Annotated in this window: 50 protein-coding genes and 1 tRNA gene (2 of these 51 running past the window's edge); 14 read left to right on the top strand and 37 right to left on the bottom strand. The window is 71.9% G+C overall.

All coding sequences use genetic code 11. The annotated features are described in order from the left end of the window. From DEI99_RS04280 to glpX, 7 genes are all read right to left on the bottom strand, one after another. Positions 1–490 carry the 5' portion of a PoNe immunity protein domain-containing protein gene (locus DEI99_RS04280; protein ID WP_146247099.1) on the bottom strand. Its footprint begins 284 nt before the window's first position, so the window shows 490 of its 774 coding nt (coding positions 1–490); it begins with the start codon at positions 488–490; the stop codon falls past the left edge of the window. A 527-nt stretch (positions 491–1,017) separates the two neighbouring features. Beyond that, positions 1,018–1,794, bottom strand: a complete 777-nt coding sequence (locus DEI99_RS04275) for a PoNe immunity protein domain-containing protein (protein WP_181434417.1) — start codon at positions 1,792–1,794, stop codon at positions 1,018–1,020. 216 nt (positions 1,795–2,010) lie between these two features. Next, a complete protein-coding gene (locus DEI99_RS04270) occupies positions 2,011–2,553 on the bottom strand; it encodes a PoNe immunity protein domain-containing protein (protein ID WP_284180948.1) in 543 nt (180 codons plus the stop codon). 218 nt (positions 2,554–2,771) lie between these two features. Then, positions 2,772–4,319 carry a putative T7SS-secreted protein gene (locus DEI99_RS04265; RefSeq protein ID WP_349774925.1) on the bottom strand — a complete coding sequence of 516 codons (1,548 nt, stop codon included), beginning with the start codon at positions 4,317–4,319 and terminating at the stop codon, positions 2,772–2,774. Positions 4,320–4,379: 60 nt separating this feature from the next. Further along, a complete protein-coding gene (locus tag DEI99_RS04260) occupies positions 4,380–5,129 on the bottom strand; it encodes a PoNe immunity protein domain-containing protein (protein ID WP_111041553.1) in 750 nt (249 codons plus the stop codon). Between the two features lie 39 nt (positions 5,130–5,168). Beyond that, positions 5,169–6,065, bottom strand: coding sequence for a hypothetical protein (locus tag DEI99_RS04255; protein ID WP_111041554.1), 897 nt, complete (start codon positions 6,063–6,065; stop codon positions 5,169–5,171). A 71-nt stretch (positions 6,066–6,136) separates the two neighbouring features. Further along, positions 6,137–7,126 carry a class II fructose-bisphosphatase gene (gene glpX / locus DEI99_RS04250; protein ID WP_111041555.1) on the bottom strand — a complete coding sequence of 330 codons (990 nt, stop codon included), beginning with the start codon at positions 7,124–7,126 and terminating at the stop codon, positions 6,137–6,139. A 160-nt stretch (positions 7,127–7,286) separates the two neighbouring features. On the opposite strand from glpX, the gene fbaA reads away from it, so the two are divergent. Both fbaA and DEI99_RS04240 read left to right on the top strand, forming a co-directional pair. After that, positions 7,287–8,315 carry a class II fructose-bisphosphate aldolase gene (fbaA, locus tag DEI99_RS04245; RefSeq protein WP_111041556.1) on the top strand — a complete coding sequence of 343 codons (1,029 nt, stop codon included), beginning with the start codon at positions 7,287–7,289 and terminating at the stop codon, positions 8,313–8,315. A gap of 106 nt (positions 8,316–8,421) precedes the next feature. Beyond that, on the top strand, positions 8,422–9,681 hold the full coding sequence (locus DEI99_RS04240; protein WP_111041557.1) for a M18 family aminopeptidase: 1,260 nt from the start codon (positions 8,422–8,424) through the stop codon (positions 9,679–9,681). 462 nt (positions 9,682–10,143) lie between these two features. On the opposite strand, the gene DEI99_RS04235 is transcribed toward DEI99_RS04240, so the two are convergent. Together DEI99_RS04235 and DEI99_RS04230 are read right to left on the bottom strand one after the other, a co-directional pair. Continuing rightward, positions 10,144–10,929, bottom strand: a complete 786-nt coding sequence (locus tag DEI99_RS04235; protein ID WP_111041558.1) for a DUF6264 family protein — start codon at positions 10,927–10,929, stop codon at positions 10,144–10,146. After that, positions 10,926–11,990 (bottom strand): 4-hydroxy-3-methylbut-2-enyl diphosphate reductase, encoded by a 1,065-nt coding sequence (locus DEI99_RS04230; RefSeq protein WP_502867013.1) that lies wholly within the window; start codon positions 11,988–11,990, stop codon positions 10,926–10,928. Before DEI99_RS04230 ends, DEI99_RS04235 begins: the two co-directional genes overlap by 4 nt. 125 nt (positions 11,991–12,115) lie before the next feature. On the opposite strand from DEI99_RS04230, the gene xseA reads away from it, so the two are divergent. From xseA to DEI99_RS04205, 5 genes are all read left to right on the top strand, one after another. Then, a complete protein-coding gene (gene xseA, locus DEI99_RS04225) occupies positions 12,116–13,351 on the top strand; it encodes an exodeoxyribonuclease VII large subunit (protein WP_111041559.1) in 1,236 nt (411 codons plus the stop codon). 94 nt (positions 13,352–13,445) lie between these two features. Beyond that, positions 13,446–13,688, top strand: a complete 243-nt coding sequence (locus DEI99_RS04220) for an exodeoxyribonuclease VII small subunit (protein WP_111041560.1) — start codon at positions 13,446–13,448, stop codon at positions 13,686–13,688. Continuing rightward, positions 13,685–14,320 (top strand): DUF4245 domain-containing protein, encoded by a 636-nt coding sequence (locus DEI99_RS04215; RefSeq protein ID WP_111041561.1) that lies wholly within the window; start codon positions 13,685–13,687, stop codon positions 14,318–14,320. Before DEI99_RS04220 ends, DEI99_RS04215 begins: the two co-directional genes overlap by 4 nt. Before the next feature lie 60 nt (positions 14,321–14,380). Next, positions 14,381–14,995: a carbonic anhydrase gene (locus DEI99_RS04210; RefSeq protein ID WP_111041562.1), complete on the top strand. Its 615-nt coding sequence runs from the start codon at positions 14,381–14,383 to the stop codon at positions 14,993–14,995. Positions 14,996–15,089: 94 nt separating this feature from the next. After that, positions 15,090–16,508 carry a class II fumarate hydratase gene (locus DEI99_RS04205; protein ID WP_258369349.1) on the top strand — a complete coding sequence of 473 codons (1,419 nt, stop codon included), beginning with the start codon at positions 15,090–15,092 and terminating at the stop codon, positions 16,506–16,508. Positions 16,509–16,727: 219 nt separating this feature from the next. Here the strand turns inward: DEI99_RS04205 and phoH2 are convergent, their stop codons facing one another. From phoH2 to DEI99_RS04190, 3 genes are all read right to left on the bottom strand, one after another. Further along, on the bottom strand, positions 16,728–18,083 hold the full coding sequence (gene phoH2, locus DEI99_RS04200; protein ID WP_441294384.1) for an RNA 5'-3' helicase PhoH2: 1,356 nt from the start codon (positions 18,081–18,083) through the stop codon (positions 16,728–16,730). Between the two features lie 513 nt (positions 18,084–18,596). Then, positions 18,597–19,706: an aminotransferase class V-fold PLP-dependent enzyme gene (locus tag DEI99_RS04195; RefSeq protein WP_111041563.1), complete on the bottom strand. Its 1,110-nt coding sequence runs from the start codon at positions 19,704–19,706 to the stop codon at positions 18,597–18,599. A gap of 119 nt (positions 19,707–19,825) precedes the next feature. Beyond that, positions 19,826–20,611, bottom strand: coding sequence for an isoprenyl transferase (locus tag DEI99_RS04190; protein WP_175472211.1), 786 nt, complete (start codon positions 20,609–20,611; stop codon positions 19,826–19,828). 113 nt (positions 20,612–20,724) lie between these two features. Here DEI99_RS04190 and trhA point away from each other — a divergent pair, with 113 nt between their 5' ends. Beyond that, positions 20,725–21,441 (top strand): PAQR family membrane homeostasis protein TrhA, encoded by a 717-nt coding sequence (gene trhA / locus DEI99_RS04185; RefSeq protein WP_111041564.1) that lies wholly within the window; start codon positions 20,725–20,727, stop codon positions 21,439–21,441. A gap of 145 nt (positions 21,442–21,586) precedes the next feature. Here the strand turns inward: trhA and DEI99_RS04180 are convergent, their stop codons facing one another. Together DEI99_RS04180 and mca are read right to left on the bottom strand one after the other, a co-directional pair. After that, positions 21,587–21,892, bottom strand: a complete 306-nt coding sequence (locus DEI99_RS04180) for a hypothetical protein (RefSeq protein ID WP_111041565.1) — start codon at positions 21,890–21,892, stop codon at positions 21,587–21,589. Beyond that, positions 21,889–22,779 carry a mycothiol conjugate amidase Mca gene (gene mca, locus DEI99_RS04175; protein ID WP_111041566.1) on the bottom strand — a complete coding sequence of 297 codons (891 nt, stop codon included), beginning with the start codon at positions 22,777–22,779 and terminating at the stop codon, positions 21,889–21,891. Before mca ends, DEI99_RS04180 begins: the two co-directional genes overlap by 4 nt. 17 nt (positions 22,780–22,796) lie before the next feature. Here mca and DEI99_RS17205 point away from each other — a divergent pair, with 17 nt between their 5' ends. Continuing rightward, positions 22,797–23,327 carry a DUF4307 domain-containing protein gene (locus DEI99_RS17205; protein WP_111041567.1) on the top strand — a complete coding sequence of 177 codons (531 nt, stop codon included), beginning with the start codon at positions 22,797–22,799 and terminating at the stop codon, positions 23,325–23,327. Between the two features lie 71 nt (positions 23,328–23,398). After that, the gene (gene greA, locus DEI99_RS04165) at positions 23,399–23,887 is read left to right on the top strand and encodes a transcription elongation factor GreA (RefSeq protein WP_071253247.1); all 489 of its coding nucleotides are present in this window, start codon (positions 23,399–23,401) and stop codon (positions 23,885–23,887) included. 151 nt (positions 23,888–24,038) lie between these two features. On the opposite strand, the gene ilvA is transcribed toward greA, so the two are convergent. Both ilvA and DEI99_RS04155 read right to left on the bottom strand, forming a co-directional pair. Further along, complete coding sequence (gene ilvA / locus DEI99_RS04160) at positions 24,039–25,298, bottom strand: threonine ammonia-lyase (RefSeq protein ID WP_111041568.1); 1,260 nt, start codon at positions 25,296–25,298, stop codon at positions 24,039–24,041. A gap of 50 nt (positions 25,299–25,348) precedes the next feature. Beyond that, on the bottom strand, positions 25,349–26,596 hold the full coding sequence (locus DEI99_RS04155) for an AI-2E family transporter (protein ID WP_258369350.1): 1,248 nt from the start codon (positions 26,594–26,596) through the stop codon (positions 25,349–25,351). Positions 26,597–26,689: 93 nt separating this feature from the next. On the opposite strand from DEI99_RS04155, the gene DEI99_RS04150 reads away from it, so the two are divergent. After that, positions 26,690–27,955 carry a winged helix-turn-helix domain-containing protein gene (locus DEI99_RS04150; RefSeq protein ID WP_111041569.1) on the top strand — a complete coding sequence of 422 codons (1,266 nt, stop codon included), beginning with the start codon at positions 26,690–26,692 and terminating at the stop codon, positions 27,953–27,955. A 56-nt stretch (positions 27,956–28,011) separates the two neighbouring features. On the opposite strand, the gene DEI99_RS04145 is transcribed toward DEI99_RS04150, so the two are convergent. After that, on the bottom strand, positions 28,012–28,593 hold the full coding sequence (locus tag DEI99_RS04145) for a LemA family protein (protein ID WP_111041570.1): 582 nt from the start codon (positions 28,591–28,593) through the stop codon (positions 28,012–28,014). A 227-nt stretch (positions 28,594–28,820) separates the two neighbouring features. Between DEI99_RS04145 and DEI99_RS04140 the strand changes: the two genes are divergently transcribed. Then, positions 28,821–31,169 carry an Ig-like domain-containing protein gene (locus DEI99_RS04140; RefSeq protein ID WP_146247101.1) on the top strand — a complete coding sequence of 783 codons (2,349 nt, stop codon included), beginning with the start codon at positions 28,821–28,823 and terminating at the stop codon, positions 31,167–31,169. A 97-nt stretch (positions 31,170–31,266) separates the two neighbouring features. After that, entirely contained in the window at positions 31,267–32,928 is a 1,662-nt protein-coding gene (locus DEI99_RS04135) for a class I adenylate-forming enzyme family protein (protein ID WP_284180946.1), read from the top strand. A gap of 452 nt (positions 32,929–33,380) precedes the next feature. Here DEI99_RS04135 and DEI99_RS04130 read toward each other — a convergent pair whose 3' ends face one another. The 9 genes from DEI99_RS04130 to DEI99_RS04090 form a co-directional block, all read right to left on the bottom strand. After that, entirely contained in the window at positions 33,381–34,706 is a 1,326-nt protein-coding gene (locus DEI99_RS04130) for a threonine/serine exporter family protein (protein WP_175472213.1), read from the bottom strand. A 39-nt stretch (positions 34,707–34,745) separates the two neighbouring features. After that, positions 34,746–35,225, bottom strand: coding sequence for a hypothetical protein (locus DEI99_RS04125; protein ID WP_111041572.1), 480 nt, complete (start codon positions 35,223–35,225; stop codon positions 34,746–34,748). 69 nt (positions 35,226–35,294) lie between these two features. Further along, positions 35,295–35,368, bottom strand: a tRNA-Leu gene (locus tag DEI99_RS04120). Positions 35,369–35,446: 78 nt separating this feature from the next. Beyond that, positions 35,447–36,916 carry an NAD(P)/FAD-dependent oxidoreductase gene (locus DEI99_RS04115; protein WP_111041573.1) on the bottom strand — a complete coding sequence of 490 codons (1,470 nt, stop codon included), beginning with the start codon at positions 36,914–36,916 and terminating at the stop codon, positions 35,447–35,449. A gap of 38 nt (positions 36,917–36,954) precedes the next feature. Then, positions 36,955–37,503, bottom strand: coding sequence for a DUF501 domain-containing protein (locus tag DEI99_RS04110; RefSeq protein ID WP_071253264.1), 549 nt, complete (start codon positions 37,501–37,503; stop codon positions 36,955–36,957). Positions 37,504–37,557: 54 nt separating this feature from the next. After that, a complete protein-coding gene (locus DEI99_RS04105; protein WP_071253265.1) occupies positions 37,558–38,103 on the bottom strand; it encodes an FtsB family cell division protein in 546 nt (181 codons plus the stop codon). A gap of 468 nt (positions 38,104–38,571) precedes the next feature. Continuing rightward, the gene (eno, locus tag DEI99_RS04100) at positions 38,572–39,855 is read right to left on the bottom strand and encodes a phosphopyruvate hydratase (protein ID WP_071253267.1); all 1,284 of its coding nucleotides are present in this window, start codon (positions 39,853–39,855) and stop codon (positions 38,572–38,574) included. 96 nt (positions 39,856–39,951) lie between these two features. After that, a complete protein-coding gene (gene hisS, locus DEI99_RS04095) occupies positions 39,952–41,196 on the bottom strand; it encodes a histidine--tRNA ligase (protein WP_111043114.1) in 1,245 nt (414 codons plus the stop codon). Positions 41,197–41,818: 622 nt separating this feature from the next. Further along, positions 41,819–42,562, bottom strand: a complete 744-nt coding sequence (locus tag DEI99_RS04090) for a MazG family protein (RefSeq protein WP_181434553.1) — start codon at positions 42,560–42,562, stop codon at positions 41,819–41,821. Positions 42,563–42,653: 91 nt separating this feature from the next. Here DEI99_RS04090 and nhaA point away from each other — a divergent pair, with 91 nt between their 5' ends. Next, positions 42,654–43,832 carry a Na+/H+ antiporter NhaA gene (nhaA, locus tag DEI99_RS04085; RefSeq protein ID WP_111043112.1) on the top strand — a complete coding sequence of 393 codons (1,179 nt, stop codon included), beginning with the start codon at positions 42,654–42,656 and terminating at the stop codon, positions 43,830–43,832. A 124-nt stretch (positions 43,833–43,956) separates the two neighbouring features. Here the strand turns inward: nhaA and mfd are convergent, their stop codons facing one another. From mfd to DEI99_RS04030, 11 genes are all read right to left on the bottom strand, one after another. After that, complete coding sequence (gene mfd / locus DEI99_RS04080; protein WP_111043111.1) at positions 43,957–47,565, bottom strand: transcription-repair coupling factor; 3,609 nt, start codon at positions 47,563–47,565, stop codon at positions 43,957–43,959. Between the two features lie 113 nt (positions 47,566–47,678). After that, positions 47,679–49,415: a hypothetical protein gene (locus DEI99_RS04075; RefSeq protein ID WP_284180945.1), complete on the bottom strand. Its 1,737-nt coding sequence runs from the start codon at positions 49,413–49,415 to the stop codon at positions 47,679–47,681. Positions 49,416–49,535: 120 nt separating this feature from the next. Then, positions 49,536–49,727: a hypothetical protein gene (locus DEI99_RS04070; protein ID WP_111042997.1), complete on the bottom strand. Its 192-nt coding sequence runs from the start codon at positions 49,725–49,727 to the stop codon at positions 49,536–49,538. Then, a complete protein-coding gene (gene pth, locus DEI99_RS04065) occupies positions 49,727–50,311 on the bottom strand; it encodes an aminoacyl-tRNA hydrolase (RefSeq protein WP_071253445.1) in 585 nt (194 codons plus the stop codon). Before pth ends, DEI99_RS04070 begins: the two co-directional genes overlap by 1 nt. Positions 50,312–50,356: 45 nt before the next feature. Beyond that, on the bottom strand, positions 50,357–50,986 hold the full coding sequence (locus tag DEI99_RS04060) for a 50S ribosomal protein L25/general stress protein Ctc (RefSeq protein ID WP_071253282.1): 630 nt from the start codon (positions 50,984–50,986) through the stop codon (positions 50,357–50,359). A gap of 289 nt (positions 50,987–51,275) precedes the next feature. Next, the gene (locus DEI99_RS04055; RefSeq protein WP_111042996.1) at positions 51,276–52,658 is read right to left on the bottom strand and encodes an RbtT/DalT/CsbX family MFS transporter; all 1,383 of its coding nucleotides are present in this window, start codon (positions 52,656–52,658) and stop codon (positions 51,276–51,278) included. 401 nt (positions 52,659–53,059) lie between these two features. Next, complete coding sequence (locus DEI99_RS04050; protein ID WP_111042995.1) at positions 53,060–53,989, bottom strand: hypothetical protein; 930 nt, start codon at positions 53,987–53,989, stop codon at positions 53,060–53,062. Between the two features lie 17 nt (positions 53,990–54,006). Beyond that, the gene (gene manD, locus DEI99_RS04045) at positions 54,007–55,359 is read right to left on the bottom strand and encodes a D-mannonate dehydratase ManD (protein ID WP_258369649.1); all 1,353 of its coding nucleotides are present in this window, start codon (positions 55,357–55,359) and stop codon (positions 54,007–54,009) included. Then, positions 55,356–56,693: a mannitol dehydrogenase family protein gene (locus DEI99_RS04040; RefSeq protein WP_111042994.1), complete on the bottom strand. Its 1,338-nt coding sequence runs from the start codon at positions 56,691–56,693 to the stop codon at positions 55,356–55,358. Before DEI99_RS04040 ends, manD begins: the two co-directional genes overlap by 4 nt. After that, on the bottom strand, positions 56,690–57,562 hold the full coding sequence (locus DEI99_RS04035) for a sugar phosphate isomerase/epimerase family protein (RefSeq protein ID WP_111042993.1): 873 nt from the start codon (positions 57,560–57,562) through the stop codon (positions 56,690–56,692). The genes DEI99_RS04040 and DEI99_RS04035 overlap by 4 nt, the downstream gene beginning before the upstream one ends. After that, positions 57,559–57,671: the 3' end of a Gfo/Idh/MocA family protein gene (locus DEI99_RS04030; RefSeq protein WP_111042992.1), read on the bottom strand. 1,090 nt of this gene lie beyond the right edge of the window; only the last 113 of its 1,203 coding nucleotides appear in the window; its start codon lies beyond the right edge, outside the window; its stop codon occupies positions 57,559–57,561. Before DEI99_RS04030 ends, DEI99_RS04035 begins: the two co-directional genes overlap by 4 nt.

Genomic DNA, 57,671 nt, shown 5'->3' with positions numbered 1-57,671 from the left:
ACGGCCGCTTGTGCCACGCTGCGTCCCGCAACGGATCGATCCCCAGAAGCGTTCCGAGCACTGGATCAGCGCCGCCAGCGGCGGTGACGATCCCGATCATCCGGATCCGTAAGTCCGCATCAACACCCACACATCGCGCCACCGACGCCAACCACAACGCGTAGTAGTACGTCGACTTGTTCTCGAACGTCATTGGGCCCAACGGGAGATCTGCATCAGAGACGGCCGAGTACAGGTTCCAGGTCTCCCACACGGTGACCGCTGACTCGAGGTCATTCTCAAGCGATTCAACGGGATACCCCGCTGAATATCGTGCGCCCAGCAGGAAGAACGTGCTCTCGAAGTTCGTCTGGGTCCTGATGATCCCAGCTCGTAGGTTGTCCGGCTGGAACCGATGGCTGGATGGTCGGAACTCATCGACACTACGCGTCAGGATCTCGATCGCACCCGTCCAGTACGCAGCACTGACGCGGTCGTCCCGTGGAGTCATGTCGATGACCGTAGGTGCACCGGTGCACCGGTGCACCGAGCAGCTGCGTCGGACAGGACGCTCCGGCTGATCGTGACCGCCGCACAGTCGAGCGTTCCGTCAGGAAGGGCCACGGTCGCCGCATCGATCTCATCAGGCTTTTGCCTGAACAATCCGAAACGTACCGACGCCCCCCGCTACGCCGTTTCGGGCGAAGCTAACGTGTAGATGATCAGCACGGGAAGGCCAGGGAACGGCTCGGATACTGATCCGCAAGGATCTCCGCCCAGTTCTCGGTCTGGTTCTCGTACTCCGTAAGCCACCCGGATGGATCGATCTCGGGAAGCTGCTCGCGCGCGAGCGCGCGTAACGGAACCCACTCGGCGAAACGAGATGCGCCTCGATCTGCAGTTCTCCGAGGCTGGTTCGTCTGCGATCTCTCATTGGGTCTGCTTTGCCCCCACCACTGACTCGGAAACGGAGGCGAATGCTGGCAGCGCCCACCTCCCCAACGGCTACCACCGAGCCTCCTGGCGAATGGCAGGAGCTCACAGGAGATCGTTCGGCAAGAAGGGCGACTCGACGCCATCGAAGTCAACATCTGCCGCCCGTACGATCGCAGGCACTTCGAATGCCCAATAGCCGACAAATCCCTCGCCGTACTCGTCGCCCGGTCGGACATGGTCCAAGGACCCCATCCAGGACAACGGCTTCATCCGGGATGGCCAGTCCTGCAGGTACTTCCGGAGCTGCTGCGGGGCGGACGACGGTTGGTCGAGGGCCACCACGAGCGGGCGTGCGAGGCGGGGGGTCGACACTTCGACGTCACCCACTCGGTGCCGCCCGCCGAGCCTGGCAGAGAGTCCGTCGAACAGTGCGTCGGCGCCCTGGCGCGACACGGCATCGAGGATGAGAGCAGCACTGTCCGACCTGGAACTCCCCACCGCGAGCCCAAGCAGACGCAGCACACTCACGTAGTAGTCGTTACCCTCCGAGAGACTCGGGGATCTGTCCGGCAGATCAATGGCGAGCTCGACCCAGGTCGAGTACGACTCGGCAACGGAGCCGACTGCGGCACCGATCTCGGCCAATCCGATCCCAGCCGAGTACTGCACCGCCAGGTACTTCAAGCCGGTGTGCCACGAGTCCCGGGCACCCTTCGTCCGCCGCTCTGGTTCGACAGCACGGGCGAACGCGCTCTTCCGCCCCTCCCAGTTCGTCGAGGTCACGTCGAGGGCGCTTCGCCAGTACCGCTCGTCGATCTCCCGCGCCCGAGGCCGCAGCGCTTTCTTCTCAGATCCGGTCTTCGGAGAAAGTGATTTCACCTTTTGATGCAGAAGTGTCCGTGCTCGATTGCGAGCTTCTTTACTACCCTCAATTCCTTCGCTTCCTGATTTTGAACATCAGTCTCGCCCGGCCGCAATGAAGTATTCAGAGCTGCTGTACCGGCAGTCACAGCGGCACCCCCGTAAACGGGGGCATCTACCGAGAATGCAACCAGCGTCGATCCGCCTGTGAAGTCATCAGCGGAGCCCCTTCCATCACAGGAGATCGAGCGGCAGGAAGGGCGACTTCATGTCATTGAGATGCATGTCGATCGCTTTCGCGATCGCCGGCAATTCCAGTGCCCAGTACCCGACGAATCCCGCACCGTAGCTGTCGCCCGGGGCGACTGCTTCCAGCGACCCCATCCAATCCATCGGCTTCATCCGCGACGGCCAGTCTGCGAGGTACGTCTCGATTGCAGGGCCGGACCCGGTTGGCTGCTCGAGCGCAGAGAGCAGGGGTCGCGCGAACCGGGGTGTCGAAGGCTCGTTCTCATCCCAGCAGTGTTGAAGTCCGAACGCAGACGCAAGAGCCGAGAACAGCGGATCTGCCCCCTGCCGAACCACCGTCTCGAGGATCGCCCGCGCATGAGTCTCCCGACCACAGCCCATCGTTATGCCGAGAAGCCGCAGCACGCTGATGTAATACTCGTTTCCGTCGCCGAGGCTGGGCGACGGCTTGTGGCCGGAGGACGCTAGGTCGACCCATGTGCAGTACGCGTCTGCCACCGATTCGGCGACATCTCCGATGGCGTCCACGCCGACGCCCGCAGAGTACTGCGCCGCCAGGTACCGGAGGCCCATGTGCCACTCGCCACGGACGGCACCTAATCGCTTTGTAGGATCCGTTGCTCGCTGAACGGCAGCCCTGCGCCCTTCCCAATTGGTAGAGGTCACCTCGATGGCGCTCTGCCAGTATCGCGCATCGAATTGGGCGGCCCGCTGGCGGAACGCAGTCTTGCGCCGGAGAAGCGGCATCAGGGAATCACCTTTCCACCCGTATCGACCATGAATCTTGTTGAACCTCCATCATGTCCAACGACGATGACACTCCGAGGGAGTTTTCCCTCATCGAGCAGCTTCTGAATTGCGTCGAAGTGGCGCTCGTCCACGGCTCGTTCCAATCGTGTCAACGCATCGCGCCCCGCTGGAGAGTCGATCCACTGGTCACTCAATTGACGACCACTCAGTTTCGTGTTCTTCAGCAGGCTGTTTGGAGCTACATCATCGTGCTTGGAGAACTTCGCCTCGCCGATCTCGTACTCGCCGGTCTTCTTGTTGAAGTAGACACCGTCGAGCCCGTTGGCACTGGTGCTGCCCTTCGTGTCGATCCGTTCGAAGCCGGAGCGAGCGTAGAGGTCGTGCATCTGCTGCTCTCCGAAGGCAGCTTTCTCGTCCTTGGTCGCGGTCCTCGGCAGGGTCCGCCCGTTCGGGTTCACCCGGACACCGAGGGGCAGTTCAACGCGACGCCCGAACGGAACGGCAGACTTGACCTTCCCGATGACCGATCTTCCCGCGGCCAGGACCCGGCCGCCTGCGCGGGAGATGCCGCCCATGCCTCGTGCGTACTTGCCCATGCTGGCCAGTCGGCCGAGTGCGCCGCCGGCGGGGACGCAGTCGAGCAGTGCGAAGGCGAGGTCCCACCCGTCGGCGGTGCCCTTGCTCATCTTGTACAGCGTGTCCGCCAACACCACGAGGGCGATCGCGGCGATGATCAACGTCCACGGCCCCGGGATGATCATCGCGATGATCCCACCGACCGCGACGACGACCTTCGCCACCGACACGATGGTCTCCCACGCCTCGGAGCCGAAGATCTTGTCCCACGTGGACTGCTTCCCCAGGCCCGCGTCGGCTGCTTCGCCGATCTTCGTCGCGGTGCGCCGTTCTCCGTCCTCCCAGTCGCCCTTCGCGTCGGCGACGAGCCGCTTGGCCGCGTCGATGCGGGACTGCGCCGCCGCGATGTCGCCCTGCGCACTCGACACCGAACCCTGCGCGACGGAGGCGTTGTCGGACGCCGCCCGCAACTGCGCCGGCGACGGCACGTCCACCCCGTCGGGGACGTCGGACCCCGCCGGGTACTTGTCAGCGACCTTCGACAGGTCGCGCGACGCCGACTGGTAGTGCGACAGGGTCGACTGCGCGTCCGCGAGGCGGGTCTGCGCGGCGGCGAGGTCACCAGAGGCGTCCTTCGCGTCCGCCAACGCACCGTCAGCCCGGTACTGGGCGTCGTCGACGACGTCGGCCCACCCCGACAACGCGGACGCTGCTGCTTCGTAGGAGGCGACGAGCTTGGTCAGGTCCGACGGGGTGTCCTCGATCGCCTCGACGAACACGTCCGCCGCTTCACCCTGCCAGTCGGTGAGCCACCCGGACCCCTGCACCGACTTCAGGCGCGTCGAGGCGTCATCGGCGGCGTCGGAGATGCGCTGGTACTCCCGCGCCATCATCCGCACCGACGACGGATCCCCCTTGACCGGGTCGTCCCCCTGATCGACAACGTCCCACCCCGACGGCCGCGCCATCATTCCTCCCCAGGTCGGCCCGAGCACCTCGTTCTCCACAGGTGCGCGGGTGTGACCATATCAGGGGACAACGCTGAGGTCGACTGGGTAGTACGGCGCCGACCGCAAGGCTGTGTCGTCCAGCCCGCGGGCCACGACGAGTCCGGCAGCCTCCCACGCCCAGTATCCGAAGTAGGTCTCGAACCGATCCCCCTGCACTGCCTGCAGTGCGGGCGCCCACCAGATGAACGAGATGTTCTTCTCCCACGCCTGCACGTACCGCAGCAACGCCGCCTCCGCACGAGCAGGCTCCCCCTCCGCAGCCGTCAAGAGGTTCTGGAAGGGCCGCTTGTGCCACACCGAATCGCGGACCGGCTCCACCCCCAACAACACCCCCAGCACCGGATCCGCTCCACCAGCAGCAGCAACCACCCCGACCAGCCGACCCAGCAACACCGGATCAACACCCACACACCGGGCCACCGACGCCAACCACAACGCGTTGTAGTACGTCGACTTGTTGTCGAACTCCAAGGGATCCAACGGGAACCCCGCGTCCGGTGCTGCCGCGTACCGGTTCCAGGTCTCCCACACCGTCACCACCGACTCGACATCCACCGCCAGCGCAGCAACCGGCACACCCGCCGAGTACCGCGCGCCGAGCAGGAAGATCGCGCTCTCGAAGTTCGCAGTCGTCCGCATGATCCCAGCCCGGACGTCGTCCGAGCGAAACGCATGACTGAACGGACGGAACTGCTCAACATCGCGCGACAAGAGCCGCAGCGCGTCCTCCCAGTACGCGGCACTCACCCGACGGTCACGCGGCTGCATGCGCCTCAGCGTAGGGGAAGGCCCAGCGAGCGGCTGCGCTCAGAGCGCGCCGCGGACCGCCTCGAGGTCCGGGAACCCGCGGAGCCGGTAGCGCGTCGGGCGCACCTCGAGTTGCTCGATCGCCTCGGGCGTCAGCTCCCGCAGCCGACCGAACGGCACGGGCTGCGTCTGTCCGTCGAGGGTGACGAGCACCACGGTGTCGACCGCGGCGACGACGGTGTCGACGTCCTCGGTCCACGACGAGTACGAGAAGGCCGGGTCGTCCTCGGCGAGCCGCGCGACCGAGACCGTCCCGACGTGGACGTCCTCACCCCGGCGGTCGAACGAGGCCTGCAGCGCCTCCTGCTGCAGGTTGGCGGCTGTCGCCGTCCACAGCGCCCGGACGGTGCGGAGCTCCCCGTCGAGCGCGGCGTCCTCGTACGGGCGCCAACCGTCTGCGCGAAGGACCATCGGCGGGCCGCTGAGGACCTCGCCCTCGTCGTCGCCGAGGATCTGCTGGGCGACCCCGACCGCAGTCGCGAGGCCGTCCTGGTCCTCGTCGCCCGTGACGATGAAGGTCGTCGGTGCCACCGGGAAGACGACCGGGGCACCCCGGAACTCGATGCCCCCGAGCGTCTGCGGTGCGAGGACGAGCAGCACGGCGAGGTCGGGGTCCTGGATGACGATCGTGCCGGGCTGGATCACCGCCACGTCACCGCCGGCCTGCGCTTGTGCAGCCGCGACGGCAGCCTGCAGCACGTCGTCGTCGGCCCAGCCCATGTCACGCAGGGCCGGTGCGGTCAGGATCGCGCCGGTCTCGTCCGCCAGGATCACGCCGAGGTCGGGCGCCACCGGCACGACGTGTGGCAGCCGGTCGGCTGTGCCGTCCGCTTCCGCGTGCAGCGTGCGGATGCCCGCGGTGTCGAGTCCGACGATCCGTGCCGTGGTGACAGTCATGCTCCGACCCTACGCAACGGGGCACCGCCGGACGACCGGCGACGCCCCGAGGAGACGGACAGGGGTCCTGCTCAGAACCACTTCTCCGCACGGTGGTCCGCCTGGATCCGGCGGATCGTGTTCGAGCGGGAGCGGAGCACGAGCGAGTCCGTGTGGATGACGCCGCGCGACCGGCGGACGCCGTCGACGAGGACGCCGTCGGTGACGCCGGTGGCGACGAAGAACGTGTTGTCGCCGGTGACCAGGTCGTCCTGGTCGAGGACCTTGCCCAGGTCGTGGCCGGCGGCGATCGCGCGCTCGCGCTCCTCGTCGTCCTTCGGCTGGAGCTTGCCGAGGATCACGCCGCCGAGCGCCTTGATCGCGCACGCGGTGATGATGCCCTCGGGGGTACCGCCGACACCGACGCACATGTCGATGTTCGAGCCGGGCAGGGCCGCGGCGATGCCACCGGCGACGTCACCGTCGAGCAGCAGACGCGTGCCGGCACCGGTCGCACGGATGGCGCGGATCAGTTCGTCGTGACGCGGACGGTCGAGCACGGCGACGACCATGTCCTCGAGGTCCTTGCCCTTGGCCTTCGCCAGCGCGCGGATGTTGTCGCCGATCGGCTTCTCGAGGTCCAGGACGCCGCGACCCTCGGGTCCGGCGGCGATCTTGTCCATGTAGAAGACGGCGGAGGGGTCGTACATCGAACCGCGGTCCGAGACGGCCATGACGGAGATGGCGTTCTGCCGGCCGGCGGCGGTGAGCGAGGTGCCGTCGATCGGGTCGACCGCGATGTCGCAGGCCGGGCCGTGACCGTTGCCGACGTGCTCGCCGTTGTAGAGCATCGGGGCGTTGTCCTTCTCGCCCTCACCGATGACGACGACGCCGTCGAAGTTCACGGTGCCGAGGAACTTGCGCATCGCGTCGACCGCGGCACCGTCGGCGAGGTTCTTCTCACCACGGCCGACCCACGGCTGCGCACGGATCGCGGCGGCCTCCGTCGCACGCACGAGCTCGAGCGCCAGGTTGCGGTCGGGCTGGAGGAACAGGGAGCCGGTTTCCGTCGTAGGAGTCACGACCCGAGCGTACCGGCCGGCGGTCGATCCGCGGTCCGGACGCGGGGGCCGTGAACGCACGTGCACACCGGGAGTGAGCGAACCGCCCAGCCCGCACCGCGCCTCCCGGCCTTGCTGACTACGATCGGCGGGGACACCACCGAAGTCGAAGGAGATCCACGTGCCCATCGCAACGCCGGAACAGTACGCCGAGATGATCGAACGCGCGAAGGCGGGCAAGTTCGCGTACCCCGCGGTCAACGTGTCCTCGTCCCAGACCATCAACGCGGTCCTGCAGGGGCTGCAGGAGGCCGGTTCGGACGGCATCCTCCAGGTCACGACGGGTGGTGCCGACTACTTCGCCGGGCAGACCATCAAGAACCGTGCCGCCGGTGCCCTCGCGATGGCGAAGTTCGCGCACGAGGTCGCGAAGAACTACGACATCACGGTCGCCCTGCACACCGACCACTGCCCGAAGGACGCCCTCGACGGCTTCGTCCTGCCGCTCATCGCCGCGAGCGAGGAAGAGGTCCGTCAGGGCCGCAACCCGATCTTCCAGTCGCACATGTGGGACGGTTCGGCCGTGCCGCTCGACGAGAACATCGAGATCGCGAAGACGATGATCGAGAAGACGCGGAACATCAACGCGATCCTCGAGGTCGAGATCGGCGTCGTCGGCGGCGAAGAGGACGGCGTCGAGCACGAGGGCACGAACGACGCCCTGTACACGACCCCGAACGACGTCGAGAAGGTCGTCGACGCACTCGGCCTCGGCGACCAGGGCCGCTGGATCGCGGCGCTCACCTTCGGCAACGTGCACGGCGTCTACAAGCCGGGCAACGTCAAGCTCCGCCCCGAGCTCCTCGGCGAGATCCAGGCCTCGGTCGCGGCGAAGCACGGCACCGGCGAGAACCCCCTCGACCTCGTGTTCCACGGCGGCTCCGGCTCGACCGACGACGAGATCCACGAGGCCGTCCGCAACGGCGTCATCAAGATGAACATCGACACGGACACGCAGTACGCGTTCACGCGCTCGATCGCCGACTCGATGTTCCGGAACTACGAGGGCGTCCTGAAGATCGACGGCGAGGTCGGCAACAAGAAGCAGTACGACCCCCGCGCCTGGGGCAAGATCGCCGAGACCGCCATGGCGGCTCGCGTCGGCGAGGCCGCGAAGGTGCTCGGCTCGGCCGGTCACACCCAGGGCTGAGCAGGTCCGTCCGGTCCGGTCGTCCCGGACTGGAGGAACGGGGCGCGTCCGACGGACGCGCCCCGTTCTGCGTGGGGTCGCCTCCACCGCGTGCCACGATGGACGGGTGACCGTCGACGCCATCGCCTCCGAGTTCGCCCAGTTCGTCACCGACTCCCCCACCGCGTTCCACGCGGCAGCGGCGGCTCGTGACCGTCTCGTCGCCGCCGGGTTCACCGAGCTGTCCGAGCTCGACGGCTGGCCGTCCGAGGCCGGCGCGTACGTCGTCGTGCGCGACGGGGCGGTCATCGCGTGGCGACTGCCGGACGGTGCCGGTCCGACGACGCCGTTCCGCATCCTCGGCGCCCACACCGACTCCCCCGGCTTCCGCGTGAAGCCGAACCCCGGCGTGCGCACCGGCGGCTGGGAACAGCTCAACGTCGAGGTCTACGGCGGCGCACTCCTGTCCACCTGGTTCGACCGCGACCTGCGGATCGCCGGCCGGGTCGTCGACGCCGACGGCTCCGTCCGACTCGTCGCCACCGACGCCGTCGCCCGGATCCCGAACCTCGCCATCCACCTGGACCGCGGGGTGAACGACGGCAAGGAGATCGACCGCCAGCGGCACACCCTGCCCGTCGTCGGGGTCGACGGCGACGCGGGCGGGACCGACGTGGTGTCGTGGTTGCGCGCCCGGCTCGGCGACGAGGCAGTCTCGTGGGACCTGTTCCTCGCCGACACCCAGGCACCGTCGCGCATCGGCATCGACCGGGAGTTCCTGGCGTCCGGCCGGATGGACAACCTGACGAGCGTGCACGCCGGGCTCCGGGGCATCGTCGACGCCCCCGCCGACGGCGACCACATCCCGGTGTTCGCGGCGTTCGACCACGAGGAGATCGGCTCCTCGACCCCGTCCGGTGCCGGCGGCCCCTTCCTCGAGGACGTCCTCGGCCGCGTGCAGGAAGGCCTCGGCGCCACCCGCTCCGAGGCGGCCCGGGCGTTCCGCGCCTCGTGGCTGCTGTCGAGCGACGCCGGTCACCTGGTGCACCCGAACCAGCCGGAGAAGCACGACCCGACGAACCGTCCGCGCCCCGGAGCCGGTCCGCTGTTGAAGATCAGCGCGAACCAGCGCTACATGACCGAGGCGAAGGGCGAGGCCGTCTGGGCCGCCGCCTGCGAGACCGCCGGCGTGCCGTGGCAGCCGTTCGTCAACGTGAACACGATCCCCGGTGGCTCGACCATCGGCCCGATCGCGGCGACCCGGCTCGGGATCCCGACGATCGACATCGGCGTCGGCCTGCTGTCGATGCACTCGATCCGCGAGCTCGTGCACGTCGAGGACCTGGCATCGCTGCACGGCGCGGTCGCGGCGTTCCTGGCCGGCTGAGCCGCGGGGCCGGTGAGCCCCGGCCGATCCTGGGGCACGGCGCAGGCCGGCCGGGGTTCGAGCCCGGTGCTGACCGGCTGGGCCGGGGCCGGGTCGGCGTCGACGGAGGACGACAACGTCGACGTCGCACGACGCCGATCATGTCGCGTAACGACGCCACCCGGGACCCGCGGGCCAGCGGCACGAGGCCGGTGCCGAGCCGACTGGGTCACCGCCGCCGTACGACGACAACGTCGCCGTCGCGCGATGTCGATCATGTCGCACAACAGCGCCGACGGGGACCCGTTGGCCAGCGGCAGGAGACCGGTCACCGCCCGGACCAGGCCGCCACCGCCACCGCCGTACGACGAAAGCGACGAGAGCGACGACAACGTCGCCGTCGCGCGACGTCGATCATGTCGCACAGCAGCGCCGACGGCGATCCGGAACCCCTGGGCGCCCGAGGGGCAGCGCGGACCGGACTCAGGCGCCGCCGGCCTGGCGCAGCATGAACTCGACGAAGTGCGGGTCCTGGAACACCACGACGACGAACGCGATCGTGCTGACGAGCGTCGCCACCACGGCGCCGAGCAGCGGCACCCAGAACGTCCGGCGACGGGCGCGGAGCCGACGGACGGACCACCACGCCACGAGCACGAAGACCACCAGGTTCGTCAACGCCCCGACGACCGCCGCGACGCCGAGGCCGCTCGGGTCGGTGAGCGCGGTGTACTGCGTCTCGAGGGTCCGTCGCACGGTGGCCGCGACGTCCCGCACGGCGAGGGACTGCAGCACCGAGACCAGCCCGAACGCGAGCAGCGCGACGGTGGCGATGAAGTCGCCCGGGGTCTTGCCGAACCGGCTCGCCGGCGCGGTGCGCGGTGCTCCGCCGGTCGACGGCTCCGCACCCTGGTCGTGTCGCCCCGCGGGTCCGACGTCGGACGAGGTGCGGCTGCCGGCACCCCGGATCGTGTGACCGCCGCGGACGGCCTCGGCCGCGGCCTGCTCACGGAGTGCACGGGAGCGCTCTTCGCGGTCCTGGCGTTCCTGTTCGACGAGCACCGGGTTCACCCAGCCCTCCGGCGCGTACTCGCCGTAGTGCGGCGCGGGCCGACCGTGCACCCGGCCGTCGCGGCGGGTGGAGGTGTCACCGTCCGCGCGACCGGCGGCCGACGTCGGGGACGCACCCCGGGCCTCCTGGCCGGAGGGGTCGTCGACCGGACCGGACTCGCGTCGCGGCACCGAGGACCAGCCGTCCGTCCCGCTCACGACCGACGCCCGCCGAGCGCACGCGTCGCCTTGCCGGACGCGTCGGTACGGAGCTCCTTGGGGAGCGAGAACATCAGGTCCTCGTGGGCGGTGACCACCTCTTCCACAGAGCCGTACCCGGCGTCGGCGAGCTGTTCGAGGACCTCGGCCACGAGTTTCTCGGGCACGGAGGCGCCGCTCGTGACGCCCACGGTCTGCACGCCGTCGAGCCACTCCTGCTGGATCTCCGCGGCGTAGTCGACCCGGTGGGCGGAGCGCGCACCGTGCTCGAGCGCGACCTCGACCAGGCGGACGCTGTTCGACGAGTTCGCCGAACCGACGACGATCACCAGGTCGGCGGCGGGCGCGACCTTCTTGATCGCGACCTGGCGGTTCTGGGTCGCGTAGCAGATGTCGTCCGACGGCGGGTTCTCGATCGCGGGGAACTTCTCGCGCAGCAGCCGGACGGTCTCCATCGTCTCGTCGACGCTCAGGGTCGTCTGCGAGAGCCAGACGAGGTTGTCGGGGTCCGGGACCTCGAGCGCGGCGACGTCCTCGGGGCCGTTGACCAGGATCGTGCGCTCGGGGGCGTGGCCCATCGTGCCCTCGACCTCTTCGTGGCCGGCGTGCCCGATGAGGATGATCGTGCGCTCGGCGCGGGCGAAGCGCGTGGCTTCGCGGTGGACCTTCGTGACGAGCGGGCAGGTGGCGTCGATGGCGTGCAGGTCGCGGTCGGCGGCACCGGCGACGACGGCCGGCGAGACGCCGTGCGCGCTGAAGACGACGTGCGAGCCGCGCGGGACCTCGGCGACGTCGTCGACGAAGACCGCACCGCGCTGCTCGAGGGTGGAGACGACGTGGACGTTGTGGACGATCTGCTTGCGGACGTAGACCGGCTCGCCGTACTGCTCGAGGGCCTGCTCGACCGCGACCACCGCACGGTCGACACCGGCGCAGTAGCCGCGAGGTGCCGCGAGCAGCACCTTCTTGGTGCCGGCGACCGGCTCGTCGCGCAGCCGCCCGCGGGCCGCGAGGACGCGCGGCGGGGCGAGCGGGACCGAGTGGCCGTTGGTGATCGTCACGTCCCCGATGATAGGTGAGCGCGACGCGCGCGACCTGGGCGCGCGGCACGCCTGTGGACGACGCGTCCGACGGCCGCTGTCACCGGGCTCGGGCACGATGGACCCACCGCACGACAAGGAGCGACATGGCGATCGAACAGGGCCCGCCGACGGCCGACAACCCGTGGCCCGTCGCGCTGCTCGGCGCGAAGATCCGCGACTGGATCGACCGCCTCGGCACCGCCTGGGTCGAGGGCGAGATCACCCAGTGGAACGTCGCCGGCGGCAACGTCTACGGCAAGCTCAAGGACGTCGAGGTCGACGCGACGGTGTCCTTCTCGATCTGGTCGAGCGTGCGCTCCCGGGTGCCGTCGGACATCAAGCAGGGCGACCGGGTCGTCGCGGCCGTCAAGCCGAACTACTGGGTCAAGGGCGGCTCGCTGACCATGCAGGTCGTCGAGATGAAGCACGTCGGCCTCGGCGACCTGCTCGAACGGCTGGAGCGGCTCCGGCGCACCCTGGCCGACGAGGGTCTGTTCGACCCGGCGCGCAAGAAGCGCCTGCCGTTCCTGCCGCACCGCATCGGACTCATCACCGGCAAGGACTCCGACGCCGAGAAGGACGTCAAGCGCAACGCGCAGCTCCGGTGGCCGCAGGTCGAGTTCCGCACCGTGCACACCGCGGTGCAGGGCGAGCGCACGGTGGCCGAGGTCACCGCCGCCATCCTCGAGCTCGACGCCGACCCGTCCGTCGACGTGATCGTCATCGCCCGGGGCGGCGGCGACTTCCAGAACCTGCTCGGCTTCAGCGACGAAGGGCTCGTCCGGGCTGCTGCGGCCGCCGCGACCCCGATCGTCTCCGCGATCGGGCACGAGGCCGACCGCCCCATCCTCGACGAGGTGGCCGACCTGCGGGCGTCGACGCCCACCGACGCCGCGAAGCGCGTGGTGCCCGACGTCGCCGAGGAGCTCGCGAACGTGCGGCAGGCCCGCGCCCGGCTCGGGCTCCGGCTGTCGCACACGCTGTCGGTCGAGGCCGACCGGATCGCCGCGCTGCGGTCCCGTCCGGCGCTGGCCTCGACCGCGTGGCTCGTCGACACCCGTGCGGAAGAGGTCGCGCGCGACCTGTCCCGGGCGCGCGAGCTGCTCGACCGTCGCCTCGAGCGCGGGCACGCCGAGGTCGGACACCTGACCGCCCGACTCCGGGCGCTGTCGCCCCGGGACACCCTGCGCCGCGGCTACGCGATCGTGCAGCGCGCCGACGGGGGCGTGGTGCGGGCCGCCGGCGACCTGACCGGCCCGACGCCGGTGCGGGTGACGCTCGGCGCGGGCACCGCCACCGGCACGCTCGAGCAGGACGGCACCGGGCCCGACGGCGCCTGAGCCCGGAACGCAGGGCCCAGACCGCGGCGCACCCGTTCTCCACAGGTCCTGCCGGGGCGACCGCGCGTCGGTGGGCGCTCGGTAGGATCGAGTCGTGCCATCCCAGCAGGAACCCGAGCAGACCGACGTCCAGTCGCTGAGCTACGAAGCGGCCCGCGACGAACTCGTCCGCGTCGTGAGCGAACTCGAGCAGGGGTCCGCCACGCTCGAGCGTTCGCTGGCGCTCTGGGAGCGCGGCGAGCTCCTGGCCGCCCGGTGCGAGGAGTGGTTGGTCGGCGCGCGCGCCCGCCTCGACGCCGCCCGCGCGACGACCACCGAGGACGGCTCCGCCCGATGACCGACGCAGACGGCCGCCCGATCGTCGCCGAGCTCGGTCGTGCCGAGACGGCGGAGGAGACCTGGGCGCGCAAGGACGCCGCCCGCACCGCCCGTCGGCAGCACCAGACGGCGTTCAACCTCGTCATCGCGCTCATCGCCTCGCTCGGCATCGTGCTCTTCCTCGTCGCCGTGGTCGTCCGTCCGGACACCACCGTCGACCGCTCCGTCGACTACCAGCAGATCGCGGCGAAGGCACACGTCGACGGCGTGACGCTGGCGGCGCCGACCCTGCCGGACGGGTACACCGCGAACCGGGCGGACTTCTCCGACAAGACCTCGGACGGCGTCGACGTCTGGACGCTGGGCCTGCTGACCCCGGACGAGCAGTTCATCCGCGTGCAGCAGGGCATCTCGGCGAACGGCACCTGGGTGTCGAACCAGCTCGACCAGCGCGCCTCGACCGGCTCCCGCACGATCGACGACACGAAGTGGACCGTGTACGACCGCCGCTCCGAGGGGCGTGACGCCGGCAACCTGTCCTACGCGCTCGTCACGACGATGGGCACGAACACGATCGTGCTCTCCGGCACCGCCGACGACCGGTCGTTCCGGACGGTCGCCACCGCCGTCGCCGAGCAGCTCGACCGGTAGCGGCCGGCCGCACCCCGACCCAGACCGACCCGAAACGACCCGACCCCACCCGAGGAACCCATGCCCGACCGCGCCGCCGCCACCCCGTCCGAGGCCCTCCGACTGCTCGTCGAGGGCAACGCCCGCTTCGCCGCCGACAAGCGCCGCATGGGCCGCGTCGACCCGGACCGCCGCACCGAGCTCGAGGGCTCGCAGGCGCCGTTCGCCACCGTCCTCGGCTGCTCGGACTCGCGCGTGCCGTTCGAGCACGTCTTCGACGCGGGCATCGGCGACCTGTTCGCCATCCGCAACGCCGGCCAGATCCTCGACGACGTCGTCCTCGGGTCCATCGAGTTCGCCGTCGTCGCCCTCGGCACCCCGCTCGTCGTCGTCCTGCGGCACACCCGCTGCGGCGCCGTGGCGGCCGCCCGCTCCGGCGAGCCGGTGCCGGCCCCGCACCTGCAGGCCCTCGTCGACGCCATCGCCCCGAGCGTCGAGAAGGTCCGCCGGACCGACGCCGACCTGCCACAAGAGGCAGTCGGCGCCGCACACCTCGAGGCCACGCTCGCCCAGGTGATCGAGCGCTCCGGCGCCGTCTCCGACGCGGTGGCCGAGGGTAGATTGGCCGTCGTCGGGGCGACCTACGACCTCGCCACCGGAGAGGTCACCATCGACACCGTCGTCGGACAGGCCTGACCGACCCCGACGACGCCCGCCCCGGCGACCCCGGGGCACCCGCACGGGCCGGCGCGACCGCGACCGGCGAGCACCCAGGAAGGACCACGACGACGTGACCGACACCACTGCGACCGACACCGCCGAGACCGAGTTCCGCATCGAGCACGACACCATGGGCGAGGTCCGGGTGCCGCGGTCGGCGCTCTACCGGGCCCAGACGCAGCGCGCCGTCGAGAACTTCCCGATCTCGGGCACCGGGCTCGAGTCGGCGCAGATCGTGGCCCTCGCCCGCATCAAGCGCGCCGCGGCGATCGTGAACGGCGAACTCGGCATCGTCGAGCCGGCCGTCGCCGACGCCATCGCCGGTGCGGCCGACCTGATCATCGGCGGGCAGCACCACGACCAGTTCCCCGTCGACGTCTACCAGACCGGCAGCGGCACCTCGTCGAACATGAACATGAACGAGGTCCTGGCGACGCTGGCGTCGGACATCGCCGGCTCGGCGGTGCACCCGAACGACCACGTCAACGCGTCGCAGTCCTCGAACGACGTCTTCCCCACCTCGGTCCACGTCGCCGTGACCGAGGCACTGCTCCGCACCCTCGTGCCCGCGCTCGAGCACCTCGCCGAGTCGCTCGAGGCGAAGGCCACCCTGTGGGCCGACGCCGTGAAGTCCGGCCGCACGCACCTGATGGACGCGACCCCGGTCACCCTCGGCCAGGAGTTCGGCGGCTACGCACGCCAGATCCGCCTCGGCATCGAGCGCGTGCAGGCGACGCTCCCCCGCGTCGCCGAGGTCCCGCTCGGCGGCACCGCGGTCGGTACCGGCATCAACACCCCGACCGGTTTCCCACAGCGGGTGATCGCCCAACTCGCGAGCGACACCGACCTGCCGATCACCGAGGCGGTCGACCACTTCGAGGCGCAGGGCGCACGCGACGCCCTGGTCGAGGCGTCGGGTGCGCTCAAGGTGCTCGCGGTCAGCCTGACGAAGATCAACAACGACCTGCGGTGGATGGGTTCCGGGCCGAACACGGGCCTGGGTGAGCTGCACATCCCCGACCTGCAGCCGGGTTCGTCGATCATGCCCGGCAAGGTGAACCCGGTGATCCCCGAGGCCACCCTGATGGTCGGCGCCCGGGTGATCGGCAACGACGCCACGATTGCCTGGGCCGGCGCGTCCGGTGCCTTCGAGCTCAACGTCGCGATCCCGGTCATGGGCACGGCGCTGCTCGAGTCGATCCGCCTGCTCGCGAACAGCTCGCGGGTGCTCGCCGACAAGACCATCGACGGGCTCCAGGCGAACCTCGAGCGGGCGCGGGCCTTCGCCGAGTCCTCGCCGTCGATCGTGACCCCGCTCAACCGCGTGATCGGTTACGAGGCGGCCGCCAAGGTCGCGAAGTACGCGGTCGCCGAGGGCATCACCGTGCGCGAGGCCGTCGTCGCCCTCGGGCACGTCGAGCGCGGCGAGGTCACCGAGGCGCAGCTCGACGAGGCCCTCGACGTCCTGAGCATGACCCACCCGAGCTGACGCAGCGAGACGTCACGACGGACGGACGGGAGGCGCGGTGCCAGCTGGCACCGCGCCTCCCGTCCGTCGCGCGCGCAGCGTCGGCGCGCCCGCGCCCGCGGCGGAACCACGGAACGGACACAGCACCGCGGACATCCGCGGTGCTGTGTCCGGAACCTGGTTCCGAGGCCGGCCGGAGCCGGCTCCGGCCGGAGCCGAGCCCCGGCCGAAGCCGCGTCCCTACACGAGGTCGGGCGAGTCGAGCAGGTCGGTCACGAGCGCGGCGATGGCCGAGCGCTCGGACCGGGTCAGCGTGACGTGGGCGAACAGGGGGTGCCCCTTCAGCCGCTCGATGACCGAGGCGATGCCGTCGTGCCGGCCGACCCGCAGGTTGTCCCGCTGTGCGACGTCGTGGGTGAGCACCACCCGCGAGTTCTGCCCGATGCGGGACAGCATCGTGAGCAGCACGTTGCGCTCGAGGGACTGGGCCTCGTCCACGATGACGAACGCGTCGTGCAGGGACCGGCCGCGGATGTGCGTGAGCGGGAGCACCTCGAGCATGCCCCGCTCGACGACCTCGTCGAGGACGTTGTCCGACACCAGGGCACCGAGGGTGTCGTAGACCGCCTGCGCCCACGGGTTCATCTTCTCCGAGGCGTCGCCCGGCAGGAACCCGAGCTCCTGGCCGCCCACGGCGTAGAGCGGGCGGAAGACCATGATCTTCTTGTGCTGCTGGCGTTCGAGCACCGCCTCGAGCCCGGCGCACAGGGCGAGCGCCGACTTGCCCGTGCCGGCGCTGCCGCCGAGCGAGACGATGCCGATCTCGGGGTCGAGCAGCGCGTCGATCGCGAGCCGCTGCTCCGCCGACCGGCCGCGGAGGCCGAAGACCTCGCGGTCCCCGCGCACGAGCGCGACGGCGCCCGCGGTGTGCACGCGGCCGAGTGCCGAGCCCCGCTCCGAGTGGATGACGACGCCGGTGTTCACGGGGACGTCCGCCAGGTCGGCGGAGCGGATCTCCTCCTTGTCGTAGAGGTCCGCCATCTGGTCGCCGGACACCTGCAGGTCGGTGATGCCGGTGTAGCCGGAGTCGACCGCGAGTTCCGCGCGGTACTCCTCGGCCGCCATGCCGATCGACGATGCCTTGACCCGGAGCGGCAGGTCCTTCGACACGACGACGACGTCGAGGCCGTCGTTCTTGAGGTTCGATGCGACGGCGAGGATCCGGGAGTCGTTGTCCCCGAGCTGCAGCCCCGACGGCAGGACGGACTGGTTGGAGTGGTTCAGCTCGACGCGGAAGGAGCCGCCGTCACCGATCGCGATCGGGAAGTCGAGTCGTTCGTGCTCGATGCGCAGCTCGTCGAGGAGCCGGAGGGCCTGCCGCGCGAAGTACCCGATCTCGGGGTCGGCGCGCTTCGCCTCGAGTTCGCTGACGACCACGACGGGCAGGACGACGGCGTGCTCGGCGAAGCGGAACAACGCCCGCGGATCGCTGAGGAGCACCGAGGTGTCGAGCACGTACGTGCGCTGGGCGACCGGTGCGGACGAGTCCGCGGTGCGCTGCTGGGAGGTACCGCGTGAGACGTTCTGAGAGGTCACGACCACTCCATCCCCGGGCCGCGTTCGGCCCGGTCCATGTCCTCGAACGCGGCCGTGGAGCGGGTCCCGAAGCACCGACTGTGGCCGCTTCGATCGGGCGCGGTGCCCGATGGGGACAAGCTACGTCCGGCCCCCGACACAGCGCCAGCGACACGCGGTCCGCACGGTGACGCCCACGTGAACAACGCGGCGCGCGGCGCGCGACGCGGTCGGGCTGATCGGCCGACTGGTCACGAACTGTCGGCTGCGGCCGCTCCGGCCGACAAGTGGTGACCGCCCGGCGGACGTGAGCGGCGTGTGGTGACCGCTCGCCTGCTGCGGCCGGGAGGCCCGTGGCGGCCTGGCACCGCGCCTCCAGTCCGTCCGTTGGTCGCGACTCGTCGCGCGGGGTGCCCGGACCGGTCACGAACGGTCGGGTGGGACGGTGCCAGCCGACAGGTGGTGACCACCCGGCGGACGTGAGCGGGGTGTCGTGACCGCTCGCCTGCCCCGGACGGGCGGCACACGACGCTGCTACCGCAGCGTCGCGTACGAGACGCAGGCGTCCCGGAACATGCCGAGTGTCTCGTCGGTGGTCGAGGCGAAGACGGACACCCGTGCGACCCCGAGCCGCGTCGTCGCGGTGACGCCGTGGTTGTGCAGCGCCGCGGACAGCGCGGTCAACCCGCCCTGCGGCGGGCGGAGCACGACGATGCCGGCGCGCTCGGCGGGGTCGCGGCTCGACTCGACCTCGAGGCCGAACTCGTCCGCGATGTCGAACACCCGCTCGACGCGCTCGGCGACCCGCTGCTGCACGGCCGCGGTGCCGACCTCGGTCAGGCGGTCGAGCGACACCGCGAGCCGCGCCTGGGCGACCGGGTCGGTGCGGGTCATCTGGTAGCCGGCGGCCCCCGGGCGGACCGAGGGCACCTCGAGCGGCCACCCGGTCGTGCCGTGCGGGCCGGAGAGCGCGGGACGCAGCCGGTTCAGGGCGCGGTCGCTGAACGCCGCGAAGCCGGTGCCCCAGCCGGCGTGCAGCCACTTCTGGCCGCCGGTGGCGACGACGTCGGCGAGTTCGTACGGGGCGTCGACGACGCCGAAGCCCTGGATGGCGTCGAGGACGAGCAGGCGGTCGCCGATGACCTCGCGGATGCCCGCGAGGTCCGCCAGGTAGCCGGTGCGCCAGTCGACCAGGGACACCGCGACCGCGGTGACGTCGTCGGTCAGGCGCTCGCGGATGAGCGACGGGGTCATCCAGCCGGCTCCGGACTCGATGACGACGGGCTGCACCCGGCCGCCCGTCGCCGACGCGGCACTGGCCAGTGCGAGGGGCAGCGACGGGTACTCGTCGGCGGACACGAGCACACCGCCGGTCATCCCGAAGGCGGCGTGCAGCAGGCCCGGGGTGGTCGCGGTCTGCGAGACGACCTGGTCCTCGCGGCGGCCGACGAGCCGGGCGGCGACCGTGCGGACGCGGGCATCCTGCTCGTCGAGGGTCTCCATCGCGCCGAAGCGCATGTGGGCCTGGATGGTGCCGAGGACGCGCTGCTCCTCGAGCACGGCGGTCTGCACGGGGCCGAACGCGGCGTGGTCGAGGTAGCCGGGGTCCTCGGAGAAACCGGCGGCGTACTCGTCGATGTTCACAGGGCGCACCTTTCGCAGGACAACCCGGTGAGCTTACTGGGAGCCGCTTCCGACCGACGAACCGGGGTGCGCCGAGTGGCCTGCCCGTCGGCGACGCGACGGACCGGTCGCTGCCGCGCTCAGCCGCCGAAGCGCCGCGACCGCAGCCCGAAGTCGCGCACGGCGCGCAGGAAGTCGACCTCGCGCAGGTCGGGGTAGAGCGCCTCGACGAAGTAGAACTCGCTGTGCGCGCTCTGCCAGAGCATGAAGTCGGACAACCGCTGCTCGCCCGAGGTGCGGATGACGAGGTCGGGGTCCGGCTGCCCCTGGGTGTACAGGTGGTCGCCGATGAGCTCCGGCGTCAGGACCTCGGCCAGGGTGTCGATCGTGCCGCCGCCGGCCCCGTGGGCCTGCACGATGCTGCGCATGGCATCGGCGATCTCACGGCGTCCGCCGTACCCGACCGCCAGGTTGACGTGCAGCCCGGTGCGTCCGGTGGTGCGGGCCTCGGCCCGTTCGAGCGCGGCGACGAGCGGTGCGGGCAGCCCCTCGTTCGAGCCGACGTGCTGCACCCGCCAGTCCCGGTTGTCGGCGAGCACCCCGGCGAGGTCGGCGATGATGCCGACGAGTTCCTCGAGCTCGCGGCCGCCGCGGCCGGTCAGGTTGTCGGCGGAGAGCAGGTAGAGCGTCACGACCTCGATGCCGAGGTCGTCGCACCACGTCAGGAACTCCGGGATCTTCGCGGCCCCGGCACGGTGGCCGTGCGCGGCGGACTCGAGCCCGAGCTGCTTCGCCCAGCGACGGTTGCCGTCGACGATCATGGCGACGTGCTTCGGCTTCGCGGAGCCGTCGATCCGACGCCGGATGCGGCTCTGGTAGGCGCGGTAGAGGATCCCTCGTCCTGCCCATCCCAGCCTGCCGGTCACGGCACCGAGCGTAGTGCACCCCCGCACGGCACGTCCCGAGTGCCCAGCCGACGTCCCGTCGATCCCCCGCCGACTCGGGGCGGGCGTCCGGCCGCTGGCCCTAGGGTCGGACCATGCAGGACGAACGCGACACGACGACACTCCCCCACGTCCCGTTCACCGACGAGGCCGCGTCGGCCGGTCCGGTCGCCGACGAACCGCGGCCCGCCTGGCGCGGCTGGATCCACCTCGGCGCGTTCCCGTTCGCCGTCGCGATGGGGATCGTGCTCATCGTGCTGGCCGGCAGCACCGCCGCGAAGGTCGGCAGTGCCGTCTTCATGGCGACGTCGCTGGCGATGTTCGGGGTGTCGGCGACCTACCACCGGTTCCCGTGGGGGCCGACGGTCAAGCGGGTGCTCAAGCGCATCGACCACACGAACATCCTGCTGCTCATCTCGGGCACGTACACGCCGATCGCGATCTGCGCCCTGCCCCACGGGCTCATGGTGGGCGTGCTCTGGGTCATGTGGTCCGGCGCCGCACTCGGCATCGCGTTCCGGGTGCTCTGGGTCGACGCGCCGCGGTGGCTGTACGTGCCGATCTACCTCGTGCTCGGGTGCGCGGCGCTCGGCTTGCTGCCGCAGTTCTTCGCGGCCAGCGTGCCGATGACCGTGCTGGTGCTCTCGGGTGGGCTCGCCTACGTCATCGGGGCCGTCGTGTACGGCTTCAAGCGGCCGAACCCGGCCCCGACGGTGTTCGGCTTCCACGAGGTCTTCCACGCGCTGACCGTCGTCGCCTTCGCCGCGCAGTGGGCCGGCGTCCTCATCGTCGCCCTCGATCCGGTGCGCTGAGCACCTCGACCCGGTGCGCCGAGCAGCTCGCCCCGACGCGCCGAGCAACTCGCCCCGGTGCACTGAGCAGTTCGCCCCGCTGCACTGAACAGCTCGCCCCGCGCGCTCGACCCGCTGGCCGCCCCGGGTCGTCGTGCAGTGGCGGCTAGCCGCGCTCGGTGTCGTCCCCGACGTCGGCGCGCCCGTCCTCGGTGGCTCGGCGCTCCGGCTCGTCCGTCGCGGCACCGCCCTCGGCGGAGCCGTTGACCGCCGCCTCGAGCCGCTCGCGCACCTCGGCGCGGTAACGGGTGCGGCGGATGCGCCGCGTCATGTCGACGACGAGCAGGATCGTCACGATCGCGACGAGGGCGATCGCGATGAACCCGACGACACCAGGGGTGACGTCGACGTCCGGGACGACCGACGGACTGGGGGTGGGGGTGGCGGCGAGTGCCGCCGCGATGGTGCTCACGCGGTCGTTTCCTTGTCGGCAGGGATCCCGGCGAACAGGTCGGTCTCCGGGAGGTCGGTCGGCACTCGCGACTCGACGAGCTGGTAGTCCTCGGTCGGCCACACCGTCGCGAGCAGGTCGTTCGGCCAGTAGAAGAAGGCGCTGTCCGGCGGCACCTGGCTGGCGTGCGCACGCAGCGCGGCGTCGCGGGCGTCGAAGTGCTCGTGCACGTCGACGTGCGTGGTGGCGAGGTCCGGCCGGTCCGCGAACCGCTCGACCCACTCGCGCAGCTGCTCGACGGCGGGGCTGTCCGGGTCGCGGTCGCGCAGCGCCTCGAAGATCGTGCGGAAGCGGCGCGGGTTCATCGTGCGCTCGTAGTAGAGCTTCGCGATCGACCACGGCGCACCGGCGTCCGGGTACGCCGAGGGGTCGGCGGCGGCGGTCCACGCGGCCATCGAGACCTCGTGCGTGCGGATGTGGTCGGGGTGCGGGTAGCCGCCGTTCTCGTCGTAGGTGACGAGCACGTGCGGGCGGAACCGCCGGACCACGCGGACGAGCGCCTCGGTCGAGTACTCGAGCGGGACCGTCGAGAACGTGCCGGGGCGCACGGTCTCGCCCTTCTCGGCGTCCGGCAACCCGGAGTCGTGGTAGCCGAGCCACAGGTGGTCGATGCCGAGCGCAGCCTGGGCGGCGGCCATCTCGGTGCGACGGTACCCGGCCATGTCGCGGTGGGCCCGGCTCGTGGCGGGTTCGCCGAGCTGGTCGTTGAGGATGTCACCGGCCTCGCCGCCGGTGCACGAGACGACGAGGACCTGGTGGCCGTCGGCGACGTACTTCGCGGCGGTCGCCGCACCCTTGCTCGACTCGTCGTCGGGGTGGGCGTGGACGGCCAGCAGGCGGTACGGCACAGGACTTCCTCACGTGGCTGAGCGGGCTGAGCAGGGGACGAGCAGCGAGGGCACGGAGCGCGGACCCCGCGCGCGGGCAGCGCACAGCGACACGTGAACTACCCTGGGATCAGGATAATCACCCCGGGAGCCCCGAACTGTCCGATCAGCTGCACACCGCCACCCTCGACGAGCGCTACGGCCGCACCCCGGCCCGGGCCCGTCGCAGCAAGGTCGTCGCGATCGCCGCCGCGATCGGCGTGGTGGTGGTGTTCGGTGCCTGGGTGGTCTGGGCCGGTCTCGACCAGTCCGACCGCGGGCTCACCGACGACGTCATCGGGTACGAGGTCCTGTCCGACCACAGCACGGTCGTGCACTCCCAGGTCTCGGTCGACCCGGGTGTCGAGGCGAAGTGCGCCGTGCAGGTCCTGGACAAGAGCTACTCGATCGTGGGGTGGAAGGAGATCACCCTCCCCGCCTCGGACCAGCGCACCCGCAGCGTCAGCACCGAGGTCACGACCACGATCCGTGGCGTCACCGGCTTGATCCACGACTGCTGGGTTCCCTAGACTGTCGTGATTCGCCCCTCGAGACCGACCACTCGGCCGGTCTCGTTTTTTCTTGGTCGAAGGGACTGAAGATGAGCAACGACACGCAGGTCACCTGGCTGACCCAAGAGGCGCACGACCGCCTCCAGGCGGAGCTCGACGAGCTGAGCGGCGAGGGCCGCGCCGAGATCGCGCGCCGCATCGAGGCCGCCCGCGAAGAAGGCGACCTCAAGGAGAACGGCGGCTACCACGCCGCGAAGGACGAGCAGGGCAAGATCGAGGCGCGCATCCGCGTCCTCACCGACCTGCTCAAGCACGCCACCGTCAGCGAGGCCACGTTCGACGGCACCGTCGAGCCCGGCACCGTCGTGACCGCGGTCATCGCCGGCGACGAGTCGACGTTCCTGGTCGGCAGCCGCGAGATCGTCGCCGAGGGCTCCGACCTCACCGTCTACAGCCCGGTCAGCCCCGTCGGCGCCGCGATCGTCGGCCTCAAGGCCGGCGACGAGGCGACCTACACGGCGCCCAACGGCAAGGAGATCGCCGTCAAGGTGGTCGCCATCGAGCGTTACGAGCCGTAGACCCGGCCCGGTACGGACAGGAGGCCCGTGGCGACACCGCCACGGGCCTCCTGTCCGTCTGCCGGTCGCGTCCCCGCGACACGGTGGACGTCGTACGACAGCGATGTCGTCGCGGACACCGGTTCGCGGCGGCCGCGACGACGGCCGCGAGCTAGTGCTCGAGCAGCTCCGGGCGGAACCCGACCTCGTGCAGGCGCTGCATGACCTCCTGCGCGTGCTCCGGGCCGCGTGACTCGATCGACAGGTCGAGCGCGACCTCGTTGATGACGAGCCCCTGGCCGTGGCGGGTGTGCAGCACCTCGACCACGTTGGCCCCGGCGTCCGAGATGACCTGCGCGACCCGTGCGAGCTGCCCCGGACGGTCGGGCAGCATGATCCGGATGCCGATGTAGCGCGACGCGGCGACGAGCCCGCGGGTGATCACGCGCTCCATCATGAGCGGGTCGATGTTGCCCCCGCTCAGCAGCACCACCGTGCGACCGGTGTCACGGACCGCGCCGGACATGATGGCCGCGACGCCGACGGCCCCGGCGGCCTCGACCACGAGCTTCGCCCGTTCGAGCAGGACGAGCAGCGCGCGGGCGGTCTCGTCGTCGGAGACCGTGACGATGTCGTCGACCAGGTCGCGGATGATCGGGAAGTTCCAGTCGCCGGGTCGCGCGACCGCGATGCCGTCGGCGATCGTCGGCGTCGTCGTGATGGTGACCGGCTCGCCCGCGCGGATCGACGACGGGTAGGCGGCGGCGTTCTCGGCCTGCACCCCGATGACCTTGATCTCGCGGCCGAGGCGCTCGGCCATGCCCTTGACGGCCAGCGCGATGCCGGAGATCACGCCGCCGCCGCCGATCGGCACGACGACCGTGTCGACGTCGGGCACCTGGTCGATGATCTCGAGCCCGAGGGTGCCCTGCCCGGCGATGACCGCGGGGTGGTCGAACGGCGGGATGAAGACGGCCCCCGTGTGCGCGGCGAAGTCCTTCGCGGCGCTCAGTGCCTCTTCCACGGAGTGGCCGCGCAGCACGACGTCCGCGCCGTAGTGCCGGGTGGCCTGGAGCTTCGGCAGGGCGACGCCGACCGGCGTGAAGATCGTTGCCGGGATCCCGAGCTCGCGGGCCGCGAGCGCGACGCCCTGGGCGTGGTTGCCGGCGCTGGCCGCGACGACGCCCTTCGCCCGCTGCTCGGGGGACAGGGTGGACAGCCGGTTGTAGGCGCCGCGGACCTTGTACGCGCCGGTGCGCTGCAGGTTCTCGCACTTCAGGTGCACCGGGGAGCCGAGGACCTCGGCGAGGAACTGCGAGGTCTCCATCGGGGTGACCCGGGCGACACCGGCGATGGTCCGCTGCGCTGCCTCGATGTCCGCCAGGGTGGGGGTCGCGGCGAGGGTCTGCGGCGCGGGGCTGGTGTCGGTCACGGGACCATCATCGTCGTTCCCGGCCGCCGCGGCGAACTCGTGACGTCGGCTCAGCCCGCGGTGCCCTTCTCCGCGGTCGGCTGCTGGTCCGAGCCGGGCGGCGGGACGTCGCCGTTGCGACGACGGAGCTTGAGGACCCGGCGGCGGCGCTTCGAGGCGACGTTCGCGTCGTGGGCGTCGCGCTTGGCCTCGAGCACGTGGTCGGAGTCCATCGTGCGCCACCGACCGCTCGAGATCGTCGTGACCATCGAGTTGACGGTCGCGATGAGCGGCACGGCGAAGAACGCCCCCGCGATGCCCGCGATGCCGGACGCCGCCGTGACGCCGAGGACGACGGCGAGCGGGTGCACCTTGACCGCGCTGCCTATGACGAGCGGCTGCAGGATGTGCCCCTCGACCTGCTGCACGATGAGGATCACGAGGAGCATCCAGACGGCGGCCGCCCACCCGTTGAAGACGAGGGCGACGAAGACGGCCAGGAACCCGGTGACGATCGCACCGACGACCGGGATGAACGAGCCGAGGAACACGAACACGGCGATCGGCACGACGAGCGGGAGCTGCAGGATCGCGGCGCCGAGGCCGATGCCGACCGCGTCCACGAACGCGACGAAGATCTGCACGCGGATGAAGCTCGTCAGGGTCGTCCAGCCGGCGACGCCCGCGCCGTCGATCGCGCTCCTGGCGTTCTTCGGGAACAGCCGGACGGTCCACCGCCAGACGTTCTTGCCGTCGATGAGCAGGAAGATCACGGTGAAGATGACGATGAACAGGCCGGTGAGCAGGTGCGTCAGCGACGAGCCGGCGCTCGCGACCCCGGACAGGATGGAACCGGAGTTGCTCTGCAGCCAGTCGGTCGCCTGGTTCAGGTACGAGTTGAGGTCCTTCTGGCTGATGCCGAGGCCCGAGTCGAGGACGAACTGCCGGATGTTGTCGTACTGCGAGAGCGTGCGGTCGCGGAGCGAGGGGTAGGCCGCGGCGATCTGGTCGACGACGAGCCAGATGAGCGCCCCCACGGCCGCGATGCCCCCGACCAGGCTGACGACGACCGCGATCCACTTCGGCACGTGGTGGCGCTGCATCCAGTTCGACAGCGGCACCAGGAGCGCGGCGACGACGATCCCGATGAGGAAGGGGATGAGGATCTCGCTGAACAGCGTCACCAGGTAGACGAACACCGCGACGACGCCGACCACGACGAGCACACGCCAGGACCACGCCCCGGCGATCCGCATGCCGGCGGGTACCGCGTCGTCGACCACGACCGGTTCGGATTGCGTCTTCTTGCCCCATGCCATGCGGCCGAGCCTACTGGCGCGCAGCCGGTCGGGTACCGCGTGCGGCATGGACGGCCCGACGGGGCTGTCGGCGCGAGCCGGTACCGTCAGGGCATGGTCAGGACCACGCTCTCCGCCGCCGAGGCACGACGGGTCGCACTCGCCGCGCAGGGGTTCGGACGGCCCCCGTCGACGGACGTCCCGACCCGGTCGGTGAACGTCGCGATCGCGCGGCTCGGGCTGCTGCAGATCGACTCGGTCAACGTGTTCGAGCGCAGTCACTACCTGCCGCTGTTCGCCCGGCTCGGTGCGTACGACCGGTCGACGCTCGACCGGTTGACCCTCGGCCGCACCGGGCCGTACACCGAGTACTGGGCGCACGAGGCCGCCTTCATCCCGCGCGACGACCTGCGGCTGTTCCGCTGGCGGATGGACGCGTTCCGCGAACGCGACGCCGGGCCGACCCGGGCCGAGGGCGTCGCCCGCACCGAGTCCGTCCGGCACGAGCTCCGCGCGCTCCTGCGTGCCGAGGGCCCGATGCGTGCCAGCGCCGTCGAGCACGAGTCGAACGTGCGACGCGGGCCCTGGTGGGGGTGGAGCGACGTCAAGACCGGACTCGAGCAGATGTTCCGCTGGGGCGAGGTCGTCAGCGCCGGCCGCTCCGGCTTCGAGCGGGTCTACGCACTGCCCGAGCAGGTGCTGCCCGCCGGGTTCCTCGAGACCGCCCCGCCGCGCGCCGAGGCGGTGCGGGACCTCGTCCGGCAGGCCACACGGGCGCTCGGGGTCGGCACTCGAGCGGACGTCGCCGACTACTACCGACTGCGGGCGGACGACACCGCGACCGCCATCGCCGAGCTCACCGCCGCCGGGGAGCTCCTGCCGGTCACGGTCGAGGGGTGGCGTGAGCGGGCCTGGCTGCACCCGGACGCGGCGGTTCCCCGACGGGTGCGCGTGGACGCCGTCCTGAGCCCCTTCGACCCGGTCGTCTGGTTCCGGCGACGAGCCGAGCGGATGTACGGGTTCCACTACCGGATCGAGATCTACACGCCGGCGCCGAAGCGGGTGTTCGGCTACTACGTGCTGCCGGTGCTGCAGGACGACCGCCTGGTGGGTCGCATCGACCTGAAGAGCGACCGGCAGCGCGGGGTCCTGCGGGTGCGCACGGCCTGGCAGGAGCCGGGCGAGCACCTCGACCCCGACCGCCTGGCGGACACCCTGCGCCGCACCGCTGCGTGGCAGGGCCTGGACGGGCTCGAGGTCACCGACCGCGGGACCGCTGCCGCACCGCTCGCCGCGGCCCTCGGCCTCGCGCTCGTGCCGCACGAGGTCACCGACGACGCCGACGCGCCGGCCCCGGAGACCGCGACCGACGGCGACTGAACGCGCGGCGACGTCCGCCGCTCGTCAGCGCCGACCCGGACGTCGGTGTCCGTCCGTCAGAACTGGACGCGCGGGGGTTCCGCGATGGCCGCCGGTTCGGCGGTCTCGAAGAACGTGGCCTCGGCGAAGCCACGCTTCTTCGCGATGGTCGAGTTCGGGAAGACGCGGATCTTCGTGTTGAGCTCGCGGACACCGCCGTTGTACGAACGCCGTGCCGACTGGATCTTGTCCTCGGTGTCGACCAGCTCGGACTGCAGCTGCAGGAAGCCCTGGCTCGACTGCAGCTGCGGGTACCCCTCGGCCACGGTGAAGACGCTCTTCAGCGCCTTCTGCATGTGCCCCTCGGCCGTCGACGCGGCGGAGGCGTCCCCGGCGGCGAGGGTCTCGGTGCGGGCGCGGCTGACGTCGTCGAAGACGGACTTCTCGTGGCTCGCGTACCCCTGCACGGTGTCGACGATCGTCGGGATCAGCTCGGCTCGCTCCTGCACGTGCACGGCGATGTCGCTCCAGGCCTGGTCGACGCGGCCCTTGAGCGAGACGAGCGCGTTGTCCGTCACCCAGAGGTAGATCCCGATGATCACCAGGACGACCACCACCACTCCGACGACGATGAGCGTCGTGACGAGTCCGGTGTCCATGAGGGCGTACTCCTTTGCGCGTCGGGATCCGCGGTGCTGCGAGGCCGGAACGGCCAACGAGGAGTCTATCGACGCGCGGCCGACCCTCTCGTCCGCCCCCGGGGTTCACGGACGATTCCCGCGTCACGCACACCCCGCGTTCGGACAGCGGCCCGCCGCAGGCGGTTGCCGGACATCATCCGCCAGGTGTATTGACCCGACGCGCCCCATCCCGTGGGATGGAGGCAGTGACTACACGCGGGGAGAACGTGGACGAACGGGCCGTCGGGGGCGACGGCCCTCGTCGCCGTCCCCGGGCGACCGTCGTCGCTGCGGCCACGGCGACCCTCGTCGCCGTGCTGCTCGGTCTCGCGGTCGCCCCGGCGACGGCGTCCGCGTCGGCCTCGCACACCGGGGGGTCCTCGGTGGCGGCGGCGACCTCGCAGCCCCCGCCCGTCCGGGTGGCCCCGCCGCCGTCCGCCCGACCCGTCGTGCCGACTCCGACGCCGTCCGAGGGGATTGTCGCCGCACCCACCATCGCCGACCCCGGCGACGTGACGAGCAGCACGGCCCGCTTCCACGGCACCGGCGTCCCCGGCCACCGGGTCCGGGTGGGCGGTCCCGCGTCGACCGGCTCCGCCGGGTGCACCGCCGCGGTGTCGGCCGGTGGCGGTTGGTCGTGCTTCGCGACCCTCCGGTCCGGCCCGCAACAGGTCTTCACGGTGCACGACGTCACCGACCCCGCGCTCCCGCCGTCGAGCGCCCCGGCTGCCGACGTCATCGTCCCGCCCACGGTCACGGGCGACCGGGTCACGAGCGGCACGGTCGCCGGCACCGGGTTCCCCGGGTCCGACGTGACCGTCTCGGTCACCGGGTCGTCGGTGCAGGCCACCGGCGTCGTCGGGTCCGACGGTCGCTGGGTGGTCGCGCTGCCCGCCGGGTCCGACTCCCGGCTCACCGTGACGGCCACGCAGACCGCCAGCACCGCCCGCGGCTACCGCTCCGACCTGCGCAGCGCCTCGTCCGCCCCGGTGGTGCTCACCGTCGACCGCTCCGCACCCGAGGCGCCGCGGATCACCTCGCCCGACACCGGCGAGCGGGTCGGTACCCGGGCGACCACGGTGCGCGGCACCGGTGAGCCCGGCGCCGGCGTCACCGTCTACGTCGACCGTGCCCCCGTCTGCCGGACCGACGTCGGACCGGACGGATCGTGGTCCTGCTCGACGGCGGGTTCCACCCTGCGCCAGGGTGTGCACGACATCACGGCGACGCAGCACGACGCCGCCGGCAACTACTCGCGGTCGTCGACGGCGGTCCGGGTCCTGGTCGCGGGGGTGGTCGGGCTGCCGACCGGCCCGTCCGGCACCCCCGGTGCCCCGACGAGCGGCGCGTCCGCGCCCACCGACGGCGGGCAGCACGGGACCCCCGGCGCGAGCAGCCGCCCGACGGACGCCGCCGGCACCCCGGGTCCGGCAGGGCCGACCGCCCCAGGTGGCACCGGGACGCCGGGGAACACCGGCAGCACCGGCAGCGTCGGCGGGGTCGGAGCGGTCGACGGCGGCGGGGCGGACGGTCCTGCCGGAGCGACCGTCGGCGGTCGACCGGACTGGACGGGCACGGCTGGCGACTGGACCGCCACCACCACCTACGACCGCACCGTCCCCCCGATCCAGGCGGTGTTCTCGTGGCGGACGGTCCTCGTCGCGACCGCCGTCGCCGCAGGGTTCCTGCTGCTCGTCGCGGCGCCGCTCGCCCTCGCCGCCGGCGTTGCCCGCGGACGCGTCCGACCGCCCTTCGCCGGGCTGCTCGGCCGCAACCGCGCCCGTTCCGACCGCTCCCGCGCCGACGACGTCCTGCCGACCCGGGTCTCGATCGGCATCGCGGTCGCGGTCGCCTCGCTCGTCGCACTGCTCGGGGTCGGGGTGTCCCTCGAGGCCCGCTACGTCCGGCTCGCGGTCGCCGTCCTGCTCGGCACCGCCGTCCTCACCGCGGCCGTCGTGCTCGTGACCCGCTGGGCGGCCGGACCGGAACACCGCACCGTCGGCTTCCGGGTGTCGCCGTGGCTCGTCCTCGCCGCGCTGGTCGCGTGCGGGGTCACCCGGGCCGCCGACCTCTCCCCCGCGCTCGTCGTCGGCATGGTGCTCGTGCCGACCGGGCGCCCCGACCTCGGCACGGGGCCGCTCCGCCTCGGCTCCGGCATCGCGGCGAGCGCCCGGAGCGCCGTGTGGCGTACGGTCGCGCTCCTCGGGCTCGCGGCCGCCGGGTGGGTCGTGCACAGCCTGACCGTGAGCGACGGCTTCTGGACGGCGCTCGTCTCCGAGTTCGCCACGACGCTCTGCCTCGGCGGCGTCGGGGCCGTCGTCGCCACGGTGCTGCCCGTCGCCGGGTCCGCCGGCAGCGCGGTGCTCGCGACCTCGCGGACCGGGTACGCCGCCCTCGCCGTCGTCGCCGTCGCCCTGACGGCAGCGGTCTACTCGGGCACCGGTGGGACGCCGGTCCCGCCGGTCCTGCTCGCGACGGCAGCCGCAGCCTGCGTGGCGGCGGCGACCGTCGCGGTGGTCTGGGCGCGCACCACGCGGCCGGGCGCGCACGCCTGAGCCGAACCGAGCCTCCCGTCCGGCCAGCGCGGGTGCCGAACCGCGCACGCGACCACGTGGCTAGTGTGACGATCTGCGCACCTGCGAGGGAGTGACCATGAGCGAGCACCGATCCGACTACGACCCCACCCGCTTCCGCGAGGTCTTCGAGGGCAGCTACACCTACGCGAACGGCTTCGCGCGGAACACCCACCGCTTCGCCGGTCGGCCGGCGCTCCGCGACCCGGACACCGGTCGCTCGTGGACCTACGCCGAGCTCGGCGACGCCGTCGACCGCGTCGGCGGGTGGCTGCTCCGACACGGCGCCGGACGCGGCTCGGTCGTCATGGTCGAGCTGTTCAACTCCCCCGAGTTCGCGGTGCTCTACCTGGCGTGCCACCGCATCGGCGCGGTGTTCTCGCCGACCATCTTCCGGCTCGCACCCGACGAGGTCGCGTTCATCGTCGACGACTCCGAGCCCGTCGTGCTCGTCCACGACGCCGTGCGGAACGGCGAGGTCGTCGCTGCGCTCGAGTCGGCGACGCACCGTCCCGCCCACGTCGTGACCTTCGGCGGGGCGCACGACGACTTCGCCGAGCTGCTCGCCGCCGACCCCGTCACCGCGAACGAGCTCGCCGCGACGGAGCCGCGCAGCACCTACGACGAGACGACGCGGCTGTACACGAGCGGGACGACCGGGCGACCGAAGGCGGTCCCGCTGCCGAGCCTGGTCGAGGTGCTCAGCGCACACGACGTGGTCATGCACTTCCCGCTGACGCCGTTCGACAAGACGCTCAACATGTCGCCGCTGTTCCACCGCGGCGGCCTGTACTCCGGCGGGCCGAACCCGGTCTTCTACGTCGGCGCCGAGCTGACGACCCTGCGGCACTTCGACGCCGACCGCGTGCTCGACCTGGTGGCGTCCGAACAGCTCACCTTCCTCATCGGGGCGCCGCCGAACCTCGTGCAGCTCGCCGACGCCCAGGAGGCCCGGCCCCGCGACCTGTCCTCGCTGCACGGGATCGTCACGATGGGCGCCCCGCTCGACCGTGCCGCCGCGCTCCGCTACCAGGAGCTGCTGTCCCCACGGATCTTCAACGGGTACGGCACGACCGAGACCTTCTGGAACACCTTCCTGCGCCCCGAGGACTTCCCCGACGGCGCCGGGTCCACCGGGCGGGCCTCGACCGACGACGACGTCGCGGTGGTGAGGGTCCTCGACGGCCGCCTCGCCGACCCGACCGACACGGTCCGCAAGGACGGCACCGAGATCGGCGAGTTCGCGGTGCGCACCGTGAAGTCCGGCTACTCGTACCGGAACCCGGCCCTCGAGGCGGAGAAGTTCGCGAACGGTTGGTTCTACCCGGGCGACCTCGCGACGTGGGACGAGCACGAGCGGGTCACCATCGTCGGCCGCAAGGACGACATGATCATCTCGGGCGGCGAGAACGTCCACCCCGTGCAGGTCGAGGCGGCGCTGCAGGAGCACGCGGGCGTCGCGGACTCGATCGTGGTCGGGGTGCCTGACGAGCGCTGGGGCCAGGTCGTCACGGCCTACGTCGTCCGGGCCCGCGAGGGCCTGCCGTCGTCCGACGAGGCCGCCGCGGCCGCGCTCGAGGAGTGGACCGGCTCGCACCCCGGCCTGGCCCGGTACAAGCGGCCGCGGCTGTACCGCTTCGTCGACGAGCTGCCCTACAACGCCACGGGCAAGAAGGTGCACTACGTCGCCCAGGCGTCCGCGGAGTCCGACCTGGCGGCGGGGCTGCTGCTCGCGCCGTAGGGGTGATGCGAGTGCGGGTGGAGTGCGGGGCGGGGTGCTGTTTCGCGCGTGGGGGGTCGTTTCGCGCGTAGGAGGCTGATCCGCGCGTCGGGAGCAGGTTCTTCCTGCCTCGTACGCGCGGAACGTCTTCCCACGTCACGCGTGATGGGACGGAACGTGCGTGCTCACGGACGGGAGGCCCGGGTCGCGACGCCACGGGCTTCCCGTCCGCCTCTGGTCGCGTCGCGAGCGGCGTTGCCCACTGCACGCGAAGGGTCCATCCCGTGCGCCCGTACGGTCCTGCCCATTGCGCGCGAGATGGGAAGCAGTTCCGCGCGTGGGAGGTCGGACGGCGAGGCCACCGATGCGCGAAAGGACTCCCCACGCGCGGAAGGACCTCCGACGCGCGGATCAGCACCCCACGCGCAGATCCGCACCCCACGCGCGGAACAGCACCCGACGCGCGGGACCGCTCAGGCGTGCGACGGTGCGGAGCGCGCGAAGAGGCCGGGGAGCAGGCCGCCGATCTTCGTCCCGATGCACAGGCTGACGAAGGTGGCGAGCGGGGTCGCGAGGGCATCAGGGTCGAAGGTGGCGACCGCGACGAGTCCGACCGTCCCGGGCACGAGCAGCAGGAACGCCGGGAAGAACGACACCGTCGCCGGGATCACGGGGACGAGCCGCTCCAGCAGCCGGGTCGCGACGAAGAGCAGCGCGGCCGTGGCGCCGGTGGCGACGACGCTCCCCCACAGCGGCGTCGTGCCGCTCACCAGGGCGTAGGCGGTGACCATGACCGCGATCGACACGACGGTCAGCCGCCACCCGGAGCGGAAGACCAGGCCGAGCCCGACGGCCAGGCCGACGACGGCGACCCACGAGACCCAGTAGGACGGCACCGCCTCCCACCCGCCGCGGTCCGTCCCGACGGCGGCGACCTCGCCGACGAGTGCCGCCGACGACGGGTCGACGCGCAGGCCGGTCAGCGCGCTGCCCGCGGCGATGCCGGCGGCCATGAAGCCGAGCATGATGAGGCCCTGCACGAGCCGCGACGCCCCGGTGACGATGTCCGCCGCGGTGAGCTCGAGCAGCGCGTTCGTGATGAGAGCGCCCGGCACGAACACCGCCACGGGGGCGCACACCGCGAAGAGCGGGACGTGGTCGAACCCGGTGCCGGCGGCGACGAGTCCGACGATCGTGGTCGACACGAAGGCGGCGAGGAACGGGATGATCGCCACGGCCTCGCGGAAACGACGGAGCACGAGACCGATCACGCCGACGAGGGCACCGACCGCGAGCGCCACGAGGATCGCCCACCACGGGCAGCGGAACACGACGGCGAGTCCGGCCGAGGTCAGGGCGTTGCCGACGATCCACGGCAGCGCGGGCGGCGGGACGGTACCCGCACGGATGGCGCGGACGCGCGCCGGGATCTCGGCGAGGGCGATCGAGCCGCTCTCCAGTCCGAGGACGAGCCGGTTCGCGCGGGCCGCCTGCCGGCTCGAGAGTTCGACACCCTCGGCGTTGACGATCGTGGCGGCGCCCGTCGCGGTCTCGCTGACCATGACGAGCGCCGGGAGCACCCCGACGGCCAGCGTCGGTCCGACCCCCGCTGCATCGCGGGCCTTCTCGAGGGCCGAGCGGACGTCGGTGACGGAACTGCCGGCATCGAGGAGCAGGGCGCCGAGCGTGCCGAGCAGCATCCCGACGGGGACGGTCTCGCCGTCGACGACCTCGACGTGCGCCTCGGGCCCGCGGAGGGCGTTCCGCAGGTTCGCGAGCGCGCTTCCGAGTCCGACCACCCGAGCATCGTACTGGCGCGCGCGACGGCACGAGCGAGGCTAGCGGTACCGGGGGCTCTCGTCGTCATCACCGTCGGACACCGCGCGCACGTCGGTGTCCTTGCCGGATGCCACCAGTGCCGCGACCCAGGCTGCGGCGAAGACGAGCAGGCTGGTGACGAAGAGCGGCCCGCTGCCGGCCCACCCGGGGAGGCCCCACCACTTCGTGGCGTAGGACGCGGAGGACCACACGTCGCCGCTGCCGTCGAGGAACACCGGCGGCAGCCACGCGACGACCCACAGGAGCGGGACCGCCCACGCCGACGCGCGGGACACCGCGAGCGCCTGCCGGTTCACCCGGTTCCGGGCCGAGATCAGCGCGGTGATCGCCACCGCGACGGCAGCCAGGCTCCCGAACAGCATCATGCCGAGGGCGTTCCACCCCGGGTCGCCGGCACCGGGGGCCCGCACCCACCAGATCGGGATCGCGACGACGGGTACCCACTGTGCCCAGTAGACGAACTTCTGCCAACCCTCCACGGCGATGCCCCTCCCTGCACGGCGTGACGTCGGTCACGGCGTCGTACGCGCTCTGCGACCAACCGGTCGTACCCCCGGTGGGACTCGAACCCACAACTCGACGATTTTAAGTCGCATGCCTCTACCGATTGGGCCACGGGGGCGGGCCGGACCAGCCTACCGAGACGACGAGAGGCGGCCGTCCCAGAGGGACGACCGCCTCTCGGAGCGGGGGCGTGCTGCTACTTGACGTCGGCCTTCACGGGCTCGGCCTCGTTGGAGACGTCCTTCGCGGGCTCGCCGTACGCGGGACCGGCGGCACCGGCGGGCTGGCCCTCCGGAGCGGCCGGAGCAGCGGCGGCCGGCGCAGCGGCGTCCGCAGCGGGCTTCGGTCGCGACGCGAACGTCTCGAACGCGGCACGCGGGGTCTCGCGGTCGTCGAGCGACACGGTGTCGCGGCCGAGGAAGAAGCCACCCACCCAGTCGCCGATGACGCGCCACTTGCGCTCCCACGACGGCATGGCCAGGCCGTGGTAGCCGCGGTGGGCACCCCAGGCCAGGAAGCCCTTCATCGCGAACTTGCCGGACTGGAACACACCGGTGCCGAGTCCGAGGCCCGCGACGGCGCCGAGGTTCTCGTGCTTGTAGTCGGTCGTCGCCTCGCCGCGGATGGTCGCGACGAGGTTCTTCGCGAGCTGCTTCGCCTGGCGGACCGCGTGCTGGGCGTTCGGCACGCAGAAGCCGCCGACACCGCCACCGGTCAGGTCCGGTACGGCCGCGACGTCACCGCAGGCCCACGCGTCGGCGATCACGCCGTTGTCGTCGACGACCCGGAGGTCGGGCTGCACGCGGATGCGGCCGCGCTGCTCGAGCGGGAAGTCGGTGCCCTTGACCATCGGGTTCGCCATGACACCGGCGGTCCAGATGATGAGGTCGGACTCGATGGTCTCGATCGAGTCGTCCTTGGCCTTGAGCTGGCAGACGCCGCCCTCGGCCGAGGCGAGCTGCGTGTCGAGGTGCACGACGGCACCGCGCGACGCGAGGTTCTCGAGCACCCAGTGCGACGTCTCGAGGGAGACCTCGGGCATGATGCGCCCCATGGCCTCGACCAGGTGGAAGTGCGTCTCGTCGAAGGACAGCTCGGGGTAGCTCTTCAGCAGGTCCGAGGCGAACGAGCGGAGCTCGGCGAAGACCTCGATGCCGGCGAAGCCGCCACCCACGACGACGACTGTCAGCAGGCGCTCCCGCTCGGGGCCGGCCGGCAGGTTCGCGGCCTTGTGGAAGTTGGTGAGGATCTTGTCGCGGATCGCCGCGGCTTCCTCGATGGTCTTGAGGCCGATGGCCTCGTCCGCGACGCCCGGGATCGGGAACGTGCGCGACACGGCGCCGGCCGTCATGACGATCTGGTCGTAGGACTCTTCCCACGCAGCGCCCTCGGTCGGCGTGATGGTCGCCGTCTTCGTCGCGTGGTCGACCCCGGTGACCTTCGCGGTGACGACGCGCGTGTTCTTGAGGTGGCGGCGGTGCGAGACCACGGCGTGACGGGGCTCGATGGAACCGGCGGCGACCTCGGGCAGGAACGGCTGGTACGTCATGTACGGCAGCGGGTCCACCATCACGACCTCGGCTTCGCCCTGGCGAAGGTGCTTCTCGAGCTTCCATGCGGTGTAGAAGCCGGCGTAACCGCCGCCGACGACGAGGATCTTGGGCACGGGGAATGTTCTCCTTGGGTGGGTGTGCGGGAGTCGAGTCAGACTTCGCCGCCACCCGCCCCGACTCCAGCGTCTGCACCGTCATCATACGCCCGGCACTCACACCGGGCGGGCGACCAGTCCGCGCGCTCGAGCGCGAGGTCGCCGATGGGGTTGACGCCGGGACCGGCGGCGAGGGCGTGACCGACGAGGGCGTGCAGGCACTTCACGCGGGTGGGCATGCCACCGGCGCTGATGCCGACGATCTCGTCGACGTGCTCGATCGACTCACGATCGGCCAGGTAGGACTCGTGTGCTGCGCGGTACTGCGCAGCGACGTCGGGGTCCTCGAGCAGGGCTGCCAGCTCGGGCATCACCTGGTTGGCCTCGAGGGTGCTCACCGCGGCGGTCGCCGCCGGGTGGCAGAGGTAGTAGAACGTCGGGAACGGCGTGCCGTTCGACAGCCGGGGCTTCGTCGAGACGACGGTCGGGTTGCCGCAGACGCACCGCGCCGCGATCCCGATGACGTCACGCGCCGGTCGGCCGAGCTGCGCCGACACGACCCGGACGTCGCGGTCGGAGGGCGGGTCGAAGGGAGGGGTCGTCACGGGAACGTGAGCCTACCGGAGTCGCGCAGCCGCGCGCACCGTCCCGTCGGACGGCTACTTGCTCTCGCCGGTGCCGGACACGTCCGGCGCGACGAGGTCCGCCGCGGTCTCGTCGCTCAGCCCGGACTGCAGCACGGAGGACAGCATGGCCTGCACCCAGTCCACCTTCGGCGTCTGGACCTTCGCGCTCACCGGCGTCCCGGAGTCGGTCGTCGGTGTCGTCGCCGCGCTGCGGGACGAGCTGCGGCCCTCGGCGCCCATGACGAGGTAGCTCTCCTCGCCGGGGTAGACGTAGAGCAACCGGTCGCGGGCCTGGGCCTCGATGTACGCAGGGTCGTCCCAGCGCGCGACGTCCTTCTTCTTCTGTGCGACGTCGGCCTTCTGGGCCGCCACGTCGTGCTGCTGCTGGGCGATCTGCTCCTGCTGCTGGATCAGCGTGCGCAGGGAGGGCGCGAGCACGACGACGAACAGCACGATGATCGCCAGCATCAGCAGGCTGAAGCCGGAGAAGTGGATCGAGCGGTACCACGGCTGCTCGGTGGTGCCGCCGTCGGGCATCGCCACGGGGACGCGGCGCACACGGGGTTTCTGGCTGGGCACCGTCCGACGATAACCCGCCGGCGGGTCGGCGCGTGGTCGGCACGCGGCCGTTCGGTGCCCTCTCAGCGTCGCTGACCCGGGAGGCACGGCTCGCCCCCGGTACGTGACCCCCGCCCGCCCCGTGGCCGGGTCGGCCAGGTCGGCGCGCTGCGCCGAGGTCGCCGCGGGCGGCCGAGGGCGGCCGAGGGCGCAGTACCGGTCGCTTCCGCCCGGTCGAAGCGGCCGTTCGTACGACCTCGACGTCCGACGCACGGCAGGTCGTGCGACCGGGACGGCGGGACCGCCGCGGGCGGCCGAGGTCGCAGTATCGGTCGCTTCCGCCCGGTCGAAGCGGCCGTTCGTGCGACCTCGACGTCCGACGCACGGCGGGTCGTGCGACCAGGACCGCGGGGCCTTCGCGGGCGGGACTGCCGAGACGACGAAACGCCGCCCTCCCGGAGGAGGACGGCGTCTCGTGGAAGGCGCTGCCTAGAGCGCGGCAGCCCGCGGGAAGGCCGAGCGACCGGCGTACACCGCGGCGTCGCCGAGCTCTTCCTCGATGCGGAGGAGCTGGTTGTACTTCGCGACGCGGTCCGAACGGGCCGGTGCACCGGTCTTGATCTGGCCGCCGTCGACCGCGACCGCGATGTCCGCGATCGTGGTGTCCTCGGTCTCGCCGGAGCGGTGCGACAGGATCGAGGTCAGGCCGTGACGGTGCGCGAGCGAGACGGCGTCGAGCGTCTCGGTGAGCGTGCCGATCTGGTTGACCTTCACGAGGATAGAGTTCGCGGCGCGCTCGTCGATACCGCGCTGCAGACGCTTGGGGTTGGTGACGAACAGGTCGTCGCCGACGATCTGGACCTTGTCGCCGAGCTCGGCGGTCAGGTGCGACCAGCCCTCCCAGTCGTCCTCGGCCAGCGGGTCCTCGATGGTCACGAGCGGGTAGTTCGCGACGAGCTCGGCGAAGTACGAGGTGAACTCCTGGCTCGAGAGCTGCTTGCCCTCGAACGAGTACTTGCCGTCGTGGAAGAACTCGGTGGAGGCGACGTCGAGGCCGACGGCGATGTCCTTGCCCGGGGTGTAGCCGGCCTTCTCGATCGCGGTGAGCAGGAAGTCGAGCGCCGCGCGGTTCGAGGCGAGCTCCGGCGCGAAGCCGCCCTCGTCGCCGAGGCCGGTCGCGAGGCCCTGCTTCTTCAGCTCGCCCTTGAGGGCGTGGTAGGTCTCGACGCCCCAACGGAGCGCCTCGGAGAAGGACTCGGCGCCGTAGGGCACGAGGAAGAACTCCTGGATGTCGACGTTGGTGTCCGCGTGGGCACCGCCGTTGACGACGTTCATGAGCGGCACGGGGAGCGTGTGCGCGTTCGGGCCGCCGAGGTAGCGGAACAGCGGCAGGTCGGCCGAGTCCGCGGCGGCGCGGGCGACGGCCAGCGAGGCGCCGAGGATCGCGTTCGCGCCGAGACGGGACTTGTTCTCGGTGCCGTCGAGCTCGATGAGCGCGGCGTCGACGAGACGCTGGTCGGTGGCGTCGAAGCCCTCGAGCGCCGGGCCGATCTCGTCGAGGACGGCGTCGACGGCCTTGAGGACGCCCTTGCCGCCGTAGCGCGAGGCATCGCCGTCGCGCAGCTCGTACGCTTCGAAGGCGCCGGTGGAGGCACCGGAGGGGACGAGCGCGCGGGACACGACGCCGTCGTCGAGGAGGACCTCGACCTCGACCGTCGGGTTGCCTCGGGAATCGAGGACTTCGCGTGCGCCTACGGCATCGATCAGGGCCACGGGGTACTCCCTACACATTGGTTGTGGTGATTGCGGAGTCGATCCTAGCGAGCCGCGGTGGACGCCAGGTCGGCTGTGACGGACGGTGTGGAGAACTCAGTCGAGCGGGCGGAACTCGACGCCCTGCAGCGAGTCGGTGTCGGCACCGATCGTCGCGAACGCCGAGAACCCCTGCGCGGAGAGCCCGGCGAGCAGGTTCTTCATGTTCTTGGTGCGCCGTTCGAGCCGCACGCGTCGGTGGGAGGCGAGGGCCTCGGTCTTCAGCGCGGCGAGCCGGACCGGGTCGACGTCCTTGTCGTGGACGAGCACGACCGCGTCGGACTCCGCCGACTCGGGCAGGGTGACGAGGTCGACGAGCCGCTCGAAGCCGAGCGAGAAACCGACCGCCGGGACGTCCTGGCCGAGGAACCGGCCGATCATGCCGTCGTACCGACCGCCACCGCCCAGGCTGTAGCCGAAGTCGGGGTGCGCCACCTCGAAGATGGTCCCCGTGTAGTAGCCCATGCCACGCACGAGCGTCGGGTCGAACCGCAGGTCGACGCCGGGCAGTGCGGTGCGCAGGCGCAGCAGGTCGGCGTACGCGTCGGCGTCGAGCCACGTCGCGCCCTCGACCGAGGACCAGTCGGCGGCTTCGAGTGCGCGGATGGTGTCCTCGAGCCCCGGCAGTTCCTGCCCCACGGTGCCGCGGAGTTCCGCAGCGACGCCGTCGGGACCGATCTTGTCGAGCTTGTCGATCGTGATGAGGGCGCGGTCGGCGGCCTGCGGCTCGGTGATGCCCCACGAGGCGAGCAGCGAGAGCAGGATGCGTCGGTCGTTGATCCGGATCGTCGTCCCGGTGACGCCGAGTGCGTCGAGGGCGGCCGTCGTCGCGCCGATGAGCTCGATCTCGGCGAGCTGCCCGGGCTCGCCGAGGACGTCGATGTCGCACTGCACGAACTGGCGGTAGCGACCCTTCTGCGGCCGCTCGGCGCGCCACACAGGGGCGATCTGGACCGAGCGGAACACGCTCGGCAGCTCGGCCCGGTGCGACGCGTAGAACCGCGCGAGCGGCACGGTGAGGTCGAAGCGCAGGCCCAGGTCGGCGAGGTCGAGGGGCGCCTCGGCGGCACGGAGGTCCTCGACACCGAGGCCGCGCTTCATCACCGCGAACGCGAGCTTCTCGTTGTCGCCGCCGAGCCCGGAGTGCAGGCGGTCGGCGTCCTCTACCACCGGCGTCTCGATCTCGTCGAAGCCGTGCCGCGCGTAGACGTCGCGCACCACGCCGAGCACGTGCTCACGCCGCGCCTTGTCGGCCGGGAGGAAGTCACGCATGCCACGAGGAGCCGTCACGGAGGTCGCCATGCGGCAATTCTGGCAGACGGGACCGCCGCGCTTACGCCGAAACCGAACCACTGGTATTCTGCATCCAGAACGTCGGTCCGGAGAGTGCCTGATCCGCTCCCCGGACCGATCGCGAGGGCATCGTGCTGCAGTGTGCCCCGCGGTTCGAGCGGGTTTCCAAGGCGGCACCTCTCCCTGGGGGTGCGGCCGCCCGCTCACGGGCGCCCTCCTTTTTTCGGGTTGGGAGGGCGCCCGTTCCTCGTCCCCACACTCGGGCGTCCCCCTCGCCCGGGCATCTCGGCACCCGGCACCCGGCACCCAGCACCCGACGCCCGACGCCCCGGCAGCCCGGCGACCCACTCGCCGACACCTCGGTTCCCCGGCAGCCAACAGCCCGGCGGCCCACCCGCCGACACCTCGGTCCCCCGGTAGCACGGCGGCCCACTCACCGAAACCTCGGTTCCCCGGCAGCCCGGCGGCCCACCCGCCGACACCTCGGTCCCTCGGCAGCCAGCAGCCCGGCGGCCCACTCGCCGACACCTCGGTTCCCCGGCAGCCAGCAGCCTGGCGGCCCGACATCCCGGTCCCCCCGGAGCCTCGTCATCGCCGCGCCCCTGCTCCGCGGCACCCGACGCCCGGCGCCTCACTCCGCCCGGCGGCCCGCTTCCTCGAGCGCCGCCACAGCCGAGCGCAGGCTGGCGACCGGGTCGATGCCGTCCCGCACCGCGGACGCGACCTGTCCGAGCACGGCACTCCCCCACGCGGTGTCGACCGCACCCGCGTCCGACGCGACCGACGAGGCCGACGCGCCCCGGGCCTCCCGGCCGAGCGGCGCAACCGGCGCAACCGGCGCGACCGGCGCGACCGGCGCAACCGGCGCAACCGGGTCGACCGACGTGACCGACGCGACCACGGCGTCGGCGTCACCGCGCTCGTCGAGCCGTTCGAGCAGCTTCACCGCCCGCTCGAGGGGCGGCATCGCCCGCGGCACCCCGTCGAAGGCGCTCCGTCGCGCGGACTTCTCGGCGGCCTTGGCCGCGCGCCAGACGCGGACGACCTCGTCGACGGTGTCCGCCGTCTCGTCGCCGAACACGTGCGGGTGTCGTCGGGTCATCTTGTCGCGGACGCCGGCGGCGACGTCCTCGAGGGTGAAGTCACCGGCGCGGGCGGCGATGCCGGCGTGGAGCACCACCTGGTACAGCAGGTCGCCGAGTTCCTCGCGGACGTCCTCGGGGTCGCCGTCGTCGATCGCGTCGACGAGTTCGTACGACTCCTCGACGGCGTAGCGGGCGAGCGACGCGTGGGTCTGCGCGCGGTTCCAGACGCAGCCTCCGTCCTCGGCGAGCAGGCGGTCGACGACGGTGACGAGGTCCGGTACGGCGGTCATGCCGCCATCGTCGCACTCGCGTAGGCTGGTCGCTGGTGTGTCGGGAAGTCTGGTCGACGGACACTCACCCGACCCCTCGAGACGGAGATCCATGTCGTCCCTCGTCCGCTCCCCCCGCTTCAGCGCCGTCGCGCTCCTCACCGCCGCCGTGCTCGGCCTGGTGGTGGCGAACTCCCCCGTCGGTCCCGGCCTCGAACGGCTGCTCGACGCGCACCTGCCGCTGGGTGCGCTCGGCCTCGACCTGTCGATCGCGCACTGGATCAGCGACGGGCTGCTCGCGGTGTTCTTCCTGCTCGTCGCCATCGAGCTCAAGCAGGAGCTCGTCGACGGCGAGCTGTCGAACCCCAAGACCGCGATCGTCCCCGCCATCGCGGCGGTCGGCGGGGTGCTCGTGCCGGCGGGGGTGTTCCTGCTCGTCACCGCGGGCACGCCGTTCACCCACGGCTGGCCGATCCCCACGGCGACGGACATCGCGTTCGCGCTCGGTGTCCTGGCGATGTTCGGCCGCGGGCTGCCGTCCGGCATCCGGGTGTTCCTGCTCGCGCTGGCCGTGCTCGACGACCTCATCGCGATCGTCATCATCGCCGTCGTGTTCGCCCACGACACCGACTTCCTGGCCCTCGCGGGTGCTGTGGTCGCGCTCGCGGCGTTCTGGCTGCTCGGCCGCATGCTCCGTCCGGGGCGGAGCGGGCAGACGCTGATCATCGTGGCGATGGTCCTGGTGAGCCTCGTCACGTGGTGGCTCGTGTACCACTCCGGCGTGCACGCCACGATCGCCGGCGTCGCGCTCGGCCTCGTGCTCCCCCGCCGCCCAGGTCACACCCTGCACGAGAACGTCGAGCCGTGGTCGAACGCCATCGTGCTGCCGCTGTTCGCCTTCGCCTCGGCCGCGGTCGTCATCCCCGCGGTCGGCATCAGCGAGCTCTCCCCCACGTTCTGGGCGGTCGTCCTCGCCCTGCCGGTCGGCAAGGTGGTCGGCATCACGCTGTTCGGCGTGGTCGCCACGCGGATCTTCCGGTCGCCCGGCCGCTCGTCGCTGTCGTTCTTCTCGATCATCACCGTCGGCGTGCTCGGCGGCATCGGCTTCACGGTCTCGCTGCTCATGAACGAGCTCGCCTTCGCCCGCGACCCGGAGGTGCTCGACGAGGGCGTCCTGGCCGTGCTCGTCGGTTCGGGGATCGCGATCGTCGCTTCGGCGGTCGTGGTCACGCTGCGGGCGCGGGCGTACCGCGGCCGTCGGGAGCTGTCCGAGGCCGAGGCGACCGAGTAGCCGGTCCGCGTCGTCCGACACGTGGTCCGTCGCGGACGGCGTGCGCGCTGCGGACGTGGCCACGGACGGACGGGAGGCACGGTGCCAGCTGGCACCGTGCCTCCCGTCCGTCGACCGCTCGCGTCTACGCGGCCGGCGCCTCTGCCGGGGTCGTCGCCCCGTACACGGCGGTGAGGATGCTCTCCACCCACCGGATGAGGGCGTCGTCCGGCAGTGCCTGGTCGTGCGGGCGCGGCATCGGGATGCTCGTCGCGTTCTGCTGCGGGAACCAGCGCGCACCCGGGAACATGCGCTTGAGGCGCACCTGTGACGAGTCGGCGAGCTCCTTGCCGGCGACCCGCAGGTTTGAGCCCATCACGACGACGTCGGACAGACCGACCTGCTGCGCCATCCGGCGGAGGCGGGAGACCTCGACCAGGGTCTGCACGGCCTGCGGCGGCTGCCCGTAGCGGTCGGTGAGCTCGTCGAGCACCATGTCGATCGCGTCCGGCTGCGCCGTCGGGGCCGAGGCCGCCGAGAGCTTCTGGTACGCCTCGAGCCGGAGCCGCTCGGACTCGACGTAGTCCTCGGGGATGTGCGCGTCGACGGGGATCTCGAGCCGGAGCTCGGTCTGCCCCTCGGCGACGTCGCCGCGGAACTGCGACACCGCCTCGCCGATCATCCGCAGGTACAGGTCGAACCCGACGCCCGCGATGTGGCCGGACTGCTCCCCGCCGAGCAGGTTGCCGGCGCCGCGGATCTCGAGGTCCTTCATGGCGACCTGCATGCCCGCACCGAGCTCGTTGTTCGCGGCGATGGTCTCGAGGCGGTCCTGCGCGGTCTCGGACAGCGGCTTCTCGGAGTCGTAGAGGAAGTACGCGTACCCGCGCTCCCGCCCACGGCCGACACGACCGCGCAGCTGGTGGAGCTGGGACAGGCCGTACTTGTCCGCCTTGTCGATGATGAGCGTGTTCGCGTTCGCGATGTCGAGGCCGGTCTCGATGATCGTCGTCGAGACGAGGACGTCGAAGCGGCGCTCCCAGAAGTCGACCATGACCTGCTCGAGGGTGCTCTCCGACATCTGCCCGTGCGCCACGGCGATGCGGGCGTCCGGCACGATCTCGGCCAGGTGCGCGGCGACCGACTGGATGTCCTTCACGCGGTTGTGCACGTAGAACACCTGGCCCTCGCGCAGCAGCTCGCGGCGGATCGCCGCCGCCACCTGCAGGTCGGACTGCGGTCCGACGAAGGTCAGGATCGGGTGGCGGTCCTCCGGCGGAGTGGCGAGCGTCGACATCTCGCGGATGCCCGTGACCGCCATCTCGAGCGAGCGCGGGATCGGGGTCGCCGACATCGCCAGGACGTCGACGTTCGTCTTGAACTTCTTGAGCTGGTCCTTGTGCTCGACGCCGAACCGCTGTTCCTCGTCGATGATGACGAGCCCGACGTCCTTGAAGGTGATGCCCTGCGACAGGATCCGGTGGGTCGCGATGACGATGTCGACCGTGCCGTCGGCGAGGCCGGCGATGGTCTCCTTCGACTCCTTCTCGGTCTGGAACCGGCTCAGCGCGCGCAGGTGCACGGGGAACCCGGCGAAGCGCTCCTGGAACGTCTCCATGTGCTGGCGGACGAGCAGCGTCGTCGGCACGAGCATGACGACCTGCTTGCCGTCCTGCACCGCCTTGAACGCTGCACGGATCGCGACCTCGGTCTTGCCGTAGCCGACGTCGCCGGACAGCAGGCGGTCCATCGGGATCGGCCGCTCCATGTCGCGCTTGATCTCGTCGATCGTCGTGAGCTGGTCGGCGGTCTCGGCGAACGGGAACGCCTCTTCCAGCTCGCGCTGCCACGGGGTGTCCGGGCCGAACGCGTGCCCCTTCGACGCCATCCGCGCCGAGTACAGCTTGACGAGGTCGACGGCGATGTCGCGGACCGCCTTGCGCGCCTTCGACTTGGCGGCGGACCAGTCCGAGCCGCCCATCTTCGACAGGGTCGGGGACTCGCCGCCGACGTACCGTGACAGCTGGTCGAGCTGGTCGGTCGGCACGAAGAGCTTGTCGCCCGGGTAGTTGCGCTTCGACGGCGCGTACTCGAGCACGAGGTACTCGCGCTGCGTCTTCACGGCGTTGCGGCCGCCCGAACTGACCTCGCGGCTGACGAGCTCGACGAACTTGCCGATGCCGTGCGTCGCGTGCACGACGACGTCGCCCGGCTTGAGCTGCAGCGGGTCGACGACGTTCTTGCGCCGGCTCGCGAGCTTCTTGACGGTGCGGGCGCCCTGCTGGACGCTGCGGCCGTAGAACTCGGCCTCGCTGAGCACCACGATGCGCGGGTCCGGGACGGCGAACCCGTGCTCGACCGCGGCGGTCGTCACGACGGCGACGCCGGGCTCCGGCGGCGCCGTCACGGCTTCAGCACGCGCGGCGACCCCCGCGTCGGCGAGGACCTGCACCGCCCGCTCGACCAGGCCCTGGCCCTGCGCTGTCACCACGACCGCCCACCCGTCGTCGGTCAGCGCCTTGACGTGCGAGACCGCACCGTCGGCGCTGCCCGCGAAGCTCGGCACGGACTCGGCCCGGACGCGGATGTACTCGCCGGCCTCGTCCGCGGCTTCGGCGTCGGTGAGGACCCGGTCGCGGTCGCCCTCGTCGAGCCCGGAGTCGAACGGCGACACGGTCCACCAGGTGCGCTGCCCGCGGGTGTTCTTGAGCTGCTGCACCGTCAGGAAGTTGCCCGCGTCGAGGTCGATCGGGGCCTGGGCGCCGGCGACCGCGGCGGTCCACGCGGCCTGCAGGAACTCGGTGTTCGTCTCGGCCAGGCTGTTCGCGCGACCGTTCACCCGCTCGGGCGAGAACACCGCGATGGTGGCGTCCTCCGGCAGGTAGGAGGTCATCGGCACCAGGTCCTGCACGAGTGCGGGGGCGAGGGACTCCATGCCCTCGACCGGGATGCCCTCGGCGATCTTCGCGAGCATCTGCGACAGGTTCGGGAACTCGTGCAGCATCTCGCGGGCGCGCTGCTTGACGTCGTCGCTGAGCAGGAGCTCGCGGGACGCGGTCAGCTCGACCGAGCCGAGGTCGTCCTCGGTCGTGCGCTGGTCGGCCACGGAGAACGCCTTGATGGCCTCGATCTCGTCGCCGAAGAAGTCGACGCGCACCGGGTGGTCGGCCGTCGGCGGGAAGACGTCGAGGATGCCACCGCGGACCGCGAACTCACCGCGGCGGGTGACGAGGTCGACCCGCGCGTACGCCATGTCCACGAGCTGTGCCGCGATGGCGGCCAGGTCGTTGCCGCGCGAGTCCGTCCGGAGGACGACCGGGGCGAGCGAGGTCAGGTTGCCGGCGATCGGCTGGAGGGCCGCGCGGACGCTCGCCACGACGACCGTGGTGCGCCGGTCGGCCGCGCTCGCGTCGGACCACGCGGCGAGCCTGCGGAGCGTCGCGATGCGCGTCCCCACGGTCTGCGCGCTCGGGCTGAGGCGCTCGTGCGGCAGGGTCTCCCACGCCGGGAACTCGAGGACGTCGGCGTCGGGCACGTAGGCGGCGAGGGCGTCGCGGACGGCCTCGGCCTCGCGCCCCGTGGCGGTGATCACGAGGACGCACTGCGGACCGGTGCGCTCGGCGATCAGGGCGCCGAGCAGGGGGACGCGCAACCCGTCGACGACCGAGAAGTCGGCGTCACGAGGCGCGGCGCGGAGCACGCGATCGAACGCGGAGGCGCGCGAGAGCGCAGGGATGATGCCCGAGATCGTCACTCAGGACATGGTACCGGGGAGGTCCGACAGCGGTCGCGGTGTGCGCAGCGGGCGAACACCGGTCAGCGGGTCGGCCGTTGGTCGGCCGCTCCCGCGCCGTCGCCGTGCTGCGCTCAGTTCGTGCGGCTCGTACGCCTCGTCCGGCTCGTCCGGCTCGTCCGGCTCGCTCGGAGCAGCAGCACGCTGCCGAGCGCGAGGGCGACGAGCGCCGCGACGATCGGCAGGGCCACCGACGCTCCGGTCGCCGCGAGGAGGCCGCCCGGTGTGGGTGCGTCCGGGGGCGTCGCGAACGGGGTCGGGGTCGGTGTCGGGGTCGCCGACGGGGCTGCCGGTGCGGTCGGTGCGGTGGGGGAGATCGGTGCGCTCGCGGTCGCCGTCGCCGTCGGTTCCGGCAGCGTGGTCGGCCCGGGCACCGGGGGCGTGGTCGGCGCCGTCGTCGGCTGCGGGACCGGTGCCGTCGTCGGTCCCGGCGCCGTCGTCGGCTCCGGCGCCGTCGTCGGTCCCGGCGCCGTCGTCGGCTCCGGCGCCGTGGTCGGTGCGGGTCCCTGGTCGGGGCCCGGTCCGGCCGTCGGTTCCGGGTCGGTGGTCGGTTCCGGCGCCGACGTCGGTTCCGGCGCCGTCGTCGGTTCCGGCGCCGTCGTCGGCTCCGGCGCCGTCGTCGGCTCCGGCGCCGTCGTCGGCTCCGGCGCCGTCGTCGGCTCCGGTTCCGGTTCCGGTTCCGGTTCCGGTTCCGGTTCCGGTTCCGGTTCCGGTACCGTCGTCGGTTCCGGCGCCGTCGTGGGCTCCGGCGCCGTCGTCGGATCCGGTGCCGGTGCCGGTGCGGTGGTGGGCGCCGTGGTCGGCTCCGGCTCCGGCTGGGAGGTCGGCGCAGCCGTGGGCACCGACGTGTCGGACGCGCTCGGCACCGGCACCGGCGTGGGCGCGACCGCCCCCTCGCGGGTCGCCGTGACCACCCGGCGCCGGTTGTAGTCCGCGATGGCCATCTCGGTCCCCGCGTGCACGGAGACCGCGGTCGGGTTCGCCAGCGACGAGCCGTCCGGTGCCGCGTCGAGCGCCACCGACCAGTCGGATCCTTCGAGCGCCCACACCCGGCCACCGGTGTTGTCGACGACGAAGACCGAGCCGTCGTCCCCCACGGCGACGCCGAGCAACCGGACCGGCGCGGTCTGCGGGAAGCCGAGGGACGTCGGGACGCCGCCGGCACGGTCGACGCGCCAGACGTCGTCGGCCTGGGCGTCGCTCACGACGAGCGCGCCGCCGTCCGGGGTCACGGCGACACCGCCCGGGTCGGTCCACGGCCCGTCGACGGCGCTCCAGTCCCCGGTGCGGACGTCGGCGGTCCAGAGGGCGCCGCTGCCCGGGGCAGCCGCCCACACCGTCGAGCCGACGACCGCCAGTTCGGAGACCGCTCGCCGTGTGGGCGGGGCCGGGATCCGGCTGATCGCGCCGGCGTCGAGGACGGCGACCGTGCGGCGCCCGGCCTCGGCGACGACGAAGCGGCCGTCGGGCAGCGCCTGGACGGCCGACGGGTTCCACATGGCGCGGGCTTCGGTGCCGAAGGGTGCGATGGTCTCCCACGTGCCGTCCGCACCGCGGCGGAGCACTCCGTTCGCTGCGAGGTCCGCCACGACGAGTCGACCGGCGGCGTCGTGCTCGACGTCGTTCGGGGCGACGAAGGCCTCGGCGACGGGCGGTGCCGCGGTGTCGGCGCGCTGCGGGAGCCACACCGGTGGACCGGCGACGGCGGCCGACGTGGTCACGCCGCCGACCACGCCGACGGCGACCAACGCGGCCACGACTGCCCCGATCGCGATCGGCAGGACGTCCGGTCGTGGTGCTCGCCCTGCCATCGGTACCCCCGGTCCTCGTCGCGGGGCGACCGCCCCGACGGCGAACCTACCGGCGCGGGGTACGCCGGTGGTCCCCCAGTTCGGGGACGGACCAGGACCGTCGCGCGAGCGGGTCAGCGGTCAGCGGTCGCCGGGCTCGAGGTCGTCCGGCTGCTGGGGCGTGGTGGTGTGGTCGTCCTGCTGTCGCCGGGACCGCCACACCAGGAGGCGCACCCCGACGGCGAACGTCATCCCGATGACGACCACGACGACGAGCGCGATCGCCTGCACCGGGGTGGTGGCGGCCAGCAGGACGGCGCCCACGCCGGGCATCAGGACGGAGCGTGCACGCGCTGCTGCGCGGCGAGCAGGCCGACCTCGGCGATCGCCTCGACCGCGTCCGCGGCGTCCGCCAGCAGGATCGGCAGGGTCTTCTTCTCGGCTGCGGCGAAGTCGCGCAGCACGTAGTCGGCGGGGTCCTGCCGACCGGGCGGCCGACCGATGCCGACCCGCACGCGGGTGAACTCGTTCGTGCCGGTGGCCTTGATGATGTCCCGCAGGCCGTTGTGCCCGCCGTGCCCGCCGCTGCCCTTGAGACGGACGGTGTCGAACGGCAGGTCGAGCTCGTCGTGCACGACGACGAGGTCGGCCGGGGTGGCGCTGTAGAACCCGAGCACCGAGGAGACCGGACCGCCCGAGGTGTTCATGAACGACGCTGGCTTCGCCAGCACGAGTCGCGTGCCGCCGGGCACCAGGCGCCCCTCGGCGACCTGGTTCGGCGTCTTGTGCTTCTTGAACGTCGCTCCCATGCGGGACGCGAGTTCGTCGAGGACCATCTGGCCGACGTTGTGGCGGTTGCCGGCGTAGCCGGGCCCAGGGTTCCCGAGCCCGACCACGACGAGCGTCTCGCCCGTCATCAGCTCTGCGCCATCAGCGTCGACCAGATGCCCACGAGGTGGGTGTTACTCGGAGACCGGCTCGGAGCCGCCCTCGGCACCGGCTTCGGCGCCGGCCTCGGCCGAGGCCTCGTCGGCGGCGTCGTCGTCGGCGGTGCCGCGCGGGGTGACGATCTGGACGACGAGCGCCTCGCCGTCGGTCTCGAGCTCGGCGCCCTCGGGGAGTTCGAGCTGGGCGGCGGTGATCTGCGCGCCGTCCTCGAGGCCCTCGACGTCCACGGTGACGTGCTCCGGGATGTCCGTGGCGAGCACGAGCAGCGAGACCGTGTTGAGGTCCTGCACGTGGATGGTGCCGGAGAAGGACTCGCCCTCGACCACGACGGGCACGTCGACCGTGACCTTCTCGCCGCGGCGCAGGACCACGAGGTCGATGTGCTCGATGATCTGGCGCACCGGGTCACGCTGGACGTCCTTGACGAGGGCGAGCTGCGCGGTGCCCTCGATGTCGAGGTCGACGACCGCGTTCGCGGTACGGACGAGCAGCATGGTCTCGTGGCCGGGCAGCGAGATGTGCTTCGGCTCGGTGCCGTGGCCGTAGACGACGGCGGGGATCTTGTCGGCGGCGCGGAGCTTGCGCGCAGCACCCTTGCCGAACTTGGTGCGGACGTCCGCTGCGAGCTTGGTGTAGTCGGCCATGGTGCCTCCTGGTCTCGGGGGTCGACACCGGCGGTCCGGCATCGTGGGGGTCTGTGGTGTTGCAACTCGAACGCGTGCACGCGTGAGGAACGTTCCCTGGGCTGGGCCGGGTCTCCCACCGCGTCGATCACGGCCGCTTGCGCGGCCCTCGCCGAAGTCAATCCCTGAGTCTAGCAGGACGCTCCGGGCGTGTCGCACCGCGTCCTGCCGGTGACCGGGAGACGGACGGGAGGCCCGTGGCGGGGTCGCCACGGGCCTCCCGTCCCTCGGTCGGTACCGCCCCGATCCGTCAGTGGCCGGCCGCGACCGCCCGCTCCGGCACCTTGAGGAACGACAGCACGACGAAGGCGACGACGTAGAGACCGACGAACGTCCACACGACGCCCGCGGCGCCGCCCCACGGCAGCACGGCGCTGACGACGGCGTTGCCGAGGAAGGTCGCTCCCCCGGCCGCCGTGGCGTACATGGCCATCGCGGCGCCGCGGCGGTCCTCGCCGGCGAAGGCGGGGACGATGGCGCCCATCGGCGTGAAGCCGGCGAGCATGATGCCGAACACGGTGCCCGCCGCCGTGGCGAGCCAGAAGCCCCACTCCGACCCGGCAGGCACGAGGTGCGGCACGTACCACCAGGCGAGCAGCCCGACGGCCGAGGCCGCGATGCCGAACCACTTGACGGTGCGGATCCAGCCGATGCGGTCGCCGAGGGCGCCGAAGAACGCGTTGAACAGGATGTTGCCGGCGTAGACGATGACGGTCATCGTGAGCCACTTCGACTGTCCCCAGCCGAGTTCCGTGCCGATCACCGTTGGCATGATCACGAACATGCCGAACTCCGGTGCCGTGTTCACGAGCCGGATGAGCACGGCGAGCAGGACCTTCGGTCGCTTGACGCAGACCTCGATGCCGCTGGCGAGCACCCGGGCGGCGGAGAGCGAGCGCGGCGCGATCCGGCCGAGGCCGGTCGGCTCGTGGACACCGAACCGGACGATCGCCCAGCCGGCCGCGACGAACAGGAGCGACAGCGCCATCGAGCCCGTCTCGCCCCGCTGACCGCCGCCGAACGCCGGGATCGAGCCGATCGCGATGAGCGAGCCGAGCGTCGGCAGACCGCCCGTGAACACGACGTAGAACCAACCGACGGCGGTGGCGTTCCGCTCGCGGGCGACCGTGTGGTTCACCCAGCAGAGGAACGAGAACGCGAACAACGGGAAGCCGAGCCCGCGCAGGAAGTACGTCAGCGCGATCAGTCCGACCGACCCGGTGGACAGCGCCGCGAGGAACGCGACCTGGAACACGACCCAGAGCACGGCGCCGACGGTCATCACCCGGCGCGGACCCCAGAGCTCCGACAGCACGCCGGCGGCGTACGACGCGACGAGGACCGCGACGCCGTACAGGCCGATCACCATCGCGGCACTGTCGGAGCCGCCGGATCCGAGGGTCCCTGCGATGTGCGGCGCGATGAAGTTCGACTCGATGCCGTCGCCGGTCATGAAGACGAGGACGCCGAGGAAGCCCCAGCGCAGCGGGTGCGGGATGCCGAGGCGGGCGAGGAGTCCCTGGCGGGCGGGTGCTGCTGCTGCTGACGGTGGCGCGGCGGTGCCGGACTCGGTTGCGGTCACGCCGTTCGGCGGCGTGAGGGTGCTGGTGCGGGTGGTGCGGGGTTCCGACATGTGTCGTCTCTCCTGGAGGGCCCCGGAGTGCTCGACCCGGCATCGCGGCATGTCTCCGGGGTGCGCCGCGCGCCTCGCAACACCCTGCCCGCGCAGTGGCTGCGGGCAGGGTGTTGCGTCGGCGATGATGCGAGTCCTGTACCCGGGGTGCCCCGTGCTGCTGTCGAGGGCGGCTCCCGGCGGACCATCGCCGGCCCGAAGCATGGTGCCCGAGATTAGACCGCTCCAACGCAGTCCGTCAAGAACGACAACTGTTGCGTAACGATCTGGGCGGGCGGGGCGGTTCCGCGCGTACGGAGCTGTTCCGCGCGTGGTGAGACGTTCCGCGCGTCGGAAGCCGTTCCTTCCGCCTGCCGACGCGCGGAACAGCTTCCTACAGCGCGTGCGATGGGACGGAACGGTCAGCGGCCGAGGGTCCGACGGTGCTCCTGGGCCGCCGCGAGCACCTCGCGGGCACGGTCGCTCGCGGCCTCGGCGTCGTCGCGCGCCTGTCCGAGGCGTTCGACCTCGGCCTCGGCCCGCTCGAGTTCGTGCCGCAGCTCGGCGCGGCGGTCCTCGGCGGCATCGAGCTCCTCCGACGCCGCGTCGAGTGCCGCGTCGGCGTCGCGCGAGTCGGTCCGCGCCGCCGTCTCCGCCCGGCGCGCAGCCTTCCGCTCCGCGGCGAGGTCGCGCTCCGGCTCGGGCTGCGGCTCGTCGACCTCGGGACCGTCCGGCTCCGGTCGGTCCCGCTGCCCCGACCGCGACTGCCGTGAGGCACGACTCCCCTTCCGCGCACCCCTCGCGCTGGCGATCGGGATGGGTGGGGCATCGCTGCCGGACCAGGCGTCCGGCACCGCGTCCGGATCCGCGAGCACCCCGTCGAGGTCGACCGCGTCGAACCCCACGCTCTCCAGCGGCGCGATGAGCAGCCCCGAGCGGACGGCCGCGCCCGCGTGCGGGTCGGCCATCGCCGCCTCGATCGTCGCGCGGACCTGGGCGAGCACCGCCGGCGTGACGGGGTGCCCGGCGTCCGCGGCGAGGTCCGCCCCGGCCCGGGCGAGCGCGTCGACGACCTCGGTCCGCTGCCGTCGGAGCGTCCGGATGACGTCGGGGTCCGCGTCGGCCTGCGCCTTCCGGAGCGCCGGCCCGAGGTCGACCGCGTCGTCGAGCGCGCCGTCGGCGGCGAGCAGGTCGATGACCCACGCGGCGGGCGCGGGCTTGCGGAGTCCGCCGATCGCCGTGGCGAGGTCGCGGTCCTCCGTGCGGACCGACCGCTGCCGCGCCGACCGCTCGGCGACGAAGTCCGCGGGCGCGACGAGGAGCAGTGCCCTCGCCTCGTCCGCGAACCCCATGCGGTCCAGCTTGCCCGCTACCAGTCGTGGACGGTGCCGTCGGCGAGGCGGTTGAACGGCAGGTACGCCTGCTCGTACGGGTACTTGCCGGCCTCGTCGATGTCGAGCGAGACCCCGAGGCCCGGCTCGTCGCCCGGGTGCAGCAACCCGTCGGTGAAGGTGAACGTCTGCCGGAACACCTGGTTCGTCTGCGGTCCGTGCTGCATGTACTCCTGGATGCCGAAGTTGTGGATCGCCAGCCCGAGGTGCATCTGCGCCGCGAGGCCCACCGGTGAGATGTCGGTCGGACCGTGGAACCCGGACTTGACCTGGTACAGCGCGGCGTAGTCCATGGTCTTCTTCAGCGGGGAGATGCCGCCCATGTGCGTGACGGCGCCGCGGACGTAGTCGATGAGCTGGTCGCGGATGATGTCCTTGAAGTCCCAGATGGTGTTGAAGACCTCGCCGATCGCGAGCGGCGTCGTGGTGTGCTGCCGGACGAGCTTGAGGGCCTCCTGGTTCTCGGCCGGGGTGCAGTCCTCGAGCCAGAACAGGTCGTACGGCTCGAGCGACTTGCCGAGCTTGGCGGCCTGCAGCGGGGTCATCCGGTGGTGGCCGTCGTGCAGCAGCGGCAGTTCGGGGCCGAACTCGTTGCGGACGGCCTCGAACACGGTGGGCACGTGGCGCAGGTAGGCGCGGGTGTCCCAGTCCTCCATGGCGGGGAACGCGCCGCGCTGGGCCGGCTCGAAGTCGTAGCGGACACCCTCGTTGCCCGACGTGGTCTTGTTCGACGCGATGCCGTAGATGCTCTCGAGGCCGGGGACACCGGTCTGCACGCGGATCGAGTGGTAGCCCTCTTCCTGGTGCTCGCGGATCGAGTCGAACAGCTCGGGCAGTTCCTTGCCGGAGGCGTGCCCGTACGCCATCAGCCCGGTGCGCGAGGCGCCACCGAGCAGCTGGTACAGCGGCATCCCGGCGACCTTCGCCTTGATGTCCCAGAGCGCCATGTCGACCGCGGCGATCGCCGCCATGGTGACGGGCCCGCGGCGCCAGTACGACGAGCGGTACAGGAACTGCCAGGCGTCCTCGATGCGGCTGGCGTCGCGGCCGACGAGCAGCGGGACGACGTGCTCGGACAGGTACGCGGAGACGGCGAGCTCGCGGCCGTTCAGCGTCGCGTCGCCGAGGCCGGTGACGCCGTCGGCGGTGGTGATCTTCAGCGTCACGAAGTTGCGGTTCGGGCTCGTGACGATGACCTCGGCACGGTCGATGAGCTGCCCGCGGTCCGCCGAGGCCCACGTGTCCGGACGCCCGGCGGTCGGGTCGGTCGCGGCGCCGGCGTCGGTCGCGCCCGGCACCGGGGCCGCGGGGTTCGTGGTGGTGTCGGTCATGCGGTGACTCCTTCGTCGGTGCTCGTGCGGTCGGTCGCGGTCGCGGATGCGGATGCGGTGCTCGTGGCCCGGATGCGGTCGCGCGCTCCGGTGCCCGCGGCCCGGATGCGGTCGGCCGCCGCGGTGATCGCGGCGACCACGGGGGTGGTGTCGAGGTCGGGGGCGACGACGCGCAGGACGTCGTGCACGTCCGAGTCTGCCCCGGGCGCTCCGGCGTCGTCCACGAGGTCGGGCTGCGTGGTGACGTGGAGCCACCACGCGGCGAGCGCCGTCGCGGCGCCGGGTCCGATGCCGGCGGACGGGTCACGGGCGAGCCGGTGGCGGAGCACGTCGACGACCCGGACGGGCAGCTTCTGCGACCCGCCGGACGCGATCTGCCGGAGGGTGTGCCGGATGCGCGGGTTGCGGAACCGCTCGACCAGGGCCGTCCGGGCCGCGTCGACCTCGGGGCCGGGCAGCGGGAGCTCGGCCGCGGCCTCGTCCCACAGCTCCTCGACGGCGGTGCGGCAGGTCGGGTCGTCGATCGCGGCGGCGACGGTGTCGTGTCCGCGCAGCAGGCCGAGGTACGCGAGCAGCGAGTGCGACCCGTTGAGCAGCCAGAGCTTCCGCTGCTCGAACGGGGTGACGTCGTCGACGATGCGCACGCCGGCGGTCTCCCAGGCCGGGCGGTCGAGCCCTGCGAAGCCGTCCTCGAGGACCCACTCGGCGAACGGCTCGGTCACCACGGGCACCCGGTCGCCGTCGAGCGCACCGGGGAGCTCCGCCAGCGCCGTCACGTCGACGTCGGTCGTGGCCGGGGTGATCCGGTCGACCATCGACGAGGGGAACGCGACGTTCGCGTCGATCCAGTCCTGCAGCGCAGGGTCGGACACGGCGGACGCCACCGCGTCACGGAGGACGTCGCCGTTGTGGGTCAGGTTGTCGAGGCTGACCAGCGCGATGCGCCCCGCCCCGGCGGCACGCCGGGCGTCGAGCCCCGCGGCCAGCCGGGCGGGGACGTCGGACCCGGACCGGTAGCCCTGCTCGGTGACCGTCAGCGTGACGACGGTCGTCTCCGGGGACGCGACCGCGTGCCTCCAGGCCGCCTCGTCGCTGCCCGGGTGGGCGGCCACGATCGTGTCGACCACCTCGGCCTCGTCGCCCGAGGCGGCGCGGGTGACGAGCGTGTAGCGGCATTCCTGGGCGCCCAGGGCGTCCGCCACCGTTGCCGAGCGGCCGGTGAAGGCGGTGATGCCCCACGGCTCCCCCGTGGCATGGGCGGTGTACCAGGCGAGGTGAGCGCGCGCGAACGCTCCCACCCCCAGGTGGACGATGCCCGGGCGGCGGTCGGTCATGCCGCCACCGGCACGAGGGACCGCAGGTACGCCAGGTTGTCGGCGGTGCGGGCTGCGAGCGGCAGGTCGGTGGAGAAGTCCTCGATCGTGACCCAGCCGTCGTACCCGACCTGGCGGAGGGCGTCGAGGTACTCGGACACCGAGGCCTGTCCGGTGCGCAGCGGTGCCCACTCGTTCCGCCAGGTGCTGCTGCCGTCGGCCCGGGTCTCGCCGGTGTCGACCCAGCGGGCGTTCTTCACGTGCGCGTGGGCGAGGTACGGGCCGAGGAGCTCGAACGCGGCGAGGTGGTCCTCCTGCCCCTCGATGACGAGGTTGCCGAGGTCGTGGATGACGCCGACGTGCTCCGGATCGAGGCCGTCGACGAGCCGGAGCGCTGCCGACGCCGAGGGGGTGATCGTCATGTGGTGCAGCTCGACGAGCGCCTTGACACCGAGTTCGGCCGCGCGCCCGGCGGCCCACTCGAGGTCGGCGCGGGTGCGGTCGAACAGCTGCGGGTACGTCGCACCCGTGCGCTCCTGCTCGCGTCGGTACCACGGCATCGTCACCCGCACCTGACGGGCGCCGAGCTCGGACGTCACACGGAGCATCGTCTCGGTGCCCTCGTGGTCGGACACCGGCTGGTAGCCGCCGATGCCGGAGTACCCGAGACCGGCGTCGTCCGTGATCCGGGCGATCTCCCCCACCCGGTCGGCGATGCCGGTGTACTGCCAGGTCGACCGGTTGCCGGCCCAGAAGCCGGAGGAGCCGTCCTCGGTGCGGTCGTCGACGATGCGCCACTCGATGCCGTCCCAGCCCTGCTCGGCGAGGGTCTGCGCGGCTTCGGACGGGGTCCAGTCGGGGGTCGAGGCGGTGAACACGGAGAACTTCATCGGGTGGCTCCTCCTGTTGCACGGGCGGTCGTCGGTGTGCCGACGACGGGGACGACGTCGTCGTACGCACCCTCGATGACGTCGTCGATCCGGACGGGCTTGCCGAGCG

Source organism: Curtobacterium sp. MCLR17_036 (assembly GCF_003234445.2).
Classification (GTDB): Bacteria; Actinomycetota; Actinomycetes; order Actinomycetales; family Microbacteriaceae; genus Curtobacterium.
Note: the sequence above shows the minus strand (reverse complement) of the source record. Positions and strands in the feature narration are given on the sequence as shown.

Excerpts from the sequence above, each read along its gene's own strand:
- DEI99_RS04265 (WP_349774925.1), bottom strand. The coding sequence starts at position 4,319 with ATGGCGCGGCCGTCGGGGTGGGACGTTGTCGATCAGGGGGACGACCCG.
- DEI99_RS04260 (WP_111041553.1), bottom strand. The coding sequence starts at position 5,129 with ATGCAGCCGCGTGACCGTCGGGTGAGTGCCGCGTACTGGGAGGACGCG.
- DEI99_RS04255 (WP_111041554.1), bottom strand. The coding sequence starts at position 6,065 with ATGACTGTCACCACGGCACGGATCGTCGGACTCGACACCGCGGGCATC.
- xseA (WP_111041559.1), top strand. The coding sequence starts at position 12,116 with ATGGCGATCGAACAGGGCCCGCCGACGGCCGACAACCCGTGGCCCGTC.
- DEI99_RS04215 (WP_111041561.1), top strand. The coding sequence starts at position 13,685 with ATGACCGACGCAGACGGCCGCCCGATCGTCGCCGAGCTCGGTCGTGCC.
- DEI99_RS04210 (WP_111041562.1), top strand. The coding sequence starts at position 14,381 with ATGCCCGACCGCGCCGCCGCCACCCCGTCCGAGGCCCTCCGACTGCTC.
- trhA (WP_111041564.1), top strand. The coding sequence starts at position 20,725 with ATGCAGGACGAACGCGACACGACGACACTCCCCCACGTCCCGTTCACC.
- greA (WP_071253247.1), top strand. The coding sequence starts at position 23,399 with ATGAGCAACGACACGCAGGTCACCTGGCTGACCCAAGAGGCGCACGAC.
- DEI99_RS04155 (WP_258369350.1), bottom strand. The coding sequence starts at position 26,596 with ATGGCATGGGGCAAGAAGACGCAATCCGAACCGGTCGTGGTCGACGAC.
- DEI99_RS04150 (WP_111041569.1), top strand. The coding sequence starts at position 26,690 with ATGGTCAGGACCACGCTCTCCGCCGCCGAGGCACGACGGGTCGCACTC.
- DEI99_RS04145 (WP_111041570.1), bottom strand. The coding sequence starts at position 28,593 with ATGGACACCGGACTCGTCACGACGCTCATCGTCGTCGGAGTGGTGGTG.
- DEI99_RS04135 (WP_284180946.1), top strand. The coding sequence starts at position 31,267 with ATGAGCGAGCACCGATCCGACTACGACCCCACCCGCTTCCGCGAGGTC.
- hisS (WP_111043114.1), bottom strand. The coding sequence starts at position 41,196 with ATGGCGACCTCCGTGACGGCTCCTCGTGGCATGCGTGACTTCCTCCCG.
- DEI99_RS04090 (WP_181434553.1), bottom strand. The coding sequence starts at position 42,562 with ATGACCGCCGTACCGGACCTCGTCACCGTCGTCGACCGCCTGCTCGCC.
- nhaA (WP_111043112.1), top strand. The coding sequence starts at position 42,654 with ATGTCGTCCCTCGTCCGCTCCCCCCGCTTCAGCGCCGTCGCGCTCCTC.
- DEI99_RS04075 (WP_284180945.1), bottom strand. The coding sequence starts at position 49,415 with ATGGCAGGGCGAGCACCACGACCGGACGTCCTGCCGATCGCGATCGGG.
- DEI99_RS04070 (WP_111042997.1), bottom strand. The coding sequence starts at position 49,727 with ATGCCCGGCGTGGGCGCCGTCCTGCTGGCCGCCACCACCCCGGTGCAG.
- pth (WP_071253445.1), bottom strand. The coding sequence starts at position 50,311 with ATGACGGGCGAGACGCTCGTCGTGGTCGGGCTCGGGAACCCTGGGCCC.
- DEI99_RS04060 (WP_071253282.1), bottom strand. The coding sequence starts at position 50,986 with ATGGCCGACTACACCAAGCTCGCAGCGGACGTCCGCACCAAGTTCGGC.
- DEI99_RS04055 (WP_111042996.1), bottom strand. The coding sequence starts at position 52,658 with ATGTCGGAACCCCGCACCACCCGCACCAGCACCCTCACGCCGCCGAAC.
- DEI99_RS04050 (WP_111042995.1), bottom strand. The coding sequence starts at position 53,989 with ATGGGGTTCGCGGACGAGGCGAGGGCACTGCTCCTCGTCGCGCCCGCG.
- manD (WP_258369649.1), bottom strand. The coding sequence starts at position 55,359 with ATGACCGACACCACCACGAACCCCGCGGCCCCGGTGCCGGGCGCGACC.
- DEI99_RS04040 (WP_111042994.1), bottom strand. The coding sequence starts at position 56,693 with ATGACCGACCGCCGCCCGGGCATCGTCCACCTGGGGGTGGGAGCGTTC.
- DEI99_RS04035 (WP_111042993.1), bottom strand. The coding sequence starts at position 57,562 with ATGAAGTTCTCCGTGTTCACCGCCTCGACCCCCGACTGGACCCCGTCC.